At 63.0% G+C, this 57,671-nt stretch carries 48 protein-coding genes (1 of these 48 running past the window's edge); 37 read left to right on the top strand and 11 right to left on the bottom strand.

The window, feature by feature from the left end:
- Positions 1-98 precede the first annotated feature (98 nt).
- Entirely contained in the window at positions 99-1,157 is a 1,059-nt protein-coding gene (locus GGQ74_RS13845; RefSeq protein ID WP_167942185.1) for an adenine nucleotide alpha hydrolase family protein, read from the bottom strand.
- A gap of 222 nt (positions 1,158-1,379) precedes the next feature.
- Here GGQ74_RS13845 and recA point away from each other — a divergent pair, with 222 nt between their 5' ends.
- From recA to GGQ74_RS13815, 6 genes are all read left to right on the top strand, one after another.
- A complete protein-coding gene (recA, locus tag GGQ74_RS13840) occupies positions 1,380-2,546 on the top strand; it encodes a recombinase RecA (RefSeq protein WP_167942184.1) in 1,167 nt (388 codons plus the stop codon).
- Positions 2,547-2,666: 120 nt separating this feature from the next.
- A complete protein-coding gene (gene alaS, locus GGQ74_RS13835; protein ID WP_167942183.1) occupies positions 2,667-5,309 on the top strand; it encodes an alanine--tRNA ligase in 2,643 nt (880 codons plus the stop codon).
- A 491-nt stretch (positions 5,310-5,800) separates the two neighbouring features.
- A complete protein-coding gene (locus GGQ74_RS13830) occupies positions 5,801-6,175 on the top strand; it encodes a RidA family protein (protein WP_167942182.1) in 375 nt (124 codons plus the stop codon).
- A 101-nt stretch (positions 6,176-6,276) separates the two neighbouring features.
- Positions 6,277-7,488 carry a dicarboxylate/amino acid:cation symporter gene (locus tag GGQ74_RS13825; RefSeq protein ID WP_167942181.1) on the top strand — a complete coding sequence of 404 codons (1,212 nt, stop codon included), beginning with the start codon at positions 6,277-6,279 and terminating at the stop codon, positions 7,486-7,488.
- A gap of 10 nt (positions 7,489-7,498) precedes the next feature.
- On the top strand, positions 7,499-8,809 hold the full coding sequence (locus GGQ74_RS13820) for an L-cysteine desulfidase family protein (RefSeq protein ID WP_167942180.1): 1,311 nt from the start codon (positions 7,499-7,501) through the stop codon (positions 8,807-8,809).
- A 158-nt stretch (positions 8,810-8,967) separates the two neighbouring features.
- Positions 8,968-9,648, top strand: coding sequence for a helix-turn-helix transcriptional regulator (locus GGQ74_RS13815; RefSeq protein WP_342448626.1), 681 nt, complete (start codon positions 8,968-8,970; stop codon positions 9,646-9,648).
- Positions 9,649-10,069: 421 nt separating this feature from the next.
- Here the strand turns inward: GGQ74_RS13815 and groL are convergent, their stop codons facing one another.
- Together groL and groES are read right to left on the bottom strand one after the other, a co-directional pair.
- Positions 10,070-11,704 (bottom strand): chaperonin GroEL, encoded by a 1,635-nt coding sequence (gene groL, locus GGQ74_RS13810; RefSeq protein ID WP_167942178.1) that lies wholly within the window; start codon positions 11,702-11,704, stop codon positions 10,070-10,072.
- Between the two features lie 39 nt (positions 11,705-11,743).
- Positions 11,744-12,034 (bottom strand): co-chaperone GroES, encoded by a 291-nt coding sequence (gene groES / locus GGQ74_RS13805; RefSeq protein ID WP_167942177.1) that lies wholly within the window; start codon positions 12,032-12,034, stop codon positions 11,744-11,746.
- 330 nt (positions 12,035-12,364) lie between these two features.
- Here groES and GGQ74_RS13800 point away from each other — a divergent pair, with 330 nt between their 5' ends.
- The 5 genes from GGQ74_RS13800 (at position 12,365) to GGQ74_RS13780 (ending at position 19,852) form a co-directional block, all read left to right on the top strand.
- A complete protein-coding gene (locus tag GGQ74_RS13800) occupies positions 12,365-13,327 on the top strand; it encodes a phosphate/phosphite/phosphonate ABC transporter substrate-binding protein (protein ID WP_167942176.1) in 963 nt (320 codons plus the stop codon).
- Positions 13,328-13,337: 10 nt separating this feature from the next.
- Positions 13,338-15,569: an ATP-binding protein gene (locus GGQ74_RS13795; RefSeq protein WP_245168305.1), complete on the top strand. Its 2,232-nt coding sequence runs from the start codon at positions 13,338-13,340 to the stop codon at positions 15,567-15,569.
- Entirely contained in the window at positions 15,557-15,916 is a 360-nt protein-coding gene (locus GGQ74_RS13790; RefSeq protein ID WP_167942175.1) for a response regulator, read from the top strand. Before GGQ74_RS13795 ends, GGQ74_RS13790 begins: the two co-directional genes overlap by 13 nt.
- Before the next feature lie 10 nt (positions 15,917-15,926).
- Positions 15,927-18,425, top strand: coding sequence for a PEP/pyruvate-binding domain-containing protein (locus GGQ74_RS13785; protein ID WP_167942174.1), 2,499 nt, complete (start codon positions 15,927-15,929; stop codon positions 18,423-18,425).
- A gap of 338 nt (positions 18,426-18,763) precedes the next feature.
- On the top strand, positions 18,764-19,852 hold the full coding sequence (locus GGQ74_RS13780) for a phosphatase domain-containing putative toxin (RefSeq protein WP_167942173.1): 1,089 nt from the start codon (positions 18,764-18,766) through the stop codon (positions 19,850-19,852).
- A 215-nt stretch (positions 19,853-20,067) separates the two neighbouring features.
- Here the strand turns inward: GGQ74_RS13780 and GGQ74_RS13775 are convergent, their stop codons facing one another.
- Both GGQ74_RS13775 and GGQ74_RS13770 read right to left on the bottom strand, forming a co-directional pair.
- Entirely contained in the window at positions 20,068-20,433 is a 366-nt protein-coding gene (locus GGQ74_RS13775; RefSeq protein WP_167942172.1) for an Hsp20/alpha crystallin family protein, read from the bottom strand.
- A 13-nt stretch (positions 20,434-20,446) separates the two neighbouring features.
- A complete protein-coding gene (locus GGQ74_RS13770) occupies positions 20,447-20,857 on the bottom strand; it encodes an Hsp20/alpha crystallin family protein (protein ID WP_167942171.1) in 411 nt (136 codons plus the stop codon).
- A gap of 288 nt (positions 20,858-21,145) precedes the next feature.
- On the opposite strand from GGQ74_RS13770, the gene GGQ74_RS13765 reads away from it, so the two are divergent.
- From GGQ74_RS13765 to GGQ74_RS13750, 4 genes are all read left to right on the top strand, one after another.
- A complete protein-coding gene (locus GGQ74_RS13765; RefSeq protein ID WP_167942170.1) occupies positions 21,146-22,447 on the top strand; it encodes a MerR family transcriptional regulator in 1,302 nt (433 codons plus the stop codon).
- Between the two features lie 167 nt (positions 22,448-22,614).
- On the top strand, positions 22,615-24,039 hold the full coding sequence (locus GGQ74_RS13760; RefSeq protein WP_167942169.1) for an MATE family efflux transporter: 1,425 nt from the start codon (positions 22,615-22,617) through the stop codon (positions 24,037-24,039).
- A 22-nt stretch (positions 24,040-24,061) separates the two neighbouring features.
- Positions 24,062-24,940, top strand: a complete 879-nt coding sequence (locus GGQ74_RS13755) for a DUF2156 domain-containing protein (protein WP_167942168.1) — start codon at positions 24,062-24,064, stop codon at positions 24,938-24,940.
- A 90-nt stretch (positions 24,941-25,030) separates the two neighbouring features.
- Entirely contained in the window at positions 25,031-26,251 is a 1,221-nt protein-coding gene (locus tag GGQ74_RS13750; protein ID WP_167942167.1) for an ABC transporter permease, read from the top strand.
- A gap of 346 nt (positions 26,252-26,597) precedes the next feature.
- On the opposite strand, the gene GGQ74_RS13745 is transcribed toward GGQ74_RS13750, so the two are convergent.
- Together GGQ74_RS13745 and GGQ74_RS13740 are read right to left on the bottom strand one after the other, a co-directional pair.
- Positions 26,598-28,523 (bottom strand): ATP-binding cassette domain-containing protein, encoded by a 1,926-nt coding sequence (locus tag GGQ74_RS13745; protein ID WP_167942166.1) that lies wholly within the window; start codon positions 28,521-28,523, stop codon positions 26,598-26,600.
- 13 nt (positions 28,524-28,536) lie between these two features.
- Positions 28,537-29,031, bottom strand: coding sequence for a YajQ family cyclic di-GMP-binding protein (locus tag GGQ74_RS13740; RefSeq protein WP_167942165.1), 495 nt, complete (start codon positions 29,029-29,031; stop codon positions 28,537-28,539).
- A 500-nt stretch (positions 29,032-29,531) separates the two neighbouring features.
- Here GGQ74_RS13740 and GGQ74_RS13735 point away from each other — a divergent pair, with 500 nt between their 5' ends.
- Positions 29,532-29,873: a cupin domain-containing protein gene (locus GGQ74_RS13735; RefSeq protein ID WP_167942164.1), complete on the top strand. Its 342-nt coding sequence runs from the start codon at positions 29,532-29,534 to the stop codon at positions 29,871-29,873.
- A gap of 29 nt (positions 29,874-29,902) precedes the next feature.
- A complete protein-coding gene (locus tag GGQ74_RS13730; RefSeq protein ID WP_342448628.1) occupies positions 29,903-30,556 on the top strand; it encodes a nitrite/sulfite reductase domain-containing protein in 654 nt (217 codons plus the stop codon).
- Positions 30,557-30,748: 192 nt separating this feature from the next.
- Here the strand turns inward: GGQ74_RS13730 and GGQ74_RS13725 are convergent, their stop codons facing one another.
- A complete protein-coding gene (locus GGQ74_RS13725; protein ID WP_167942162.1) occupies positions 30,749-31,018 on the bottom strand; it encodes a hypothetical protein in 270 nt (89 codons plus the stop codon).
- A 351-nt stretch (positions 31,019-31,369) separates the two neighbouring features.
- Here GGQ74_RS13725 and GGQ74_RS13720 point away from each other — a divergent pair, with 351 nt between their 5' ends.
- The 3 genes from GGQ74_RS13720 (at position 31,370) to GGQ74_RS13710 (ending at position 34,946) form a co-directional block, all read left to right on the top strand.
- Entirely contained in the window at positions 31,370-33,175 is a 1,806-nt protein-coding gene (locus tag GGQ74_RS13720; protein ID WP_342448625.1) for an ABC transporter ATP-binding protein, read from the top strand.
- A gap of 351 nt (positions 33,176-33,526) precedes the next feature.
- Positions 33,527-34,276 (top strand): FkbM family methyltransferase, encoded by a 750-nt coding sequence (locus GGQ74_RS13715; RefSeq protein WP_167942161.1) that lies wholly within the window; start codon positions 33,527-33,529, stop codon positions 34,274-34,276.
- Between the two features lie 46 nt (positions 34,277-34,322).
- Positions 34,323-34,946, top strand: coding sequence for a class I SAM-dependent methyltransferase (locus GGQ74_RS13710; RefSeq protein ID WP_167942160.1), 624 nt, complete (start codon positions 34,323-34,325; stop codon positions 34,944-34,946).
- A gap of 201 nt (positions 34,947-35,147) precedes the next feature.
- On the opposite strand, the gene GGQ74_RS13705 is transcribed toward GGQ74_RS13710, so the two are convergent.
- Complete coding sequence (locus GGQ74_RS13705) at positions 35,148-36,875, bottom strand: aldehyde ferredoxin oxidoreductase family protein (protein ID WP_167942159.1); 1,728 nt, start codon at positions 36,873-36,875, stop codon at positions 35,148-35,150.
- Positions 36,872-38,512: an aldehyde ferredoxin oxidoreductase N-terminal domain-containing protein gene (locus GGQ74_RS13700; protein WP_167942158.1), complete on the bottom strand. Its 1,641-nt coding sequence runs from the start codon at positions 38,510-38,512 to the stop codon at positions 36,872-36,874. Before GGQ74_RS13700 ends, GGQ74_RS13705 begins: the two co-directional genes overlap by 4 nt.
- Positions 38,513-38,808: 296 nt before the next feature.
- On the opposite strand from GGQ74_RS13700, the gene GGQ74_RS13695 reads away from it, so the two are divergent.
- The 17 genes from GGQ74_RS13695 to phoU all read left to right on the top strand — a co-directional run bounded on the left by GGQ74_RS13695 (position 38,809) and on the right by phoU (position 57,332).
- Entirely contained in the window at positions 38,809-40,137 is a 1,329-nt protein-coding gene (locus GGQ74_RS13695; protein WP_167942157.1) for a PAS domain-containing sensor histidine kinase, read from the top strand.
- A gap of 22 nt (positions 40,138-40,159) precedes the next feature.
- A complete protein-coding gene (locus GGQ74_RS13690) occupies positions 40,160-40,807 on the top strand; it encodes a response regulator (protein ID WP_167942156.1) in 648 nt (215 codons plus the stop codon).
- Positions 40,808-40,840: 33 nt separating this feature from the next.
- On the top strand, positions 40,841-41,242 hold the full coding sequence (locus tag GGQ74_RS13685) for a YccF domain-containing protein (protein ID WP_167942155.1): 402 nt from the start codon (positions 40,841-40,843) through the stop codon (positions 41,240-41,242).
- A gap of 158 nt (positions 41,243-41,400) precedes the next feature.
- Positions 41,401-43,755: an N-acetylmuramoyl-L-alanine amidase gene (locus GGQ74_RS13680; RefSeq protein ID WP_167942154.1), complete on the top strand. Its 2,355-nt coding sequence runs from the start codon at positions 41,401-41,403 to the stop codon at positions 43,753-43,755.
- Between the two features lie 111 nt (positions 43,756-43,866).
- Positions 43,867-44,679 carry a response regulator gene (locus GGQ74_RS13675; RefSeq protein ID WP_167942153.1) on the top strand — a complete coding sequence of 271 codons (813 nt, stop codon included), beginning with the start codon at positions 43,867-43,869 and terminating at the stop codon, positions 44,677-44,679.
- Positions 44,680-44,960: 281 nt separating this feature from the next.
- Positions 44,961-46,001, top strand: coding sequence for a threonine aldolase family protein (locus GGQ74_RS13670; RefSeq protein ID WP_167942152.1), 1,041 nt, complete (start codon positions 44,961-44,963; stop codon positions 45,999-46,001).
- A 134-nt stretch (positions 46,002-46,135) separates the two neighbouring features.
- A complete protein-coding gene (locus GGQ74_RS13665) occupies positions 46,136-46,864 on the top strand; it encodes an amino acid ABC transporter ATP-binding protein (RefSeq protein ID WP_167942151.1) in 729 nt (242 codons plus the stop codon).
- An 81-nt stretch (positions 46,865-46,945) separates the two neighbouring features.
- Positions 46,946-47,773: an ABC transporter substrate-binding protein gene (locus GGQ74_RS13660; RefSeq protein ID WP_167942150.1), complete on the top strand. Its 828-nt coding sequence runs from the start codon at positions 46,946-46,948 to the stop codon at positions 47,771-47,773.
- Positions 47,774-47,861: 88 nt separating this feature from the next.
- Complete coding sequence (locus GGQ74_RS13655; RefSeq protein ID WP_167942149.1) at positions 47,862-49,658, top strand: amino acid ABC transporter permease; 1,797 nt, start codon at positions 47,862-47,864, stop codon at positions 49,656-49,658.
- A gap of 17 nt (positions 49,659-49,675) precedes the next feature.
- Positions 49,676-50,161: an asparaginase domain-containing protein gene (locus tag GGQ74_RS13650; RefSeq protein ID WP_167942148.1), complete on the top strand. Its 486-nt coding sequence runs from the start codon at positions 49,676-49,678 to the stop codon at positions 50,159-50,161.
- Positions 50,162-50,438: 277 nt separating this feature from the next.
- Positions 50,439-51,251 carry a phosphate ABC transporter substrate-binding protein gene (locus GGQ74_RS13645; protein ID WP_167942147.1) on the top strand — a complete coding sequence of 271 codons (813 nt, stop codon included), beginning with the start codon at positions 50,439-50,441 and terminating at the stop codon, positions 51,249-51,251.
- A 145-nt stretch (positions 51,252-51,396) separates the two neighbouring features.
- A complete protein-coding gene (gene pstC, locus GGQ74_RS13640) occupies positions 51,397-52,260 on the top strand; it encodes a phosphate ABC transporter permease subunit PstC (protein ID WP_167942230.1) in 864 nt (287 codons plus the stop codon).
- Between the two features lie 138 nt (positions 52,261-52,398).
- Positions 52,399-53,217 carry a phosphate ABC transporter permease PstA gene (pstA, locus tag GGQ74_RS13635; protein ID WP_167942229.1) on the top strand — a complete coding sequence of 273 codons (819 nt, stop codon included), beginning with the start codon at positions 52,399-52,401 and terminating at the stop codon, positions 53,215-53,217.
- A gap of 151 nt (positions 53,218-53,368) precedes the next feature.
- Positions 53,369-54,052, top strand: a complete 684-nt coding sequence (locus GGQ74_RS13630; protein WP_167942146.1) for a response regulator — start codon at positions 53,369-53,371, stop codon at positions 54,050-54,052.
- A gap of 3 nt (positions 54,053-54,055) precedes the next feature.
- A complete protein-coding gene (locus GGQ74_RS13625; protein WP_167942145.1) occupies positions 54,056-55,897 on the top strand; it encodes an ATP-binding protein in 1,842 nt (613 codons plus the stop codon).
- On the top strand, positions 55,894-56,655 hold the full coding sequence (gene pstB, locus GGQ74_RS13620; protein ID WP_167942144.1) for a phosphate ABC transporter ATP-binding protein PstB: 762 nt from the start codon (positions 55,894-55,896) through the stop codon (positions 56,653-56,655). Before GGQ74_RS13625 ends, pstB begins: the two co-directional genes overlap by 4 nt.
- A gap of 8 nt (positions 56,656-56,663) precedes the next feature.
- Complete coding sequence (gene phoU, locus GGQ74_RS13615) at positions 56,664-57,332, top strand: phosphate signaling complex protein PhoU (RefSeq protein WP_167942143.1); 669 nt, start codon at positions 56,664-56,666, stop codon at positions 57,330-57,332.
- Positions 57,333-57,500: 168 nt separating this feature from the next.
- Here the strand turns inward: phoU and GGQ74_RS13610 are convergent, their stop codons facing one another.
- Positions 57,501-57,671, bottom strand: the 3' portion of a protein-coding gene (locus GGQ74_RS13610) for a DUF47 domain-containing protein (protein ID WP_167942142.1). 498 nt of this gene lie beyond the right edge of the window; only the last 171 of its 669 coding nucleotides appear in the window; its start codon lies beyond the right edge, outside the window — the gene reads right to left on this strand; it ends in the stop codon at positions 57,501-57,503.

The following is a 57,671-nucleotide window of genomic DNA, read 5'->3' as shown; positions in this document are numbered from 1 at the left end:
GCATTGCCCTGTGACAATGCGCCGTCATTCCGGTGTGTTGTGGAAAATGTCGGAAGCGGTTGTCGCGGTCCGTGGCAGGGCGACAGACCGCGCGGCGGCTAGTGGTTGTGCGGGTCCATGGCGTTGCGGACCGGCACGGCGTCGTCCCAGCTCGTTTCCTTCCAGCCCAAGGCTGTCTCACGCGAGGGGCGCACGACGACGTCGCGCGTGGTTTCGCCATGGCGCACGGCGACGGCGATGTCCGTTTCGGCCTTGCGGGCCTTGGGCGAGAAGGACGCCACGAAGGCGGCCGCGTCGGCCACTGCGTCGTCGCTCCAGTCTCCGGCGACCTGACGCCCGAGGGCGAGGGGGCCGGGGAAGTCGCGCAGGCTGAACACGAGGTCACCGGGCGTGATGTTGCGTTCGATCATCTCGTTGCTGCGCTGGTCGCGTCCGATGGACAGCCAGTGCGCGCCGGACCAGTACTGCCTGCCCACGTTGGCGAGGTGGAAATCCTGCGCCGTCGCCGTGGGGTGATGCTGGAACACGGGGGCGTAGCGGCAGGCCGAGGCGGACTCGGTGAGCTTGCAGCCGCCGCCGGGGGTCGGAATGTCGGTGATGCCGAACTCCGCGGCGAGGCGCAACTGCTCGTTTCTGCCACGGCCAGAGAAGCCGTACAGGCGCTCCCGGTCCACGAGGCCCGAAAGCTCCATGGGCGTGGGGTCGAGAATGAGCGCGCACAGGGGGCGCAGCAGGATGTCCTCGGAGGTCGTCTCGTTGCGGATGCTGTTCATGGCGTCGCGGCGCTGGGACATGGGCCGCTGGCCCACGACCTCGCCGGTGGCAATGAATGTGGCTCCGTAGCGCGGCATGAGGGCGCGCGCGTGCTCGATCATGATGATCTTGCAGTCCACGCAGGGGTTGAAGAGCTTGCCGAAGCCGTAGCGCGGTCCCTTGCGCATCATATCAATATAGGCGTCGCCGATGTTGACGATGTCGATGTCGAGACCGTAGGTGGCGCGCCAGCCCTTCACCCGTCCGGGGTGTCCGAAGAACGGGCTGACGAAGTGCAGGCACTTCACGCGAAGCCCCTGGGCTTCGAGCACGCGGGCCGCAAGCAATGAATCAAGCCCCGCCGAGTAGAGGACGAGGGCGTCGTAGGTGGTCTTGTTGGTCATAGGTGCATGGCCTATACCCACGCTTTCGCCGCGACGCAAGGCCCGCGTGAGGGGCGATTCCCTTGGATGACGCGGTCTGTCGGGATATTCGGAGCGAATTTGTCGGGTTATGCGAGGGTGTCGTTCCGTTGCGCCGTCGGCGGCGTTGCACGGTTGCCCGCGGGCGGTCGTTCTGCTATGTGTCGGTGGCTTTCGATACAAATATTTCATGGAGCAGTACATATGGTAAAACGTCGCACCACGCAGCCCAGTCCCGAAGAGATGCGCAGGGAGGCCCTGAGCACCGCCCTCTCGACCATCGAGCGCAAGTACGGTCAGGGTTCCGTCATGAAGTTGTCCGACGATGCGCACGTGAACATACCAACCATCCCCACCGGATCCTTCGCCCTCGACATCGCCCTTGGCATCGGCGGCATCCCCAAGGGCCGCGTGACCGAGATCTACGGTCCCGAGTCCTCGGGCAAGACCACCCTCTGTCTGCACATCATTGCCGAGTGCCAGAAGAGGGGCGGGGTGGCCGCGTTCATCGACGCGGAACACGCGCTCGATGTCAACTACGCCAGACGGCTCGGCGTGAAGACCGACGAACTCATCATCTCCCAGCCCGATTACGGCGAGCAGGCTCTCGACATCGCCGACATGCTGGTTCGCTCCGGCGCCGTGGACATCATCGTCATCGACTCCGTCGCCGCGCTCATCCCCCAGGCCGAGCTTGAGGGGAACATGGGCGAGACGCAGGTGGGCGGTCAGGCCCGCCTCATGTCCCACGCGCTGCGAAAGCTTACGGGCACCATCCACAAGTCCCGCGCTTCCGTGGTCTTCATCAACCAGATCCGCATGAAGATCGGCGTGACGGGCTACGGCAGCCCCGAGACCACCACCGGTGGCAACGCCCTCAAGTTCTACTCGTCCGTGCGCATGGACATCCGCCGCGTGCAGACCCTGAAGGACAAGGAAGAGGCCTACGGCATCCGCGCCCGAGTCAAGGTGGTCAAGAACAAGGTGGCTCCGCCCTTCCGCGAGGCCCAGTTCGACGTGCTCTACGGCACCGGCATCTCCCGCGAGGGCGAGCTCATCGACATGGGCACCGATGCAGGCATCGTGGAGAAGAGCGGCTCGTGGTACGCCTTCGGCACCGAGCGCCTCGGGCAGGGCAAGGAAAACGTGCGCGCCATGCTCCAGGAGAACACCGAGCTTCGCCAGACCATCGAGGACGCGCTGCTCGCGCACTACGGCCTCGTCGATGGCGAGGGCGGACCCGTCGCCAAGGGCGGCCCCTCCGCGCCGAAGTCGTCTGAAGGCTTCGACTCCGATGCCGACGAGAGCTTCGATGAGGGCTTCGAGTCCGAAACGACCGACGATCAGGAATTCGAGTCGACCGACGCCTAACTTTCGCGAATGCGGCGGACGAGCGGAAATCCGTTCGTCCGCCTTTTCCGTTCATACGATCCAGCCGGACATCCTATCGCCCGCGCCGGGCGAAATCTTGCGATACAGGAGAATTTCAACGTGTTGACTGCCAACGAGATCAGGAAGAAATTCCTGGAATACTACGAGCGCAACGGACACCGCATTGTGGAGTCCTCCGCGCTTGTGCCCAAGGACGACCCGACCCTGCTCTTCACCAACGCCGGAATGGTCCAGTTCAAGAAGATCTTCCTCGGCCAGGAGAAGCGGGACTACGTCCGCGCCACCACCTCGCAGAAGTGCCTGCGCGTGGGCGGCAAGCACAACGACCTCGAAAACGTGGGCCGCACCGCGCGCCACCACACCTTCTTCGAGATGCTCGGCAACTTCTCCTTCGGCGACTACTTCAAGGAAGACGCCATCCGCTTCGCTTGGGGATTCATCACCGAGGAACTGAAGCTGCCCAAGGACAAGCTCTACATCACCATCTACAAGGATGACGATGAGGCCGCCGAACTGTGGCAGAAGGTCGCCGGCGTGTCCGCCGACCGCATCTACCGCCTCGGCGAGAAGGACAACTTCTGGTCCATGGGCGATACCGGTCCCTGCGGTCCCTGCTCCGAAATCCACATCGATCAGGGCGAGCACATGTGCTGCGGTCCCGACTGTGGCATCGGAAAGTGCGACTGCGACCGCTTCCTCGAAATTTGGAACCTCGTGTTCATGCAGTACGATCAGGCCGCCGACGGCACCCGTACCCCGCTGCCGCGTCCGAGTATCGACACCGGCATGGGCCTCGAACGCATCGCCGCCGTGTGTCAGGGCGTGAACTCCAACTTCGACACTGACCTCTTCCAGTCCCTCATTGGCTACATCGCCGGGCTGACCGGCGTGAAGTACCGCCAGCAGGGCGAGGACGTGGATACCGCACTGCGCGTCATCGCCGACCACAGCCGCGCCATCGCCTTCATGATCGCCGACGGCATCCTGCCCTCCAATGAGGGCCGCGGCTACGTGCTGCGCCGCCTCATCCGCCGCGCCCTGCGCTTCGGCAAGCTCATCCGTATGAGCGAGGCCTTCCTGTACAAGGTTGCCCTCAAGGTCGTGGAGGACATGGGCGGTCAGTACCCCGAGCTGCTCCAGAATCAGGACTTCATGACCCGCGTGGTCCGCGAGGAGGAAGAGCGCTTCGCCCAGACCCTCGACAAGGGCCTCGCCATGCTTGAAGAGGAGCTGGAGAATCTGCGCGCCGCAGGAAAATCCATGGTCGGCGGCGAAGTCGCCTTCAAGCTCTACGACACCTACGGCTTCCCCCTCGACATCATCAACGACGTCGCCGAGAAGCAGGGCTTCACCGTGGACGAGCCGGGATTCGTCGCCCTCATGAAGGAGCAGAAGGCCCGCGCCAAGGCCGCGTGGAAGGGCTCTTCCGAGACCACCCTCGCCGCGCGCTTTCAGAGCCTGCTCGAAGAGGGCCTGTGCTCCGAGTTCGTCGGGTACGACTATCTCGCCGCGGGGTCCCGCATCGTGTCCCTCATGGACGCCTCCGCCGAGCCTGTCGAGAAGCTCGACAAGGGCGACGAGGGCTACATCGTGACCACCCGCACTCCCTTCTACGGCGAGTCCGGCGGTCAGAGCGGTGACAGCGGTCTCATCGTCGCCCCCGAGGGCCGCGCGGTGGTCTCCAATACCATCAAGCCCGCTTCCGGCCTCACCGTGCACCACGTCACCATCGACGAGGGCACCGTCTACGCCGATCAGGAAGTCCTGCTCGAAGTTTCCGAGGAGCAGCGCCTCGCCGCCGCCCGCAACCACACCTGCACCCACCTGCTGCAGGCCGCCCTGCGCAGCGTGCTGGGCGATCACGTCAAGCAGGCCGGTTCGCTGGTCGAGCCGGAGCGCCTGCGCTTCGACTTTACCCACATCGCCGCCATGACTCCCGAGGAGCTGCACAACGTCGAGCTGCTGGTGAACCGCGCCATCATGGCCGACATCCCGCTCTCCATCACCGAGATGGACTATCAGGATGCCGTGGCCAAGGGCGCTATGGCCCTCTTCGGCGAGAAGTACGCCAGCACCGTCCGTGTGGTCGAAGTGCCGGGCGAGTCCATCGAACTGTGCGGTGGCACCCACCTGCGCAGCACCGGACAGGCCGGTCCGTTCATGATTCTTTCCGAGTCCGGCGTGGCCGCCGGTGTGCGCCGCATCGAGGCCGCCACCGGCTGGAACGCGCTGCACTCCTTCATGGACTACCGCCGCACCGTGCTCGACACCTCCGCCATGCTCAAGGGCCGTCCCGAGGAACTCGGCGACCGTGTGCATGGTCTCCAGAAGGAAATCAAGGCACTGCGCAAGGATATGGAAAAGCTCGCCTCGCAGGCGGCTTCCGGCAGCGGCCGCGATCTCATGGACTCCGTGGAGGACATCGCGGGCATCAAGGTCCTCGTGGCCAAGGTTCCCGCTCCTAACATGGGCGCTCTGCGTACCCTCATGGATGACGTGCGCTCCAAGATGCCCTCCGGCATCGCCGCCCTCGTCTGCGAGGGAGACGGCAAGGCCAATCTCGCCGTCTACGTCTCCAAGGATCTGCACGACCGCTTCACCGCGCCGCAGCTCATCAAGCCCGCTGCCGCCGAAATCGGCGGTTCCGGTGGCGGACGTCCCGATATGGCGCAGGCCGGTGGCTCCAACCCCGCAGGCATCGATGCCGCCCTCGCCACGGTGCGCGAGCTGATCAAGGGCTAACGCCCGCGCTGCGCATACGACGCATACCGATCCACAAGGGCCGGGTCTTCCGAAAGGAAGGCCCGGCCTTTTTTCGTTATGGCCGGCCGAGCCACAGCGAAGAGCCGCTGCGCGGGGCAGGGCCTCCGGCGGCCGGGGCTTTGCCCCGGACCCCAGTCAAGGAAATGATTTCCTTGACAATCCTCACTAGGGCTTCGTCACGCAAAGCCGCACGGTGCGCCAAGGGGAGACGGCCTATCGCATATCGGGGTTCCAAGGGGCCAGCGGCCCCTTGGCCGGCGGAGCCTACGTCTCGCATGTGGCCGTGAACGATACGGCAGGGCCATACCCCGCGAAGTGGCAGGGCGGGGCGCTCGACGTGGTCTTTCGCACATCGCGATAAAAAATTATTATCGGTCTAATAAATTTTTATTGACCGCGAACGAGAAGCGCACTATTGCCTCACGAGTACGGTGAAAAACGATAATCCAACTCCAAGGAGAATGATCACCATGGCTAGCATCATCAACACGCCCAACGCTCCGGCCGCCATTGGTCCCTACTCGCAGGCGACCGTGGCGGGCAATCTGATCTTCACGTCCGGCCAGCTTCCCATTGATCCCGCCACCGGCGAGATGCCCGAGGGCATCGCCGCGCAGGCGAAGCAGTCGCTGGAGAATGTGAAGGCGATTCTCGAAGCGGGGGGAGCCTCTCTGTCCAACGTCGTGAAGACCACCGTCTTCCTGAGCGACATGGCGAATTTCGCTGCGATGAACGAGGTCTACGCCGCATACTTCGGCACGCCGTTCCCGGCGCGCAGCTGCTTCCAGGTGGCGAGGCTTCCGAAGGACGCACTTGTGGAGATCGAAGTGATCGCCAGCGTATAGGCTTCCCGCTTGACGGCCGCCATGCGGCCCGCGCCGCCCAACCCAGTGTGTGCAACCGGGCGGCGCGACAACTTTCAACCGAGGTCGAAGGGGTTTCCGAAATGAGTCACAAGAAGAAGAGTGAATGGGGCTTCATCACCCAGCTGCTGCTGGGCATCGCCGCGGGCGTGGTCGTCGGCCTGCTCGCCAATGAAGCCGTCATGGAAGTCATCTGCTCCATCAAGCACGTTCTCGGCCAGTTCATCTTCTACACCGTGCCGCTGGTCATCATCGCCTTCATCGCTCCGTCCATCACGCGCCTGAAGCACAACGCCAACCGCATGCTCGGCGCGGGCATCAGCATCGCCTATCTCTCGGCGGTGGGTGCGGCGACCATGGCCTGCATCGCCGGATACCTCATCATTCCGCACCTGTCGGTTCCCACCTCCATGGAAGGCCTGCGCGAGCTGCCCAAGGTCGTCTTCCAGCTCAACATTCCGCCGATCATGTCGGTCATGACCGCGCTGGTCACCGCCATCATCCTCGGCATCACCGTGCTGTGGACCAAGGCCGAGCTGTTCGAGAAGGCGCTTGTGGAGTTCGAGGCGATCATGCTCAAGGTCATCCAGCGGATCGTCATCCCGGTGCTGCCGCTGTTCATCGCCACCACCTTCGCCGCGCTGGCCTACGAGGGCAGCCTGACCAAGCAGTTGCCCGTCTTCCTGAAGGTCATCGCGCTGGTGCTCGTTGGCCATGGCGTGTGGCTCGCGGTGCTTTACACCATCGGCGGATTGCTTTCCGGTCGCAACCCGCTTGAGGTCGTGCGTCATTACGGTCCGGCCTACCTCACCGCCGTTGGCACCATGTCCAGCGCGGCCACGCTGCCCGTGTCCCTGCGCTGCGCCCGCCAGTCCAAGGTCCTGTCCAAGGACACTGCGGAGTTCATGATCCCCCTCGGCGCGACGATCCACCTGTGCGGCTCCGTGCTCACGGAAACCTTTTTCGCCATGACCATCTCGCTCATGCTCTACGGCCACATGCCGTCCGTCGGCACCATGGCCATGTTCATCGTGCTCTTCGGCGTGTTTGCCATCGGCGCGCCCGGCGTGCCCGGCGGAACGGTCATGGCCTCCCTCGGCATCGTGGTGGGCGTGCTCCAGTTCGACCCGGCTGGCGTCGCGCTGCTGGTGGCCATCTTCGCCCTGCAGGACAGCTTCGGCACCGCCTGTAACGTCACCGGCGACGGAGCCATCGCGCTCATGCTCGAAGGTCTCTTTAACAAGAACGGCGAACTCTCCCGCGCAAACGCGGAAGCCCTCGCCGCCGAAAGGTAGACGAAAAGTCATGAAGCCCGAATGGACCACGTACATCGACATCCTGCACAGGGAAGTCGTGCCCGCCATCGGATGCACCGAGCCTGTGGCGGTGGCGCTGGCCGCCGCCAAGGCTGCCGAAACCCTCGGCGTTGAACCCGACAGCATGGACGTCCTCGTCTCCGGCAATCTGCTGAAGAACGGCATGGGCGTCGGCGTCCCCGGCACGGGCGAGCGCGGCCTCAAGATCGCCGCAGCCGCTGGTGCGCTGGGCGGAAAGTCCGAGGCCATGCTCGAAGTGCTAAAGGACATCACGCCCATGCAGGCCGTCTTTGCGCGGACCATGGTCGTTGACGGGAAGGTGCGCGTGAACGTCGCCGACACGGACGACCTTATCTACTGCGAGGTCACCGTGCACAAGGGCGAGGACAGCGCCCGCGTCATCCTGCGCGACAAGCACACCGGCATCGTGCACGTGGAGCGAAACGGCGAGGTGCTCATGCACATCGACGCCAACGCCAACGCCGCCGATGACGCCGCCGAATGGCCGCTGACCATGGCGGGTATCCACGAGTTCGCGACCGCCGCGCCCTTTGAGTCCATCTCCTTCATCCTCGAAGCGGCACGCATGAACGAGGCCGTGGCCCGTGAGGGACTCGCCGGAGAATACGGACTCGGCGTGGGGCGCAACATTGAGGAGAACATCCGCTGCGAGATCCTCGGCGACACCATCGTCAACGAGGCGATGAAGCTCTCCACCGCTGCTACGGACGCCCGCATGCACGGCGTGAACATGCCCGTCATGAGCAACTCCGGCAGCGGCAATCAGGGCCTCACCTGCACCATGCCGGTGGTGGCCTGCGCGCACAGGCTCGGCTCCGACGAGGAACAGCTCGCCCACGCGCTCATCATGAGCCACCTCGTGAGCATCCACATCAAGCACGGACTCGGTCGCCTTTCCGCCCTGTGTGGGGCCACCGTGGCCGGAACGGCCTCGGCCTGCGGCGTGGTGCTGCTCCTCGGCGGCGGACTTCGTGAAATCGGCATGACCGTGAACAATATGGTCGGCAGCATCGCGGGCATGATCTGCGACGGAGCCAAGAACGGCTGCGCGCTCAAGGTCGCCTCCGCCGTCTCCACCGGCCTGCAATCCGCCTTCCTCGCCATGAAGGGCCACAGCATCACCGGCAGCGAAGGCATTGTGGACGACGACGTGGAACTGACCATCCGCAACCTCGGAACCCTCGGCTCCAACGGCATGCGCGAGACGGACCGCGTCATCCTGCGGACCATGGTCGATAAGGGCTGCCCGCACGCCAAGCGCGGAGGCAACGCCGCCTAGCGGCTCCACATCTGTGCAATTGCGTGGTCAAACCGACCATGTCATGCGGCTCCGCTCCATGCGGAGCCGCATTCGGCGTTCATGATGCTCCGTATTGCGCGCCATGGACAGCCTCTGTATATTGCGAAAATTCGCAACACTTTCACAAAGGGCTCATCGTGACACTCAAGAAGGCATCCAGGCTCTGCACCGTCGAGGACTACATTCCACTTGTTGACTTTCTCGGCACGTTTCTCGGCAAGGACTGCGAAGTCGTCCTGCACGACACTACACGCATCGAAAGCTCCGTCGTGGCCATCGCCAACAACCACATCAGCGGACGTCGCATCGGCTCGCCGCTCACGGACCTTGGCCTCAGCATCATTCGCGAGCGGAAATACGTCGGCAACCACTTCATCATGGAGTACAACTCCCGCTCGCGCGACGGAAAGCGCCTGCACTCCGCCACCTACTTCATCAAGGACGCGGACGGCGAACTGCTTGGCATGATGTGCCTTAATATGGACGTCACCAAGGTCTGCGCCGCACGAGACATCCTTGAATCTATCGTCTCCGCTGGCGGCTTCGACTTCGCCCAGTCCCCGGATGTCCAGCCCGTCCACGGCGAGGAAAGCTTCCACGAAAATATCGAGGACCTCACCGAAAACATGGTGCACAGCGTCATCAGCCGCTACGCCATCCCCCCGGACCGCATGACCGCCGACGAGAAGACTGAAATCGTCGCCGAACTCAACCGCAAGGGCGTCTTTCTCATCAAGGGTAGCGTCGCTGTCGTGGCCCGGCACCTCGAAGCCTCCGAGGCCACCATCTACCGCTACATGCAGAAGTGTCAGGACTGACCAAACCCGGAGCACCCACCATCGACCACCTCAAAGGCCCGCGCACACACCGCGGGCCTTTTTCATTCGTGTCGCTGTGGCCTGCCACAGCGACAAGCCGCTGCGCGGAAGTTCGCCTCCGGCGGCCGGGCTCTGCCCGGACCCGGTCAAGGGGGTGACCCCCTTGACAATCCTCACTAGGGCTTCGTCGCGCAAAGCCGCACGGTGCGCCAAGGGCACCCACGGTTATCGTATATCGGGGTTCCAAGGGGCCAGCGGCCCCTTGGCCGGCGGAGCCTACGGCTTGCATCGCTCAATGAACGACACGGCAAGCCACAGCGCCCCGGCCGCCGGGGCAACGCTTCGCGTAGCGGCTGGGCGCAAAAAAAGGGGCCGGTCCTTTCGGACCGGCCCCCCAATTCGCAATGGAAGCGCGGATGGCTTAGTACATGCCACCCATGCCGCCCATGCCGCCGGGCATGGCGGGGGCAGCGGGCTTCTCTTCGGGCTTCTCGGCGATGGCGCACTCGGTGGTGAGCAGCAGGCCAGCCACGGAGGAGGCGTTCTGCAGGGCGGTGCGGGTGACCTTCTTGGGGTCGATGACACCGGCCTTGATGAGGTCTTCGTACTCGCAGGAGGCGGCGTTGAAGCCGAAGCCGTCCTTGTTGGAGCGAACCTTCTCGACCACGATGGAGCCTTCGAGACCGGCGTTGTTGGCGATCATGCGCAGGGGCTCTTCGATGGCGCGGGTGATGATGGCGACACCAGCGGCCTCGTCGTCATCAGCCGGGGTGACCTTGTCGAGGGCCTTGGCGCAACGCACGAGAGCGACACCGCCGCCAGGCACGATGCCTTCTTCGACGGCCGCACGGGTGGCGTTGAGGGCGTCCTCGACGCGGGCCTTCTTCTCCTTCATCTCGGTCTCGGTGGCGGCACCGACGTTGATCACGGCCACGCCGCCGACGATCTTGGCGAGGCGCTCCTGGAGCTTCTCACGATCGTAGTCGGAAGTGGTCTCGTCGATCTGAGCGCGCAGCTGGGCCACGCGAGCCTTGATGTTCTCGCCGGCGCCAGCGCCGTCGACGATGGTGGTGTTTTCCTTGTCGATGACGACACGCTTGGCGGTGCCGAGGTCATTGACGTTGACGTTCTCGAGCTTGAGGCCGAGATCGTCGGAAACAACCTGACCACCGGTGAGGATGGCGATGTCCTTGAGCATTTCCTTGCGGCGCTCGCCAAAGCCGGGGGCCTTGATGGCGACGACGTTCAGGATGCCGCGCAGCTTGTTGACCACGAGGGTGGCCAGAGCTTCGCCGTCCACGTCCTCAGCGATGATGACGAGGGGCTTGGACATCTTGGCGACCTGCTCGAGAACCGGCAGCATGTCCTTCATGCTGGAGATCTTCTTCTCGTTGATGAGGATCAGCGGATTCTCAAGCTCGCAGATCATCTTCTCGGGATTGGTCACGAAATAGGGGGAGAGGTAGCCGCGGTCGAACTGCATGCCTTCGACGACTTCGAGGGTGGTCTCGAGGCCCTTGGCTTCCTCAACGGTGATGACGCCTTCCTTGCCGACCTTGTTCATGGCCTCGGCAATGATGTTGCCGATGGTGGAGTCGTTGTTGGCGGAAATGGTGCCAACCTGGGCGATCTCCTTCTGGTCACGGGTGGGCTTGGCAAGCTTGGAGAGCTCCTCGGTGAGGGCTTCCACGGCCTTGTCGATACCGCGCTTGATGGCCATGGGATTGCGGCCAGCGGCCACGAGCTTCACGCCTTCGTTGAAGATGGCCTGAGCGAGAATGGTGGCGGTGGTGGTGCCGTCGCCAGCCACATCGGAGGTCTTGGAAGCGACTTCCTTGACCATCTGGGCGCCCATGTTCTCGAACTTGTCCTCAAGCTCGATTTCCTTGGCAACGGTCACGCCGTCCTTGGTGATCACGGGGGAGCCGAAGGACTTCTCGATGACAACGTTACGGCCCTTGGGTCCGAGGGTCACCTTCACAGCGTTGGCAAGGGTGTCGACACCCTTTTTCAGCCTTTCGCGGGCCTTGGTATCAAAACGAATATCTTTGGCCATTGGTAGATCTCCTTGAAATTCTATGCGATCGAAAAAAGATTACATCTCGATGATAGCCAGGATGTCATCCTCGCGCATGACGAGGTGCTCCACACCGTCAATCTTGATCTCGGTGCCGGCGTACTTGTTGAAGAGGACCGCGTCGCCTTCCTTCACGGTCATGGGGATGATCTTGCCGGAGTCGTCGGCCTTGCCGGGGCCCGCAGCCACAATCTTGCCCTTCATGGGCTTTTCCTTAGCGGTGTCGGGGATGATGATGCCGCCAGCGGAAACTTCCTCGCTCTCCAGGCGCTTGACCAGAACACGATCGTTAAGCGGTTTCAGCTTCATTGGGATTTCCTCCATTTGCGAATTATTTTCGATACGCTGTTGGCACTCGTCTTGGGTGAGTGCCAAATCCGTCGTCTAGCAGATATAGCCTGATTCGGCAAAATGCAAAGCCAAATCAGGCAACGCCAGAAAGATTAGTTCGTGGGCGGCGATAGTCAACACCCCATCCCTCATTTTTTTTGAAACATTTTCCAGTGGATGCCGGGAAAGGCCCGTCCCGACTGGATTCCCCGGCGTTCCTGGACGGGGCTTGGCCAGCCTTTCCCTTCGCAGCGCTGCAGGGTATGCTTCGAAGGTCCGAGTCCATAGACTTCGCAAAGGAAATCCGCAATGCATGTCAGCCCGAGCACAGTGAAAGTTCGGTCCTGCGCCGTCGGGGCGCTGGCCCTCGCTCTGGTCTCCGTTTTCGTCCTGTGTGCCTGCTCGGACCCCGAGCCGGTGAAGAAGGTGGACCTCTCGCGGCGCGAGGAAATGACATTTCGCGCCCGCAAGGGGGAGATCACCTACGCCTATCTGCCGCAGTACTCACACAGCGTCTCGTACCAGCGGCATCACCTGCTGGTGGAGTATCTCTCGGAGGCTACGGGCCTGACCTTCCGTCAGGTCTTCCCGGATACCTTCGACGAGCACATGAACATGGTCGGGCAGGGGCTCATCGACATTTCGTTCTCCAACCCCTTCATCTACGTCAAAATTGCGGAACGCTACGGCGCGCGGGCCTTCGCGCGGGTGGTGGAGGCCGGACGCGGGGCCAACTTCCGCGGGCAGATCATCGTGCGGCGCGACAATCCGGATATCCGCACCATCGAGGACGTGAAGGGACAGCACTGGCTGGCCGTGGACCCATCGTCCGCAGGCGGCTACCTCTTTGCCCTCGGGCATTTCGCCGAACACGGCATCCACAGGGAGGACTTCGCGGAAATCGCCTTCGCTCCCGGTCCCGGCGGCAAGCAGGAAAAGGTGGTCCTCGGCGTCTATTCCGGACGCTACGGCGTGGGCTCCATCCGCGAGGGTAGCCTCGAACTGTTGCGCGACGCCGTGGACATCTCGCGCATCCGCGTGCTGGCGACCACGCGTTGGTATCCCGGCTGGGTCTATGCCGCGCGCAAGGGGCTCGATCCCGAGATTACCCGCAAGGTGGCCGAAGCCATGACGGCCCTGTCCCTTGATGCGCCGGAGCATCGGCCCATCCTTGAAAATGCACGGCTGACGGAGATCATCCGGGCCACGGACAAGGATTTCGACCCCGTGCGGGAACTCGCCGAGCGCATCGGCATGGACCTCGGACGCTAGGAGGACACGCATGCAGCCAAGCGAACACATGCGCCGCCTGCTCGTCCGGACGGCATCTGGCATCGCCGAATTCATGCGCGAGCGCCTCGACCCCTACGGGCGTCGTCCCGTTCCGGGGGTGCGCCTGCTTTCGCGTATGCGCTTCAAGGACAAGATCAACTTCGGCATCACCAGCGTGGTGCTCTTTTTCGGCATCCTCACTGCCGTGCTCGTGAGCCGTGTGGCCGTGGTGACGCTTCTGGAGGAGAATCGCGACCGGGGGCGCAGCATGGCCGTGAACATGGCGGCTCGCGCCGTGGACCCCTTGCTGGGTAAGGACTTCCTGCGCCTGAAGAACCTCGTGGACGAGATTGAGCGGTTGTCGGACTACACCATGTACGCCTTCATCCTCGACAAGCAGGGTGACGTGCTGGTCCACACCTTCAAGGGCGGGTTCCCTGTGGAACTGCTCGCCGCGAATGCGCCCAGCGGAAATGCTGTCCACATCCAACTGCTCGATACCGGCGAGAAGCGCATCTACGATTTTGCCGCCCCGGTGCTGGTGGGGGATTGGATATTCGGCACGGTGCGCCTTGGCATCTCGCAGGCGCGGGTGCAGGCGGTCCAGCGCCGGGTGCTGACCACCATCGTGGCCGTGACGGCTGGCGTGGCCGCCGTGGCCGTGCTCCTCGGGTCCGTCTTCGCGCACAACGTGGCCTCGCGCATCAACGCCCTGCGTCAGAGCGCCGAGGACGTGGTGCGCGGCAATCTCGACGTGCAGACCGGCCCGCGCCTGTACCGCAATTGTTGGGAGATACAGAGTTGCGGGCTGACGCAGTGTCCGGCCTTCGGCGATGACCGACGACGGTGCTGGTATCTGGCCGGGACCATGTGCCCGAGCTGCTCGACGGATGCCTACCCGGACAAGCTTCAGTCCTGCCGAGACTGCGACGTGTTCGTGGAGAACATGGGCGACGAGATTCAGAGCCTCGCCGAGACCTTCGACGTGATGGCCCTCGCCCTCAAGACGCATCTTGAGGAACTGCAACTGGCGCAGGCCGACATCGAGCGCCAGCGCCAACTCATGAAGACCATCCTCGACGTCACGCCGGACCTCGTGTCCCTTCAGGGGACCGATCTGGTCTACAAGGCCGTGAACAAGGCCTTCTGCACCTATTTCCACCTCAACGAATGCGACATCGTGGGGCATACGGACTTCGAGCTGTTCGACGAGGACACTGCGGACGGGAACTATCACGAGGACAAGCAGATTCTCCTGAGCGGCAGGCATATGTCCAAGCAGGCCCAGTTGACGGCCGGGGACCAGAAGCGCTGGTTCCACGTCATCAAGGTGCCAGTCTACGACGGCGGAGAGATCATCGGCCTGCTACTCACAGCGCGCGACATCACCATCATCAAGCAGTATCAGGAGCGGCTCATCCACTCGCAGAAGATGCAGGACCTCGGAAAGCTGGCCGGTGGCGTCGCCCATGAGATCAACACGCCGCTCGGCATCATCCTCGGCTATGTACAATTGCTCATCGAGGATGCTCCGGAGGGATCGCAGGTCGGTCAGGACTTGAAAATCATCGAGAAACAGACCAAGGTCTGCAAGAAGATCGTTGCCGACCTGCTGGGATTCTCGCGCCATATCGAAAGCAGCATGGAGCCCATGGACCTTAATGCGTCCATCATGGAGGTTGTGTCGCTTGTACGACATATCTTCCTGCAGGAGCGCGTGCGCATCGACACGGACTTCGACCCCACCGTCACTCCTATCGTGGGCGACCGGGACAAGCTCCGGCAGGTGTGGATGAATCTGCTCAACAACGCCTTCGACGCCATCGGGGCCGACGGGCACATACTCGTCGGCACCAAGATGTGCAGCCACCGCCGCCGGGTGGTGGTCACCGTGGCCGACACGGGCAAGGGCATTTCCCAGAAGGACATCACTCGCATCTTCGACCCGTTCTTCACCACCAAGCCTGCGGGCGAGGGAACGGGACTGGGGCTTGCCGTATCGTTTGGCATCATAAGCGATCACAAGGGACGGATTTCGGCCATCAGCCCCGCCCCGCTCGACTATCTCGGTTCGGACGAGGACAAGACGCTCACCGCACCGCCCGGTCCGGGCACGGTGTTCATCGTGGAGCTACCTCTGACCAAGGAGGGGCTGCCCGACGAGGAGTGCCCGGAAGTGACCGAAGCCATCGCCGCGGGCGGCGGCGAACATTCAGTTGGAGGATCATCGTGGCAGAAATAGTTGTGCTCGACGACGTGATGGATGCCGGCATCCTTATCCGCCGCATCCTCGAACGCAAGGGACACGCCGTGTTCTCCTTCACCGAGGAGGAGGAGGCGCTGGACCATATCCGCAGAAACGCGCCCGCGCTGGCCATTCTCGACATCAAGCTCAAGAAGATGACTGGCGTGGAGGTGCTGGAGGAAATCCGCAAGATTTCCAAGGCGGTCAAGGTGATCATGCTGACGGGCTATCCCACGCTCGAAACCGCTCGCCGCTGTCAGGAGCTGGGCGCGGTGGACTATTGCGTGAAGCCCATCGACAAGGAAGAGCTCGAAGAGAAGGTCGCCCGCGCGCTGGCGGACTAGCGGATACGCCATGAATATCGAACTCAGCGAACTGTTCCGGCATTGGACCTATCAGGTCTTCGCTCCGGGCACGCTGTTGCGCAAGAAGTACGAGGCCTTCAAGAACCTCCTCGACATCGACCGCACCTGCCTGCGGCGCATCGCGGAGCTGGAGGAACTCTACTATGGCCGCGTGCCCGCGGACTGGGCGCGCGTGACCATGCTCACCCGCGCCCTGTCTGCGGACGTCAAGGCCATCACCAGCGAGTTGATGCGCATGCGCCCCGGCCATTACCTTGACCTGCCCGACTACCGGCGCAAGATAGACTTCTACCTGTCCATGCAGACCGAGCCGCCGGACTTCGATTTCGCGCCGCCGTACGCCATTGCACTGTCCGAGGCGCATCTCTGCCCCGACGAGGCGGGCAACAAGGCGGCGCGCCTGTCCGGACTGGCCGAGGTGGAGGACCTGCCCGTGCCGGGCGGTTTCGTCATCACCACCCGCGCCTTCCATTATTTCATCGAGTACAACGAACTGCGCCCGCGCATTGAGACGCTGCTGTCCAAGGTCACCCTCGATTCGCCCGGCTTCGTCATGGACATTTGCGAGGAGATACAGCGCCTCGTCATGGAAGCCGAGGTGCCGCCTGCGGTGGAGAGGGAATACCGCGAGCACGCGCTGGCGCTGGCCGCATCGCGCGGGGGCGGGATCAAGCTCGCCGTGCGGTCCTCCGCCGTCGGGGAGGACACCGAGGCGTCCTTCGCCGGGCAGTACGACAGCATCCTTGGCGTGTCCCTCTCGGACCTTTCGTCGGCCTACCGCAAGGTGCTTGCCAGCAAGTATTCGCCTAAGGCCGTCACCTACCGCATCCGTTACGGCATGCCCGACATGCAGACCCCCATGGCCGTGCTCGTCCTCGAAATGATCGACGCGCGCACCAGCGGCGTGGTCTACACCCGCGACCCCGCCGCTCCCGAGGCCGACACCCTTGCCGTCTATGCCGTGGAGGGCATCGCCCGCTCGCTCGTGGACGGAAGCTCCTCTCCGCACGTGACTACGCTCTCTCGCACCAATCCGCCCGCCGTCCTTTCCCGGACCTGCGGCGGCGCGGCTCCGCAGGTGGTCAGCGGCGCGATTCCCGACGGAGACGAATGCCTCGCTGACGAATACGCCGAGACGCTCGCCCGCTGGGGCCTCGCGCTGGAGGACGCCTTCGGCGGACCGCAGGACATCGAGTGGTGCATGGACCGGCTCGGTTCGCTGTGCATGATCCAGTGCCGACCGTTGGCCATCCTGCCTCCATCGGAGTCGCATGCGCCGGAGGCCGCCGTCGAAGTGTCCGTCGAACCCGTCCTCTCCGGAGTGGGAGCCAGCCCGGGCATCGGCATCGGGACGGTATGCCGTCCCCCGCGCGTGACGGAACTCGACGACATTCCCGAGGGCTGTGTGCTCGTGGCAGATACCCTCGCCCCGGTGTTCGCCAGCGTGCTCGAACGTCTTTCTGCCGTGGTCACTGACACGGGGTCCAAGGCCAGTCATTTCGCCTCCGTGGCCCGCGAGTTCGGCCTGCCCGTCATCGTGGACGCCAAGTTCGCCACCCGTGCCCTCACCGATGGTATGACCGTTACCGTGGATGCCGATGCCGGACGCGTCTACCCCGGAAGCATCGAGGCACTGGCCATTCGCGCGGCCAAACGTGCAGCGGACCGGACCACGCCGTTTCATCGGCGGCTGCGCAAGGTCATGGATTACATTTCGCCCCTCAATCTCACGGACCCGGACGCAGAGAACTTCGCACCCAAGGGGTGCCGCACCATGCACGACATCGTGCGTTTCTGCCACGAGAAGGCCGTGGCCGAGATGTTCTCCCTCGTGAACAAGGGCGGGCGCGGACTTGCGCAGGCCAAGATTCTCGAAGGCGGTCTGCCGCTGGTCATGCACATTCTCGACCTTGGCGGCGGGCTCACCCCGCAGGCGCGCGACGCAACCGTCGTCGATCCCTGCCATTTCGCCAGCGAGGCCATGAGTGCCCTGTGGGAAGGCTTGAACCACCCCGACATCCAGTGGGACGGCAGCCTTCTCGCTTTCGACTGGGAGGAGTTCGACCGCATGAGCGCCGGCATCGTCGGCCTCAAGTCCAAACTCCTGTCGAGCTACGTCATTCTCGCCCGCGACTACATGCACACCCTGCTGCGCTTCGGTTACCACTTCGCCGTGCTCGACACCATGTGCACCGACCATTCCGACTCCAACTACATCAACTTCCGCTTCAAGGGCGGTGGTGCGGAAATGGGCCAGCGCAGGCTGCGGCTGGCCTTCGTGGACAAGGTCCTGCGCGACGCGGGCTTTACCGTGCGTATCACCGGCGACATGCTCGAAGCTAACCTCGCCCGCGCCCCACGCCCGCGTATCGAATTGAACCTTACGTTGCTCGGCATGCTCCTCGGCAAGACCCGCCTGCTCGATATGGCCCTCACCGGTGATGAACAGGTACAGCAACTGGTGGACGAATTCCTCGAATCCGTCTGATCGGTGCTTCGCTAGCGCGAGGTGAGAGGATGGGAGAAGAGAAGCCTACGGCGGCCGGGCGGGGGAGAAGAGGAAGCCTCCGGCGGCCGGGGCTCTGCCCCGGACCCCGGTCAAGGAAATGATTTCCTTGACAATCCTCACTAGGGCTTCGTCGCGCAAAGCCGTACGGTGTACCAAGGGCAGATGGCCTATCGCATGTCGGGGGTCCAGGGGGCCAGCGGCCCCTTGGCCGGCGGAGCCTACGTCTTGCATGCGGCAATGAACGATACGGTCGGCGGAGCCTGCGTCTTGCATCGGTCAACGAACGATACGGCCTGACCACTGGATGACGGGTGAATATGGCGTACGAAGTGAACTGGGTAACGGATCATTTGGCGGTGGGCGGAGCGCCCATGTCGTACGATGCGCTTGGCGCGCTAAAGGCGCAGGGCATCGACGCGATCCTGAACCTGTGCGGCGAGTTCTGCGACCTGCACTGGATCGAGGCCGATGAGGGCTTCGACGTCTACTATTTTCCCATCCCGGACGAGGAGACGCCGGACCTTGGCGAGCTTGAGAAGGCGCTGGAGTGGCTGGACGAGTCCATCTACCTTGGCAAGAAGGTGCTCATCCATTGTCGCCATGGAATAGGGCGCACGGGCACGGTGCTCAACGCCTATCTGCTGCGCAAGGGGCTTGGGCACAAGCTGGCGAACCGTACGCTGAAGGGCTTGCGATCCAAGCCGCAGAATTTCGACCAGTGGCGTTTCGTGCGGCGCTACGGCAAGAAGGAGGGCCAACTGACCATCCGCGAGCCGTCCCTCGAAATGCGGCATCTGGTGGACCTCATTCCATTTTTCAAGGATTATGAACGCATCGTGACCAGCGTGGACGATCTGGTGGGCGAGGGCGGGCAGGACGGGCTGTGCGGGCGCGGGCATTCGCGCTGCTGCACGCGTCTGGTGATGCTGCCGCTCATCGAGGCGGTGTACGTGAATCACGCCATGAACATGACCCTGTCGCAGACGGAGCGACAGGCGGCCATTGAGGCCGGGGCCGAGGCGGGGAAGCGTCTGCGGGGCTTTGGATACATGCGTGATGATCCGGGATCGCTGACGGAGGGGATTCGTGCGGCCTACGAGGGGGCGGGGCTGGCCTGTCCGCTCAACGAATTAGGCGAGTGCCGCATCTTCGAACGCCGACCGCTGCATTGCCGTCTGGCGGACCTTCCGGCCGGAAAGGCGGATGATCCGCTGGTGACGACGGTGGTCCCTGCGGCACTGTCCACGGTGTCGGCCAGCCTGTTCTTCGCCTTCACGTCGGAATTCCCGTCAGGCGCGCCGATGCGTTTCGCGCTGGCGGACGTGATTTCAGGGAAGTTCGTGCAGACCTTCTTTCATCATCTCATGCATGCCGCGGCTCGCGGTCCTGTTCCCGGAAAATCCTGACGTCGGAAAATGCGAAGGCCCCGCATCGCTCGAAGCGGGGCCTTCCACGAGGGTTGGAGGTAGGGCTGGTGAAATTTTATCCGGCAACCCGGCCCTGTGTTGGGGAGGCCGGGGGGGGGAGAGGGCCGGGTTGCCTGTTGGGGGATGGGGGCGAAGCTGCGAGAGCTTCGACCGCCGTGTCACTTCATGCTGTTTCCGGGGCTCGCCAATGGGCGTTAGCCCGCCTTGATCTCGATCTTCCGAGGCATGGTCTTTTCGGCTCTGGGCAGGAAGAGATCGAGCACGCCGTCCTTGAGTACGGCCTTGATCTTGTCGCGGTCCACCTCGTCGGTGAGGGAGAAGCTCCGCGCGTATTCCACGGCACCGAATTCCGTGCGATGCATTTCGCCAGCGGGCGGCGCGTAGGTGCTTTTTCCGTGGACCACGATTTCGCGGTCCTGAAGGTCGATGGACAGTCCATCCGGCTCAACGCCGGGCATGTCCAGTACCATATGCCAGCCGTCCTTGCGTTCGAGGATATCCGTCGCCGGAAGGTGGCGCTCCAGTTCTCTTTCGTTCTTCTTTTCAACTTCGTTCGACATGACTGACTCCCTCCTAGGCGCTGATGGAAATCTTGCGGGGCTTCACGGCTTCGGCCTTGGGCAGGACGATTTCCAGTATGCCGTTCTTCAGGGTTGCCTTCACGTTGTCACGATCGATGTTGGTCGTGATGTTGAATATGCGCTGGAATGCGCCGAGTCCGCGTTCCTGCCGGTAGTACCGGCCCTCGTCGGCCTTGCGCACGCCCTTGATGACCAGATCGTTTTCGGTCACTGTAATGTCGAGTTCGTCCATTGCAATGCCGGGAACGCATGCATGGATATAGAGGGCGTTTGCGTCTTCCGACACATTCACCGGAGGATATGATGTGCGCCGTTGGCTAATGGAGATGGGCTGCATCATTTCCTCGAAGAAGCGGTTCAGGTCTCGCGGAAAATCATAGAGGGTTCCAAAATCAATTACCATTTCTTTCACCTCCGTTTTACGAGTACTACAATAAAACCGACTTCCGACCTGTCAACACCGCATCCCAATTTTTCTTGAAAAATTCTTCGCAGCGCGCCGGGCGGGCACCCGCAGGAGAATTTTCGACATCACGAAACAATATGAGCATCCGTGCTTGACCTGTCTACAGGTTCAGGGTGCAGTCTGTGCGAACGGTACCGCTCGAAGGGGACGCCCTTCACGAGAAACGTGGCGGCGTTCGGCCCGGAAAGTATCCGGAGGCCGGGCGCGTCATGAAACGGAGATGTCATGGGATACACGGTTGGACGACTCGCCGGGAAATTCGGGCTCGCCCGCAGCACGCTGCTCTACTATGAGCGCATTGGCCTGTTGGCGCCGTCCGAGAGAACGGCGGCGGGGTACAGGCTCTATTCGGCCGAAGACGCCGCGCGGCTTTCGCGCATCTGCCGCTTTCGCGACGCGGGTGTTCCCCTGCGGGAAATCGCGGATATCCTCGTCGGTTCGCAGTCCGATCTGTCCGTCATCCTCGAAACGCGGCTTCGGGCGCTCGATCAGGAGCTGGAGCGTATCCGCTTCCAGCAGGAGTTCATCGCCCGGCTGCTGCGCAACAGGGAGATTCTGGAAGACGCCTCGGAGCGTGACGAGGAAACGTGGCAAAAGGCCATTCGTGCTTCGGGGCTTACCGACGAATCCATCCGCCGCTGGCACGAGGAATTCGCGTCGGCAGACCCCGAGGGCCATCGGGCCTTTCTGCGGGCGCTCGGATATCCAGTGGACGAGAACGACCTGATCCAGACACTCGGCAAGGCACCCCATCATTTGAGGAGAATCAACATCATGAGCGAACGCTTCATGGAAATATTCATGGAAACCCTGTCCCCGCTGACCCTTCAGGGGCCGAGCGGCAGGGAGCATACCCTGCGCGCCCTGCGCATGATTCCGGAGCTGCCGCAGCGTCCGCGCATCGCCGACATCGGCTGCGGAACCGGACTTGCCGCACTCATCCTCGCGCAGGAGACCGACGGCGTCATTGAGGCCCTCGACAGCCACAAACCCTTTCTGGAGCGGCTGGAATCCGCTGCTGCGGCCAAGGGGCTGACCGAGCGCATCAAGATCATCCATGGCGACATGGCGGCCCTGCCCTTTGCGCCGGAAAGTCTCGACGTCATCTGGGCCGAAGGCTCCGCCTTCATCATCGGCTTCGATAGGGCGCTCGAAGAGTGGCGTCCGCTGCTTAAGGACGGCGGCTGCCTGTGCATCTCGGAACTGGCGTGGCTGACGGACAATCCGTCGCGCGAGGCGGCCGAGTACTGGCAGGGCGTCTATCCCGAGATGCGCACTATCAACGCGCTGAAGCAGGCCATCGCTGAGCGCGGGTACACGGTGATCGGTTCCTTCACGTTGGCCGAATCCGCGTGGCGGGACTACTACGCGCCGTTCCCCAAGCGTCTGGCGGAGCAGCGCCTCAAGTACGCCGGTGACGAGGAAGCTCTGGCCGTTCTCGACAACTTCCAGGCGGAACTCGACGCCTTCGAGAAGTTCCGGGAGTTCTACGGCTACGAGTTCCTCGTGGCGCGAAAGGCCGACTAGCGCGGCTTCCATGCGCAAAATTGGGGCGGCGGATGCTCATGTATCCGCCGCCCCTTGTCGTTTGCCGCCGTCGGTGCGGGGTTGACCGGTGTCCCGGCGAGCTTTAGTCTGGAATATTGCGGCATCTGTCCGCAGCATCCCGAAACCGGAAGGAAAACGACCACGCGATGACCGACGCCACTCCCTACCGTACCATCTGGAAGCTCTCGTGGCCCCAGATCATCATGATGTTCTTCCATTTCTGGATCGGCTTCATCGACGTCTACGTCGCCGGAAAGCTCGATTCGCGGGTGCAGGCGGCGCTTGGCATCATCACCTCGTGCCTGTTCTTTCTGCTGGTCATCGCGGTGAGCGTGGCCAACGGCTCCGTGGCGGCCATCAGCCAGTCCGAGGGCGGCGGCCTGCACCGTCGCGCGCGGCGCTACGTGGGGCTATGCCTTGAGCTGGCGCTGGCTGGCGGCATCGTCATTATGGGCGCGGGGCTACTCCTGCGCGACCAGATGCTCGCCGCGCTTCGCGTGCCGCAGGAGATTTCCGCCATTACCGGCGACTTCCTGCAGGTCTACGCGCTGCTTCTGCCGCCGTACTATCTGCTGCTCATCACCAATGCCGTGTTTCGGGCGCGCAAGGAGGTCATGTACCCCCTGTACGCAATGATAATGATCACCGTGGTGAACACCGTGGCGGACTTCGGGTTGGGCCTCGGCCTGTGGGGGCTGCCCAATCTCGGGCACAAGGGACTGGCGTGGGCGACCTTCTGGTCCGTCAGCGCTGGCACGGCGCTAAACCTCTACCGCATGTGGCGCAAGGGCATGCTCGATGCCGACGTCTTTCCGCCGCTGCGCTGGATTCGCCGCGCGCTGCCGTACCTGTTCCGCGTGGCGTGGCCCTCGGGCCTGATGCAGATTCTGTGGCAGACGGGATACCTCGTGCTCTTCGCCATCACCGCCAGTCTGCCCGTGGGCAACATCGACGCGCTGGCGGGCATGACGGCGGGCATCCGCGTGGAGTCGCTCCTGTTCCTGCCCGGTTTCGCCTTCAACATGACGGCCAGCGTGCTGGTGGGCAATTCCCTCGGCGCGGGGCGGCCGGACGAGGCCCGGCGCTACGGCCTGCGCATCTGGGCCATCGGGGCCACGGCCATGAGCCTCGTATCCCTCGTGGTCTGGCAGTTCGTGCGGCCGCTGGCGGCGTTCCTCACTCCCGAGGCAGCCGTGCAGGCCCAGATGATCGACTATCTGCTCTACAACATGCTGGCCATCCCCTTCACCCTGACCAGCATGATCCTCGGCGGGGCCTTCAACGGCGCGGGTGCCACGTGGTACAACATGTGGATATTCGCGGTGACCGTGTGGTGCCTGCGGCTGCCCATGGCCTATACGCTGGGGCATCACGTCCTCGGCAACGCCACGGGCGTGTGGATGTCGCAATTGGCGTCGCAGATGGTGCAGGCGGGTCTGCTTTTCTATTTCTTCACCTTCGGCAACTGGCAGCGCTTCGCAATGGTGCGCCGCCGGGAACGCAATGGCCAGCAGGGTGCCAGCGTCGCGGGGACGCCCCTTGGCACCAACGGCGCGAATCTCAGGAAGTAACCGGACAACCAGCGGGAGGACCATGGCCTCGATCTTCACTCCGATCAGTCTCGACGGTCAGGCCGAATACCTGCGGCGCTTCGCCGCGTGCCCCCAGAAGGCCTCGGACTACAGCTTCGTCAACATCTGGGGCTGGGCCGAGGAATACGGCCTCGAATGGCATTTCGGCGAGCATCTCGTTTGGATCAGGCAGACCCGGCCGGAATCGGTCTGCTGGGCACCAGTCGGCCCATGGACCGACGTGGACTGGTCGCGCTGTCCCGTGTTCAGCGCTTCGGGCGGGCGCTACATCCGCGTTCCCGAACTTCTCGCCGAAATATGGACCGGCGCATACGGCGGGCGTGTGGACCTCGCTGAGACCCGCGATCACTGGGACTATCTCTACGACGTGCGCGAGCTGGTGGACCTGAAGGGCAACCGCTTCCACAAGAAGAAGAACCTGCTCAGCCAGTTCGTGAAGAAGTACGACCATGTCTACCACTCCATGACGCCGGACTGCGTGGAGGCCGCGCTGGACATGCAGCTCGAGTGGCTTTCGTGGCGCGACGAGGAATCCCAGCAGACGCTTGCCGCCGAGAACCGCGCCATCACCCGCGTGCTCACCGGGTGGGACTCCCTGTGCGGCGTGTTCGGCGGCGTCATCGAAGTCGAAGGGGCGCAGGCCGCCTACACCGTTGCCGAACGCCTTTCTGACGACACCCTCGTCATCCATTTCGAGAAGGGACACACCCATTTCAAGGGTATCTATCAGGCCATCAACCAGATGTTTCTCGCCTCGGACGCGAACGGTTACGTCTTCGTCAACCGCGAGCAGGACCTCGGCGATCCTGGCCTGCGCAAGGCCAAGGAATCCTATAATCCCGTCGGCTTCCTGCGGAAGTTCGAGGCCCGCGTCCGCTAGCGTCCAACTCCCCGCCGTGGCAGTGGAAGTTCCCCCTTCCGTCCGCCGCGTCGAAGTGGCAGGATGAGGCCCTGCAACAGGGAGCCGTGCATGCACTTCAGTCTTCGGATTGCCGCCAACTCGCTTCGCACCCACAAGGTGCGCACCATTCTCGCCGTGCTCGGTGTCTTTCTCGGCGCGCTGGCCCTCACCGGCGTGCAGCACCTGTCCGAGGCCATGGTCCGCAAGGCCGAGGTGGAGATCGAGAAGCTCGGCCCGAACCTGTTCATGGCGCGCTCGGGCCGCATCCGTTGGCGGCGGGGTTCCGTGCAGGTGCGCGGCGATGCCGCGACATTTAGCATGGCCGACGCCCACGCGCTCCTCGACAATCTGCCGTCCACGCTTTCCGGTGCGCCGTTCACGCAGGTCACCATGGATATTGCCGCCGAGGGCACCAAGATTCCGTCCTCACTCATCGGTACCACGCCGGACTACCGCCACGTGCGCAACACCAGCCCGGAGTTCGGGCGTTTTTTCTCCGATGAGGACGTCGAGCGGCGGACCATGGTATGCGTACTTGGGCGCGCCATTGCCGAACGCCTCTTCCGCAGGCCAGAAGCCGCCGTGGGGCAGGAGGTCGCCTTCTATCGCGCACGGCTGCGCGTCATCGGCGTCATGCAGGCCAAGGGTGCGGACATCGTGGGCACCGATCAGGACGAGCAGGTCTTCGTGCCCATCAGCACCTACATGCGGCGCATGGCCAATACCGACGCCATTTCCGGCGTGTATATCGAACTCGCCCCCGGCACGGACGCCGAGGCCGCCAAGGACACCGCAACGGCCATCCTTCGCTCCCGCCACGGCATCCGTCCCGGTCAGGACGACGACTTCGCGGTGCTCACCGCTCGCGACACCATACAGCTCCAGACGCAGGCCCTCGAACTCGTGGGGACCCTCGGACTCATCAGTTCCACCGTGTCCTTCGCCGTGGGCGGACTCGGCATCCTGTCCATCATGATTCTCCTCGTGCGCGCTAGGCGTATGGAGATCGGCATCCGCCGCGCCGTGGGCGCACGCCGGACAGACATCGTCCTCCAGTTCCTCTTCGAGGCCGGATTGCTTTCGGGCATGGGCGGCATCCTCGGCGTGGCCAGCGCCCTCGGGCTCGTCAGCATCGTCTATGCCGTCGCGGATTTTCCCTTCGTTTACCGTCCCGTGCTCATGGGCGGCATCCTCACCGGCTCCGTGCTCCTCGGCCTCGCGGCGGGCGTCTACCCCGCATGGCAGGCCTCCCGCTTCGAAGTCCTCGATATCCTGCGCGACGGCGAATAGCCGGGGCGCTGTGGCTGGGGCGTATCGGCCGTGGCGGGCGCTGTGGCTGGCCGTATCGTTCCCTGCCACATGCAAGCCGTAGGCTCCGCCGGCCAAGGGGCCGCTGGCCCCTTGGAACCCCGATATGCGATAAACGAGGGGTGCCTTTGGCGAGCCGTACGGCTTTGAGCGACGAAGCCCTAGTTGGGATTCTCAAGGGCCCACGGTCCTTGAGCGGGTCCGGGCAGAGCCCGGCCGCCGGAGGCGAACTTCCGCGCAGCGGCTTGGCGCTGTGGCTGACGCACGCGAAGACGCCGGAAGCACTGGCGTGCTTCCGGCGTCGTAAATCGGTGGCGTCTGGATGGGCTTAGTCTTCGACGAGTTCGGCGAGGCGGGATTCGACGAATTCCCAGCGTTCGAGGAGCGCGTCAAGGTCGGCCTCGGCCTGCTGGAGGTCCGTTGTGGCCTTGGCGAACGCGCCGGGGTCGCGCTGGTAGAATGCCGGGTCGGCGAGCTTGGCGTTGAGGTCGGCCTGAAGCGTTTCGAGGGCCTCGATGCGCGCGGGGGTCTGGTCCAGTTCTTTGCGCAGGTCGTCGCGCTCGCGCTTCTCATTGAAGGTGAGCTTGCGCTTGCCGTCGGAGCGCACGCGGGCTTTGGCCTCGCGCGGGGCGGCGGCATCGGCCGTGACCGGGCGTTCCTCGGTCTGCGGGCGCTGGCGGAGCCAGTCGTCGTAGCCGCCGACGTACTCGCGGACCTCTCCGTCGGGATCGAAGGAGATGGTGGAGGTCACGACGTTGTTCAGGAAGGCGCGGTCATGACTGACGATGAGCACGGTTCCCGAGTACTGGAGGAGCAGTTCTTCGAGCAGGTCGAGGGTTTCCGCGTCGAGGTCGTTGGTCGGCTCGTCGAGCACCAGCACGTTGGACGGCTTGGTGAACAGCCGGGCCAGCAGCAGGCGATTGCGCTCTCCGCCGGAGAGGGTGTGCACCTTGCAGCGTGCGCGCTCGTTCGTGAAGAGGAAATCCTGAAGGTAGCCCATGACGTGTCGGCGGTTGTCGTCGACGGTGATCCATTCGTTGCCGTCGGCCACGGCGTCGCATGCGCGGGCGTCCATGTCGAGGCTGGTGCGCAACTGGTCGAAGTAGGCGATGTCGAGATTGGTGCCGAGGCGCACGGACCCGGCGGACGGCTCGATTTCACCGAGCAGGGCGCGCAGGAGGGTGGTCTTTCCCGCGCCGTTGGGCCCGATGATGCCAACCTTGTCGCCGCGCATGACCGCCGTGGAGAAGCCGCTGAAGATGGTGCGCCCGCCGAGGTCGACGGCGAGGTCGCGGGCCTCAATGACGAGCTTGCCCGACAGGCCGGATTCCTGCATCTGCATCTTCGCCTCGCCGGGGCGGTAGCGCCGCGTGCGGCGCAGTTCGCGCATGGTCATGAGGTCGCGAAGTCTGCCCTGATTGCGGCGGCGGCGGGCGGTGACTCCCTTGCGCAGCCACTTTTCCTCTTCGGCGAGCTTGATGTCGAAGCGATCCCATTCCTTTTCCTCAGCGTGCAGGAGTTCCTCCTTGCGCGTGAGGTAGGTGTCGTAGTCGCAGGCCCAGTCGGCCAGACGGCCGCGGTCCAGCTCCACGATGCGGGTGGCGAGCTTCTTGAGCAGTGCCCGGTCGTGGGTGACGAAGAAGAGCGTCTTGGCGTGGCGCAGCAGGAAGTCTTCGAGCCAGGTGATGGAGTCGATGTCGAGGTGGTTGGTCGGCTCGTCGAGAAGCAGCACGTCCGGATCGCTGGCCAGTGCGCGGGCGAGCAGGACGCGGCGCTTCATGCCGCCGGACAGGGTGAAGAATTCGGCGTCCATGTCGAGCTTGAGGCGCGACACGACGGTCTCCACCGTGCGGTAGGCCTCCCAGCCGCCGCTGGCGTCCACGGCCTGCTGGGCGGCTTCGAGGTCGCGCAGGGCGGCGGGGTCGCGTTCCGCGGCGGCGGCAGCCAGACGGTAGGCCGAGAGCGCCTTGCCCATCTCGCCGATGCCAGCGGCCACCACGTCGAAGACGCGGCCGTGGATGTCCTGCGGGACGTCCTGTTGCAGACGCGCCACGCGCACGCCCTTGCTGATGGAGACTTCGCCGGAATCCGGCCGCATGGCTCCGCTGACGATGCGCATGAGCGAGGTCTTGCCCTCGCCGTTGCGGCCTACGAGGCAGACGCGTTCGCCTGCCTCGATCTGCATGCTTATGCCGTCCAGAACGGCGGGGCCGGAAAAGGCCAGCCGGACGTCCCGGATACTTACGAGAGCCACAGTGTGATCTCCGCTAGCGCTTCATGTTGACGTACTGAAGGGCCACGTCCAGTTCCTGCTCGTTGAGCATCTGGATGACGGCCTGCAGGTCGTCGATCTGCTTGGCGGTCACGCGGACCTGATCGTCCTGGATCGCGGGCTGGATTTTCTTGAGCTTCATGTCCTTGATGAGCTTCACGATCTTCTGGGCGGTCTCCTTGGAGATGCCCTCTTCGATGGCGATGTCCTGCTTGAGCTGGCCCATGGAGGTCGGCTCGAAATCCTTGAACTGGAGGCACTTGGGATCGACCTTGCGGCGGACGAAATGGCTGATGAGCATTTCGCGGATGGCCTTGATCTTCATCTCGTCGCCGGTCACGACGTGGATGTTCTTGTCCTTCTTGTTCAGGGTGATCTCGGTGGTTACGCCGCGGAAGTCGTAGCGCGTGGCCACTTCCTTCACAACGTTGTTCACGGCGTTGTCGATTTCCTGCATGTCGACCTGATTCACGATGTCGAAAGACGGCATTGTGGAATTCTCCTTGTGGATATTATGCGCAACATGCGCGAAAGCGGTTCATAGGAACAAACGGGCCGCCTTGCAAGGGGCGGGCGTGTTGCGGTTGGCCGGGCGTATCGCGTTGGCGTCGCTGTCGCCGTTGCCGTGGGCGGGCCGTATCGTTCGGTTACGGGTGCGAGACGTAGGCTCCGCCGGCCAAGGGGCCGCTGGCCCCTTGGAACCCCGATAGGCGATAACCGTGGGTGCCCTAGGCGCACCGTACGGCTTTGCACGATGAAGCCCTAGTGAGGATTGTCAAGGGGGTCACCCCCTTGACCGGGTCCGGGCAGAGCCCGGCCGCCGGAGGCTCGAAAATTCCCTCGATCGGTCCACCACTGCCACTGTCACGGGCAGGGGATTATCCCAGCGGTATTGACGCAGGTCAATGCCGGTGATTCGGGGGCGTGGCATGGTCGGGACGCATGAACGCACATCATCGACATGCCGGGATGCCCCCGGCGGGAGGAATTATGACGCAGGAACATCTCATCAGGAATATTCCCTTCGCGGAAACTCTGGAAACCGAGGGGCTGGTCGAATATGCTCCGGGGCAGGTCGTCAGCCGCACCCTTGCGCGGCGCGATACGGTGAATATCACGGTCTTCGCCTTCGATGCCGGCGAGAGCATCAGCACCCACAGCGCTCCCGGCGACGCGCTGGTGCAGGTGCTGGCCGGAGAGGCCGTCGTGACCATCGACGGCGTGGACCATGCAATCGGAACCGGGCAGTGCATTGTCATGCCCGCCAACATTCCCCACGGCGTGCGGGCCGAGAAGCGTTTCAAGATGCTGCTCACCGTGGTCAAGCCGTAGGGCAAGCACGAGGATTCGCAATCATGACCGTGACCGAAGCGCCCGAGGGCGCGATTCTCCAGCGCGACAAGGAAACCTACGCCATCGTTCCCCGTACGCCCATGGGCATGCTGTCTCCGGACATTCTGGAGCGCCTGCTCAGCGTGGTGAAGAAGTGGGACATCCCCATCGTCAAGATCACCTCTGGCCAGCGTATCGCCCTTGTGGGCATGAAGGGCGAGGACGTCGACCCCATCTGGGAGGATCTCGGCCGCGACATCGGCCGTGCCACGGAGCTGTGCGTCCATTACGTGCAGGCCTGTCCCGGCACCTCGGTGTGTCGCCTTGGCGTGCAGGATTCGCTCTCGCTTGGCGCGGAGATCGAGAAGGCCTACATCGGTGTGGATTTTCCGGCCAAGGTGAAGTTCGGCGTGTCGGGCTGCCCGTTGAGCTGTGCTGAGGGCAAGGTGCGCGATGTGGGCATTACCGGCAGCAAGAAGGGGTTCAATCTCCATTTCGGCGGCAACGCTGGCAACAGGGCGCGCATTGCCGACACCATCGCCGAGGACCTCTCGCGCGAGGAGGTCGTGGCGCTGACCGCCAAACTTCTCGATTACTACCGCGCCAACGCCAACAAGCGCGAGCGCACCGCGCGTTTCGTGGAGCGTGTGGGCATAGAGACCATCCGCGCCGCCGTGCTGTAGACGGCGGGGCTTCTGGTAGACTGACGGCATGACGCGTACGGCGGTTTCCGAAGGGAGGCCGCCGTTTTTTCGTCATGGGGGCGGCGAGGCGCGGAGGATATCGGGAGAGGGGATGGGGTGAAGGGGATGGGCGGAAATGGGTGACGCAGTTTGAGGGCGTGAAGCCGTGGGGTGTCGCCCTCGCAAAGGGGATTAGTTGCGGGTCCTTTCGAGCATGTCGGCAACGAATCTGGCCAGCCACCAGCATGCCGCAATCCATGCGACGATGACCACGCCGTGCAGCAGGCGGTTGGAGGCGAGCAGTTCCTGACGCGGAAAGGCCGTCGTGCCGATGAAACTGAAGCAGGCCCACAGAAGCAGGTGCAGTAATTGCTTCGTACTGCGTATGATCCGATGCCTGCGCCCGAGAAACAGGCCCATGAACCAGATGAGAAAGAAGGCGATGACGATGAATTTGAACATGGTCCTGTCCGCTGGTTGCGCATATGGTCGCTTGCGTGTCCGGTCCCCATTGCGATATGTAGGCTTGCGCCGAAGGGGCGGGGACACAGTGGCTTCCGATTTGGCCGCAATGGGCACCGCTGGTGCGCATGCATCCTATCGACGGATTCGCGATATGTCCACGATGCGACCGCGGTGACGTGTGTTGCGTGTTGGGCGCGGCGTTGCGGTCCGGATGCGGGAAGAGCGTCTGCATGATGCCCGATCATCCGCCCGTCACGCTGATATCATGCTTCGAGAATCGCATACGCTTTCGGTCCGGCAGCTCAAACCTCGCCCGTCCGCGTGCCGTATCAAAAGGAGATTTCTTTTTTGTCCCAGTACAATCTGAAAACGATCAAGCACTTTGGAAACCGGCATCTTCTCAAGCGCTGCGTTTCCTATTTCATGCCCTACAAGTGGCAGGTTATCATTGGCGTTTTGTCCGCGATGGTCGTCTCCGGCACCAATGCGGCCACGGCGTATCTCGTGAAACCCGCCATGGACAACATTTTCGTCGAGAAGGACGAGACGGCGCTTCTTCTCGTTCCGCTGGCCTTTCTGGGCGTCATCATCGTCAAGAGCGTCTTCCGGTTTCTGCAGGTCTACCTGATGAACTACTCTGGCCTGTGCGTGCTGGAGACGCTGCGCAACGACATGTTCGAGCGCATCATCCGCCTGCCCATGCGTTTTTTCGAGGAAAGTCAGGTCGGCATGCTTATGTCGCGTATCCTTGGTGACGTGAACGGCATCCGCGAAAGCGCCCCCGCGCTTGTCATGTGCATTCGCGAGTTTATCTCCTGCATAGGCCTCGTGTGCGTAGTCATCTATCAGGACTGGCAGCTGGCGATCATCGCGCTTCTGGTGTTTCCCGTGTGTATCTATCCCATCGTTGCCCTTGGCAAGCGCCTGCGCAAGCTTGGCCGCCAGTTGCAGGTGCAGGGGGCGGATATCAACTCCGTGGTGCAGGAGGGCCTGAGCGGTGTCGGCACCATCAAGGCTTTCCATACGGAAGCCATGGAGATCGAGAAATTTCGCAAGGAGAGCAACGGCATCGTACGCCTCTCCAAGAAGCAGATTCTGGCTGGCGAGTTGTCCACGCGCATCATGGAGCTTCTGGGTGGCGTGGCCATCAGCGGCGTGCTGTGGTACGGCGGCAGTCGCGTGCTTCAGGGCATGTCTACGCCCGGCACGTTTTTTTCCTTCGTGACGGCCATGATCATGCTCTACGAGCCGGTCAAGAAGATCAACGAGGCCAACAAGACTGTTCAGGCGTCCCTTGCCAGCGCCGAGCGCGTGTTCGGTCTTCTCGATTCCCACGAGATCGTGCCCGAGGTGGCCGGTGGCCGGGAACTCCAGTTGCCCATCGAGAGCATGGAACTCGATGCCGTGAGCTTCACCTACCCCACGGTGGACGAACCTGCCATTCGCGAGATGTCCCTGATCGTGCGCAGCAACGAGCGCGTGGCCCTTGTCGGCCCCAGCGGCTCGGGCAAGACGACGCTGGTCAACCTGTTGCCGCGCTTCTACGATACGGGCGAGGGACAGATTCGCCTCAACGGTGTGCCCATTGAGGAATACTCGCTGGGTAGCCTGCGGCGTAACATCGGCATGGTTTCGCAGGAGCCCTTCCTGTTCAATATGACCATTCGCGAGAATATCGTATACGGCGTGGAAGGCGTGACCGAGGAGCAGATGCTCGCCGCGTCGCGAGCCGCCTTTGCCCACGAATTCATTGAGGGCTTGCCTGAAGGCTACGACACGGTCTGCGGCGTGCATGGCATCAAGCTCTCGGGCGGCCAGAAGCAGCGCATCACCATCGCCCGCGCCCTCATTAAGAATCCGGCGCTGCTCATCCTCGACGAGGCCACCAGTGCGCTCGACACGCAGTCCGAGCGCATCGTTCAGAAGGCGCTGGACAATCTCATGAAGGATCGCACCAGCATCGTCATCGCCCACCGCCTTTCAACGGTCCTCAACGCGGACCGCATCGTGGTCATGCAGAAGGGACGTGTGGTCGGCGTGGGACGCCACGACGAGCTGCTGGATTCCTGCCCGCTGTACCGCAAGCTGTACGACATGCAGTTTACGGAGAACATTAGCGACGAGGAAGCTCGAAGGATAAGTGCGGAAGAGTAGGTGGGGCTGGGGTTTGTTAAAAATATGAGGTGTGAGTTGTCACATACGCGAAATCTTGTTCACGATGTGTTGGGAGCATTTGCGAGGCGCGAGTATGAGTCTGTTCTGCCTCGGCGTCTTGATCGGTTGCCGTCCTACTGGGCGAGATTTGTAAATAGGATGGCGAGAAAGCAGTGGGGATACAAGCTTGTCCCCAAAGCTTATTCCGATTCGTTATCGTCTTGGCAGCAGGATATGGCTTTTGGGACTCTTGATGCCCTTATCCGAGATGCCGAGTCGTTTGATACGCTTTATAATAGGTTGGAGGATCAGGAATCGCGAGATGTTTTCGATTGGTGCATAAGGAGCAGGATGGCACTTGCGCTGGTTGGTGATGTCGCGTTGTCTGTTTTCCCATCGCCATTGTCTCGAGAACAACATGCGGCCGGAGTGGCCGCGATGCGCGAAGAGTATGGGCAGTTTCAATTTTCGAAATTTGATTTGGGCAGTTTGGGGTGTGGTCAATATGATCTTGGGCCTTTCTGTTCTGTCGTTGAGAATGATGTCGTTCTTGATATAGGCGGCTGTTACGGTGATACGATGTGTAAATTCTGGCGTCAGGCTGGAGTTGGTGGCGAGATTCACGTCTTTGAGCCTGTAGAGGAGAATCGGCGGAGCATCCTCTCTGTGTTGCAGGAGATGGGCGGACCTGGCAATGTTTTTGTTGTTCCGTATGGCGCTTGGGATTGCTCGGCAATAGCTGATATTTTTGTCGATTCCGGGTGCTCGTCGTTGACAGGGGGATGTTTCGAGCGGGAATGCCCCGAGTTTGAAAAAGTAAAATTGAAGACAATTGATGATTATGTTGCTGAAAATGGATTGCGATCCGTTGATTTTATAAAGATGGACATTGAAGGAGCAGAAGAAAAGGCTCTTCTTGGGGCATCGGAAACAATTGCGCGTTATAGGCCGAAGCTTGCAATATCGGTATATCATCGATTTGATGATTTGACACGTATTCCGGCCGTTATATTGGAGGCCTTTCCTGGATACCGCTTTAATATGAGGCATTATCATAGAGGTTTTTTCGAAACTGTTCTTTATGCTGTCGCGGGCAGGTAGTGCCGTTAAGATTGCGAGATGATAGATTGTGCGCGATGGAGGGATGATGATTCTTTCGGATGCGGTGCGCAAGACAATCGAGTCAGGAGATTCTCTCAATCTTCAGCTCGGATGCGGAAAAAGGAACCGTCCAGGATACTTCAATCTTGATATCGTTCCTTTGGACAATGTTGATATCGTCGCTGATCTTAATCAGCCGCTGTGTGCCTTTCCTGATAACTCGGTGCGCCAAATATACAGCCATCAGGTCTTTGAGCATGTTGCCAACCTGATGGGATTGATGGAAGAGCTTTATCGGGTATGCGCCCCCGGTGCGACGCTTGAAATTAGCGTGCCGCATTTCTCGAATCAGTATGGCTACTCCGACCCGACACACGTACGCCTCTTTGGTCTGTATTCAATGTGTTATTTCGTGCAAGAGAGCAGTCAGCCTTTTCGGCGGAAGGTTCCAGATTTTTACACACATGCTCGTTTTCGTTTGGAGCATGTTCATGTTTCGTTTTATCAGATGGGACAAACGAAACGCAACTTTGCGGATAGACTCCTGCGGAATAATTTTGAAAAGCGTGTGGTGAATCGTTCCTGCGCGAGTTTGGAGCGGTATGAGAAGTGGATGTATAGGTTCTGGCCCGCAGAGTCGATAGAATATGTGCTGACTGTAGACAAGTAGCGCGCAGAGTGTGAGATGCGTTCTGGAAAAGGCCGCGGCCAAAATAATTAGGTATAGATAGACTAGCGGCCGCACCAAATGCAGACGTGAAACTCTTCGTTCACTCCCCACACAAAACGCATCACACCCCGGCCAGGCTTTCGCCTGACCGGGGTGGTTCTTTATGCGTCCCCGGAATTCTTCCGGTGTGGTTCGAATTGGCTAGTTGAAGGTCTTGGCGGCCTGGAGGTCGTCCTCGGTGTAGTCCCAGGTGACGTTGTGGGGCGGGAGGGCTTCGCGGAACCAGCGGGGGAGCTGGTCGTCGTGCTTGGTAAAGCCGGCGTCCGCGTTGAAGGAGTGTTCGTCCTTGAGGGTCTGCACGCCGAGGGCCAGCACGTCGTCCGGGGTGATGGAGCCGCCGAAGCGCGCGTTGAGCAGGTCGCACATGACCTGCATGGCGTCGGGCGTGTCGAGGACCGCGAAGGCCACGAACAGGCACATGCCCGAGGCGTCGATGGCCGCCGTGGCGATCTGGAGGTTCTTGGACAACTCCACGTTGCCTTCGGACTTCAGGGCGTCAACGTCGCCGCCGACCTTGAGGATGTTCTGGCACACGGCGTATCCCGCAGTGTGGTCGCCGCCCATGGGGTTGGTGGCGTAGGTCACGCCCACGCCCTTGACGGCGCGAGGGTCGTAGGCGGGCAGGGCCTGATTCTTGACCACGGGCACGCGGTCCACGCCGAGGGCTGCGGCGGTGAAGCCCGTGCCGTTGCCGATGATGCGGCCGAGCGGATCAGCGGTGCCGACCTTCTTCAGCAGCTCGTAGGCCGCCGGGCCGTCGCCCCACGGGATGAGTCCACCCTCCATGGCCATGGCCACGGTGTTGCCCATCTCGATGGTGTCGATGCCCTTTTCGTCGCACAGGCGGTCCATGGCGGCGATGAGGTCGAGGTCGTGGATGAGGGAGTTCGGGCCGAAGCCCCACAGGGTTTCGTACTCGAAGCCCGAGGTCACGTAGTTGCCCTTCTCGTCCACGTAGCGCTGGGAGCAGTGCATGACGCAGCCGGGGTGGCAGCCCTCGTGGACCTTGCCACCGCGCTTTTCGATGAGTTCGGACATCTTCTCGCCGGAGACGTCGGCGGCGTGCTCGAACTGACCGCGCCGGAAGTTCTGGGTGGGCAGTGCGCCCGCCTCGTTGATGATGTTGACGAGGATGGCGGTGCCGAATCCGGCCAGTCCCTGCCCGGTGACGGGGTGGGTCTTGAGGATTTCGGTCCAGCGGCGGTTGGCGGCCTTGAAGGCCTCCTTGTCGGCGTAGTCGATCTCGTCAGCGTTGGTGCTGTCCACGGCGATGCAGCGCACGCGCTTGGAACCCATCACCGCGCCCATGCCACCGCGACCGGCGGAGCGGGCCGGGTTGCCGTAGGGGTCGGTGAACTGGATGGTGGCTGTCTGTAGGCACTGCTCGCCAGCGGTGCCGATGAGCGCCACGGTGCACTTGCCGCCGAAGAAGTCGTTCAGCACGGTCTGGTACTCGTAGTTGTCCTTGCCACCGCGGTCGGGAGCGTCGAAGAACTCCACGCCGTCCTTGTGGATGCGGATGGCGGCGAAGGCTGCGGTCTGCTCGGGCTTGTCTTCGAGGATGACGGCACCGAGGCCGAGCTTGGCGAGCTTCTGGGAGAGCATGCCGCCGGAGTTGGATTCCTTGATGGTGCCGGTGAGCGGGGACTTGCCGCCCACGGAGATGCGCCCGGAGTTGGCGGCCATGGTGCCGGAGAGCAGGCCCGGCGCGAAGACGAGCTTGTTCTCCTTGGACAGGGGATGCGCGTCCGCGGGGACTTCGGTGCGGATGACGCGGGACGTCAGGGCGCGGCCGCCGAGGCCTGCGTAGTCGCCCATCTCTTCGAATGCGAAGGTGCGTTCGCGGGTGTTGATGCGCAGAATCTTCATTGGTTTTTCCTCCATGGAGTGCCGTCGGTGGCGACGGAATGATGGTGAGCGTCGGTGGCGGCACCGGCGTCCGCGCCGGCCCGTTCGTTGAAATTTCTTTCGTCGGAGAGGCAGTCCGCACCCAGGGCCTTCAGGCGCTCCTCGGTCCATTCGGAACCCGTGAGCGCGGTAAGCATGCGGGCCATGCATGGCAGGCCGCGCGGATCGCGCATGACGGCGAAGGCCACGAAGATGCACAGCCCCAGCGAGTCCGCCGCAGCGGTGGCGATGTGCGGGTCGTGGCCGAGGGTGTCGTCGGAGGCGATGCTTGCGACGGTGGTGTCGGTAGAGGCTGGGCCTGCGGCAGGGTGGATGCGTTCGCGCTTTTTGGCGGCTCGTGGATCGCCCTTCGCAATGCGCAGGGTGTCGAGGGACGGGAGCCGCGTGACGCCGAATGCCGCCGCCGCGAATGCTGCGCCGTTGCCGAGCATGCGCCCCAGTTGTTCGTCGGCGTCGACGCGTAGGAGCATGCGCAGGGCGGCGGGGCCGTCTCCCCACATGATTAGCCCGGCCTCCATGGCGATGGCGAGGGTGCGGGCCATTTCGAGGGAGTCGAGGCCCAGCTCGTCGCAGGCGCGATCCATGCGGGCCACGATGTCCAGATCGCCGATGAGCAGATCCGCGCCGAAGCGCCAGATGGTTTCGTGCGGATGGCCGCTGGTGACGAATGCGCCGTTGGCGTCGGTGAATATGCGCGAGCATTGGATCACGCAGCCGGAGTGGCAGCCGCGCCGGGTCGATGCGCCGTGCGCGTCGATGGCCTCGGCCAGCGTTTCGCCGCAGATGCGGGATGCGCCTTCGAAGGGTTCGATGCGATGGCGCGGTTCCTCGTGGTTCGACAGGCCGAGCAGGTCCGCGAGGGCGGCCGTGCCAAAACTGGGGCTGGCCGCGTCGGGCGCGGGCTGGTCGTGCAGGATGCCGGCCCATTCCCGGCGCGCCGCGCGGAAGGCCTCCGGGTCGGCCACTGGCGCATGCTCGTCGCCGTCGTCGTTGAGGACGATGGCCTTGATGCCTTTGCTGCCCATCACCGCGCCCATGCCGCCGCACCCTGCCGCGCGCGAGGGGAGACCGTCCGAATCCGAAAACTGGATCGTTGCGGCCTTCAAGCACTGTTCCCCGGCCGGTCCGATGAGCGCGGAAACTGCGTGCGGACCGTAGAGCGCGCATAGGCGCTCTTGCGCCGCGTAGCTGCGCAGGCCGGACAGCTCGGCTGCGTCGCGGAATTCGACGCTGTGGGCCGAGATGTGCAGGATGCATGGCGCGGCAGGGGATTCCGGCTTGTCTTCGATGATGATGGCCCGCAGGCCCAGGCGCGCCATGTGGCGGGCGAATTGGCCGCCAGCATTACTTTCCTTCATGCCGCCGGTGAGGGGCGATTTCGCGCCCACGGATATGCGTCCAGAGCTTGCCGCGCTGGTGCCCGACAGGATGCCCGCCGCGAGGACCAGTCTGTTTGCCGCAGACAGCGGATGGCTGTCCGGCACGACCTCCGTTGCGATGATACGGGCGGTGAGGGCGCGCCCGCCGAGGCCGCCGAGGGGCGAGGCCGACTCGAAGGCGAATGTGCGGGTGCGGGTGTTGATGCGCAGGATTCTCATGATGTCGTGATGACGTCGCCGGGTCGGCTTGGTCCGGAAATCGGGCGGGCTGAAGCGGCTGAGCGTGCCTCAAGTGGTACGTCCGCGAGCGGTGCGGGACAATCGGGGAACAACGGACATTGCCCTCGGGGATTCCCTGAGGGGGGTCCGGAAAGGGCGCGGGACAAGCCCTTGCGGATGCGCCGCAGGGGGAGGGCTACTTGCCTCGGCGTCGCGGTGAGGGTAGAAGGGACGCGGCGAAGAGGCGGTGCTGTTCGAAGGCGACTCTGCCGCGCTGCAATGTAATGAATTATGACATGAAGACGTTTTTCGAGGGGTTAAAGCCTTTTCCGTTTCGGCGCGCATGGCTTGCCCGCCTGTTCCTTTTCTGCGCCGTGCTTGGTGTTGCCAGCCTCGCGCCGGTTGAGTCCTGTGCGGCCGACGACGGTGCGCAGCCGTGGACGATCCGGCAGCTCTTGTGTGGCAATCCCGCGCTTTTTTTGGGCGGGGCGCTGGTGACTGTCCTGCTCGTCGGCCTGCGCAACCGTGCCCTCAAGCGCGACGTGCGCCGCCGGACCCGCCAGATGCATCTGGAGCTTGCCGAGCGCAAGGTGGCCGAGCGCAACCTGACCAAGAGCAAGGAACACCTGCAATCCATCTTCTATGCCACCCAGAGCCTGTATTATGTCTTCGACGAGTTCGGCGTCTGTCTTGATGTGATCACCTCGCGTGGGGACCTGCTGGACCATTGCCACGTCGTGTCGCCCGTTGGGCGGCGGCTGGACGAGCTGTTTGTGGAGCCGCTTGCGGGCAGAATGGTGCAGAAGCTCAAGACCGCACTGGATTGCGGGGCGTTGCAGGTCCTCGAATACGAGGTGCGCCGGGGTGAGCGTTCCCTGTGGTTCGAGGGCCGCGTGATGCCGCTCTCGGAAGGGCGTTGCGGACCGCGCAAGGTCGTGTGGATTTCGCAGGATATCACCAGTGCCAAGCGGAGCATGGAGGATATCCGCGCCCTGTCGAGCCAACTGGCGCTGACCGAGGAGCGCCAGCGGCGGATCATCGCCGTGGAGTTGCACGATAGCCTCGGGCAGATTCTCGCGACGTCGAAAATCAAGCTGTGCCTCATCCGCAAGCGTCTGCAAGACGAGAAACAGAAGGCGCTGTTCGCCGACCTCGAAGGGCAGATCGACAGCGCCATCAACCTGACCCGGACGCTGGTCTGGGAACTCAGCCCGCCGACGCTGTACACGCTGGGGCTGGTGCCCGCCGTGGAATGGCTGGGCGAGAAATTTTCGGCCGAGTACGGCCTGCGTTTTTCCGTGCGTGACGAGCTGACCCTCGGCATCTCGGATCACGGGCTGAAGGTGCTCCTGTTTCGCGTGGTGCGCGAACTCATGACCAACGTCATCAAGCATGCGCAGGCGCGGGAGGCCTCTGTCCTGTTTTCCAACGACGCTCACCGGCTGAATGTCTTCGTGCGCGACGACGGCGTGGGGCTTGGGGATGTGGCGCGCACTCGTAGTGGATTCCAGCGCGGATTCGGCCTGCTGACCATTCAGGAATCCGTGCGGCACATGGGGGGCGACGTGGCCATCACGCCCGGTTCCGGACGGGGGACCGTGGTCCACGTGTGGGTTCCGGTGTAGCGACAATCAAGCGGGAGACGACATGGGCATCAGGGTAGTCATCGCCGACGACCACAAGGTCTTTCTGGAGGGGTTGTGCTCCCTCATCCACGAGGAAGATGACATGGAGGTCGTGGGGCAGGCCGCGGACGGGCTTGAACTGCTGGACATGGTGGAGCGCCTGCGCCCCGACGTGGTGGTCACGGACATCAGCATGCCCGGCCTCAACGGGCTGGACGCGGCCCAGCGCATCGCCGAGTCGCACCCGCAGGTGCGGGTGGTCGCGCTGTCCATGCACAGGGACAAGCAGTTCGTGCGCGAGATGCTGCGCAACAACGCCAAGGGCTTTCTGCTCAAGGAGTGCTGTTTCGACGAACTGGCCGAGGCCATCCGCTTCGCCATGCGCGGAGAGTTGTATCTGAGCCGTCCGCTCAAGGAATTTGTGGTGCAGGACTATGTGGCCGGGCTGCGCGGGCCGGACGACGCCGCGCCGTGCGCGCTCTCCGGGCGCGAACGCGAGGTGCTCCAGATGATCGCCGAGGGGCATTCCACGCGCGACATCGCCGAAATCCTGCACATCAGCGTGAAGACCGTCGAAACCTATCGGCGGCAGATCATGACCAAGACCAACATCAAGACCGTTGCCGGGCTGACCAAGTACGCCATCCGCGAGGGGCTGACCTCCGTGTAGCGCGGCGGTCCGGACGATTTTTCGGAGACACGCATGATACGTTTTCTGCTCAATGTTCTGTGGTTGGTGCTTGGCGGGCTGTGGATGGCCATCGGCTGGTGGCTCTCCGGCGTCATCATGATCCTGACCATCATCGGCATCCCGTGGGCGCGGTCCTGCTTCGTCATCGGGACCTTTTCGCTGTGGCCCTTCGGGCGCGTGGTCATGGATCGGCAGGACGTCACCGGGCGCGAGGACATCGGAACCGGAGCCCTCGGACTGGTGGGCAATGTCATTTGGTTCGTCCTGTGCGGCATCTGGCTGGCCATCGGCCATCTTCTGGCGGCCTTCGCCAATTTCGTGACCATCATCGGCATTCCCTTCGGCTGGCAGCATCTCAAGCTGGCCGTCATCTCGCTGGCTCCCATTGGCCGGACCGTCGTCGTGCGCGATTGATCGGTCCGGATTCCGGTGCGGCATCCCATGCGGCGGGCAGCATCCCGCCGGACTTGCGAAGAAGGTGCAAACGCGGGTATATGAGCGAAGTTCAAAACGAAACATTTCTGTCCGGCGCTAACGCCGGTTCATCCTTTTCGGCAGTTCGCACGGTGTCCATGCTTCATGTAATGTTCGCCACGCTTTCCTCGCGCCTTGGTGCGCGCGCCCTTGGCCGCTGTGTCGCCCTTGTTCTGGCGGCGGCGCTGGTGCTGTCCCTTACGGGGGTGGCCCACGCGGCCGGTCAGCGCGAGGCCTTCACCGATGCGCTGGCGCGCTTCAAGACCGTGTCCGATTCGCAGCGCCTGTCACAGCGCAAGGACATGTGGCTCGATGCGCATGCCCGGTTTCTGCGCGTGCTGAACATGGACCCGAACAGCCCCTATGCGCCAAAATCCCTGTATTACATGGCCCGCTGCCACGAGGAGCTGGCCCTCAAGTCGTGGCTGAAGTCCGACGCCCGCCGCGCCGTGGATGCCTTCCAGCGCGCGGCGAATCGCTTTCCGGCCGGGCATAGCTGGGTGGACGACTGCCTGTACCGCAAGGCGGCTCTCGCCTACGGCCGTCTTGGCGACCGCGCCGGGGCCGAGGCCGATCTGAAGCTCATTTTGCGCAATCATGCCGGGGGCGATCAGGTCGCTGCGGCGCGCAAGTTGCTGGCGGAGATTCGGGGCGAGGGTGCGACGTCCAAGGCCGCTCCGGCAAGGGACGAGAAGCCCGCAGCACCGGCGGCGAAAGTTGCGCCAGCCGCGCAGAAGGCGCGCCCCGTGCCCGCCAAGGTCCGGGCCGACTACACCGCCGCCGTGGAGCGCCACCGCGCGCTCAAGGCCGATTCCAAGGCCGGGCGGGATGCCTTTTTGCGGCTGGCCCGCACCTTCTCCGAGCTTTCCGCCGTGCGCGACGCCGGAACCTACGCCGGACGCAGCGCGTATTTCGAGGGGCACACCTACGTCGAGCTGGGACGGCGCTCCCAGCGCAAGGATGATTTTCAGGCCGCCGCCGATGCCTATCAGCGGGCCTTTGACCTCTTTGATCCTGCGGACTCGTGGCGGGATGATGCCCTGTACCGCAAGGGCCACGTGGAATTCGCCTACCTGCATGACGAGGATCAGGCCTACGCCGATCTGCTGCGGGTGGTGCGCGAGTTTGCCGATGGCGACCAGCGGGCTGCCGCGCGCAGGATTCTGGACGAGATGGACTCCGCCGGAGCGACGAGCGCCCCGTCGGCCCCGGCTGCGGCCCCGGTCGCGGTTACGCCGTCTGGCACTTCCGGCGGCTCCGGCGGCGTGGCGCGCCTCACGGACGTCCGTCACAGCAGCGGTGACGATTTCACGCGCGTAGTGCTCGACATCGACCATGAGGTGCGCTTCGAGGATCACACGCTGCCGCCGGACCCCCAGCACGCCAAGTCGCACCGCATGTTCATCGACCTGCATGGCACTCGCCTCGCCCCGGACCTCGCGGCGCGGGTGGACGTCAAGGATGGCATCCTGAGCGGGGTTCGCGCCGGTCAGAACGACGCGCAGACGGCACGGGTGGTTCTCGATTTTCAGGAGCTCAACAAGTACCACCTGTTTACACTGGAAAATCCGTTCCGCATCGTCATCGACGTGTTCGGCGAGAACGGGGCCGCGCCGTCCGCGCCCACGGCGGTGGCCGTGGCTCAGCCCGCGCCACGCCGGACGCCGGAGCCGCCGCACAAGCCCACGGCCAAGGATAAGCAGGTGGCCAAGGATGTGCTCTCCCAACTGGGCATGACCATCCAGACCATCATGATCGACGCTGGCCACGGCGGAAAGGACCCCGGTGCGCTCGACTACGAGACGGTAAAGAGCGGGGGCAAGAACAAGCGCCGCATCCGCACCAAGGAGAAGGACGTCACCCTGCGTCTGTCGCGCATCCTTGGCGCGAAGTTCGAGGCCAGGGGATACCGGGTGCTCTACACCCGCACCGGCGACAAGAAGGTGCAGTTGGAGGACCGGGCCATGGCCGCGAACCTCAAGAAGGCGGACCTTTTCGTGTCCCTGCACTGCAACGCCAACCACGATGCGTCCGTGCGTGGATTCGAGACGTACTACCTTGGCAAGGCGCGAAATGACATCGTCCTGCGGCTGGCGGCAAAGGAAAACAACGTCGATCCCGTGCGCATAAGCGATACGCAGAAGATCGTCATGGACCTCGTGCACAGCTTCAAGATCAAGGAATCGCAGGTGCTGGCCAAGCACGTGCAGAAGAACTGCGTGTCGACGCTGCGCAGGAAATACAAGGGCGTTCGGGACCACGGTTCCCGAAGCGCACCGTTCTTCGTGCTTATCGGCGCGCGCATGCCCGCCATCCTCGTGGAGACCGGCTACATTTCCAATCCCACGGAAGCCCAGTGGCTACGCAGCGACGCCTACCTCGATCGCGTGGCCGACGGCATCGTCGGAGGCGTCGAGGCCTACCGAAAGGAATTGGCGCAGGTCGGTCCCTGATAGGGATGACCGGTCTTTTCCTGTCGTGTGAAATCTGGCATAGACTGATGGTGGGACCATACGCAATTCCGGCCGGGCGCACGCGCCCAAACCGCCGATGAAGGGGAAATCATGGTTCAGGATACGGAAGTTTCGCCCGCGATGCGGGTGCTCGTCATCGAGGACAGCAATGTGCAGGCTAAGATCATCTCCCGCCACATCGAGGGGGTGACGAACTTCAGCACGGTCTGGGCCGGGACGCTGGAGGAGGCCAAGAGCATCATCGCCGAGATGCGTGAGGAACTCTTCGTGGCCGTGGTGGACCTCAATCTGCCGGACGCCCCGGACGGCGAGGCTGTCGATCTCACCATGTCCTATGGATTGCCGAGCATCGTGCTTACGGCGACCTTCCACGACGAGGTGCGCGACAGCCTGCTTGAGCGCAACGTGGCCGACTACGTGCTCAAGGAGAGCATCGTGGTGCTCGACAGCGTGGTGGATTCCCTGTCCCGCCTGTTCAAGAACCAGTTTCTCAAGGCGCTTGTGGTGGACGACTCCCGCGCGGCCAGAAATCTCGTTCGCAACCTGCTCGAAATCCAGAATTTTCAGGTGCTGGAGGCTGGGGACGGGCAGGAGGCGCTGGAGGTTGTCGCCGCCACTCCGGACCTGCGCCTCGTGGTGACGGACTGGGAGATGCCGCGCATGGACGGCTTCACGCTGTGCGGTGAGTTGCGTAAGGCGCACAAGAAGGATTCGCTGGCCATCGTGGGCATTTCCGGAGCGGGTGGATCGGCCATGACGGCGAAGTTCCTCAAGCTCGGAGCCAACGACTTCCTGGCTAAGCCCTTCTCCGCCGAGGAATTCTCGTGGCGGGTGAATCAGACCATGGAAATGGTGGAGCTGGTGAAGGAACTCAACGAATGTCAGGAGCTGCGCAGGAAGTAGTCCTGCGTTGCCAAAGCGTTTTCAGGGGCGGCGATTCTCGCGAATCGCCGCCCTTTTTCATGATCGTGCGCATTTCTCCGAGTTTTTCGATAGGTGCGCCTTTCGAAATTGAAAGCGCGCAACATCCCGGCGCAATGGAATCTTTTTGCCGGGCGAGCGGCAGCTCAATCCGTGAACGGCGTAAATCGGGAGGCGGGTGGCTTTACCTCGGGGATGATTCCGAGTACACATGGCCCTTCGATTCGACGCAACACTTTCGATTCCCAAGACAAACAGGACGTATGCTAGGCGGCAAAACCTTCGCAAGCGACAACAACTCCGGCGTCCATCCCCGCGTGATGGAAGCGTTGACGCGCGCCAATGCGGGCCACTGCGTGGCCTATGGCGACGATCCGATCACCGCGTCCGCCCAACGGGCGTTTCGCGACACGTTCGGACCGAACGCGCATGTCTTCTTCGTCTACAACGGGACCGGCGCGAACGTCTCGGCGCTCTCGGCCATGCGGCGTTCGTTCCACGGTATCATCTGCGCGGACTGCGCACATGCGAACGTGGACGAATGCGGTGCGCCCGAATGCGTTTCGGGTTCCAAGCTCCTGCCCGTTCCCTCGGTGGACGGCAGAATCACGCCGGAGGGCATCGCTCCGAAACTGCACCACCTTGGCTTCCAGCACAGCTCGCAGCCGCGCGTGGTGACCCTCACACAGGCCACGGAATTCGGCACAGTCTACAGCCTGGACGACATCCGGGCCATCGCTGATTTCGCCCACGATCATGGTCTTCTGGTCCATATGGATGGCGCTCGTCTCGCCAACGCCGCTGCGGCCCTCGGGTGTTCCCTCGCGGACATCTCCGTGCGGGCCGGGGTGGACGCGCTGTCCTTCGGTGGTACCAAGAACGGCCTCATGTTCGGCGAAGCCGTGGTCCTCTTCGATTCCTCCCTTGTCGGAGACTTCCCCTACGTACGCAAGCAGTGCATGCAGTTGCACAGCAAGATGCGCTTCATCGCGGCCCAGTTCGAGGCCTATCTCACCGATGGGCTGTGGCTCGACAACGCTCGTAGCGCCAACGCCATGGCGCGGCTTCTGGCGGACAGCGTTCGCGACGTGCCCGGCCTTGAGCTGACGTGCCCTGTGGAGACCAACGCCGTGTTCGCGCGCATTCCGCGCGAGGCCGTGGAGCCTTTGCAGAAGCGATCCTTCTTTTATGTCTGGGATGAGGAGACAGTAGAGGTCCGTTGGATGACCTCGTTCGACACGACACCGGAAGACGTATCGGCATTTGCCGCCGATATCCGGGACGTGCTCGGCGAATGCCTGTAGTTGCCACGAATCCGTTGAAGGCGAAAAATGCGCACGTCATGCATGCTTTGCGGCATGTTGCGACGCACATTATACTCTGGTATTGAAACTCGTTTCCCCTTTTGGGGAGGCAAAACAGTTTCTGGAGGCTCTTCTTGATTCGTTTCAGCCGTGTCAACAAATGGTATGGCGACTTCAATGTCCTGCAGGACATCAACCTGCACATCAAGGAGGGGGAGGTCGTCGTTGTGTGCGGTCCCAGCGGCTCGGGCAAGAGCACGCTGATCCGCTGCATCAACAGGCTCGAACCCATCCAGAAGGGCGACATCGTCGTCGACGGCCATAACGTCAACGACCCCAAGACGAACCTGACCATGCTGCGCGCGGAAGTCGGCTTCGTCTTCCAGCAGTTCAACCTCTATCCGCACATGACGGTGCTCGACAACATCACCCTCGCGCCGATCATGGTTCGTGGGATGGAACGGCGCGACGCCGAGGATCTGGCCATGCAGCTTCTGGCCAAGGTCAACATCCCCGACAAGGCCGGGCATTTCCCCTGCCAGCTTTCCGGCGGTCAGCAGCAGCGTGTCGCCATCGCTCGCGGACTGGCCATGAAGCCCCGCATCATGCTCTTCGACGAGCCGACCTCGGCTCTGGACCCGGAAATGATCAACGAGGTGCTCGACGTGATGAAGACCCTGGCCCGTGAAGGAATGACCATGGTCTGCGTCACGCACGAGATGGGATTCGCCCGCGAGGTCGCGGATCGTATCATCTTCATGGACGGCGGTGTGCTCATCGAGGAAAACACGCCCCACGAGTTCTTCTCGAACCCGCAGAACGACCGCACCAAGGATTTCCTCAGCAAGATCCTGACCCACTAGGGCTTTCGCCCGGGGTCAGGTTTTTTGTTTCGGCTGGTTTTGCAATCGGAATCTCACACTATTCATTGCATGGAGGAAGGGATGAAACTGTGGAAGTTCGTAGCCGTGGCCTGCGTGGCCGCCCTGTTTACCGCTCAGGCAGCCTTTGCCGGATCCGTTTGGGATAACATCCAGAAGAACAAGGTCCTTCGCGCTGGCATCATGACCAACTCCATCCCCGGTGCGTTCTACGACGAGAACAACAACTGGGTCGGCTTCGACGTGGACGTCGCCGAGGAAGTCGCCAAGCGCATGGGCTGCCAGCTCGAGCGCGTCGCTGTGACGGACAAGACCCGCATCGCGTTCCTCCAGCAGGGCCGCATCGACATTTCCGTCGCCAACATGACCCACAAGCGTGAGCGCGATAAGTCCATCGACTTCTCCATCACCTACTTCTTCGACGGCCAGAAGGTCCTCGCCAAGAAGGGCACCATGACCACCTGGAACGACTTCGTTGGCAAGAAGATCGCCACCACCCAGGGTACCACGTCCGAGCTGAACATCAAGGCTCTTCTGAAGAAGCTTGGCGATCCCAACTACGAGAAGAACGTCATCTCCTTCCAGGACTACGCCTCCGCGTTCAACGCCCTGAAGATGGGCCGTGTGCAGGGCTTCACCACCGACTCCACCATCCTTCTCGGCTACGCCGCCAAGGAGCCGGGCAAGTACGAGCTGGTGGGCGAGTTCTTCTCCGACGAGCCTTACGGCATCGGCCTGCCCGAGGACGAGTCCAAGCTGCGTGACGCCGTCAACTTCGCCCTGCAGGACATGTGGAGCGATGGCACCTACATGAACATCTACAACAAGTGGTACGGCCCCGACACCCCGTACGCCTTCCCGATGACCGAGAAGATCGAGATGTGGCCGTAGGCTGATCCGTCGTTCACCGCAATGTGACCAACCGCATGAGCCCGGAGCCCTCCGGGCTCATGCATCTTCAAAAGAGACCGGTTGCCCCATGATCAGATACTGGATGGAAAAGCCCTGGGTGCAGTACCTCTCCCTGTTCACGCTCGTTGCGGGGATGGTCTACTACTGGGGATTCGTCTTCGAATTCGGCTACAAGTTCGACTGGAGCGTGCTCTTCGTCACCAACGAGACCTATGGCGAACACATGGGCCTGTTGCTGTTCAAGGGCTTGCAGGTCACCATCGAGATCACGCTCATCAGTTCCGCCATCGCGCTTTCGCTTGGTACGGCCTTCGGCCTCATGCGGGTGTCCACCTTCAAGCCCGCCTACCTGTTTTCCACTGCCTGTGTGGAGTTCTTCCGCAACACGCCGCTTCTGGTCCAGCTCTTCTTCTGGTACTTCGCGCTGCCCCTGGCCCTGCCGGAGGACATCCGCGAGTGGCTGTTCGCGCATAATTTCGAGTTCTGGAGCGCCACCCTTGGCCTCTCCATATACACCGCGTCCTTCATGGCCGAGGTCATCCGCGCCGGGTTGCAGTCCATCCCGCGCGGGCTTCTCGAAGCCGCCTATTCCAGCGGCCTCACCTACGTGCAGGTGCTGTGGAAGATCATCCTGCCCGTGGCCTTCCGCGCCATTATTCCGCCCCTTGGCAGCGAGTTCCTCAACAATATGAAGAACTCCTCGCTGGCCATGGTCGTTGGCGTGTCTGAGCTGGTGTGGACCATGCAGAACGTGGAGTCCCTGACCTTCAAGGGCTTCGAGGCGTCCACCGCCTCCAGCGTGATCTACCTGTCCCTGTCGCTGGTCATCTCCGCGGTGCTCAATGCCGTGAACCTGCGCCTGCGCATCAGCCCGGACGGACGCGTCAGCATGCCGGAGCGCATCCTCGGCCTGTTCCTCGATCCCCTCGCGCTCGGCATCCGCGTGCTCACCCGGCCGGTGCGTCGGCACATGCGCAAGCGCCAGCGCGAACGCCGCCTCGGCGGTGCGAGCTACTCGGCCGGGCGCGCCGCGCTCAATCGGACCGTGGCCCTGTGCTGGCGCGGCGTCGTGTTCGCGCTCAAGGCGCTGTTCGTCGGCGCCATGGGCTACCTCGTGTACCGCATTGGCGTGGGCCTGTATGACTACAACTGGGAAGTCATCGGCAACAGCCTGCCGCTGCTCCTGATCTGGCGTTTCCCCCACGGCAATCCCAACGAACTGTTCTGGGGGCTTGGCGGCCTGTCGTATTCCGTGCTCATGGCGGTCATCGCGATCTCGGTGAGCTTCTTCATCGGCATCGTGGTGGGACTTGGGCGCACGTCGAAGAACGTGCTGTTTCGCATTCCGAGCCTGATCTACATCGAGGTCATCCGCGGCAACCCGCTCATCATGGTCATCTTCTGGATCTACTTCTTCATTCCGATCCTTACCGGCGCGTATCTGGATGTGTTCTGGAGCGCCACGCTGGCCCTGACCATCTTCACCGGCGCGTACCTCGCCGAGATCGTGCGCTCCGGCATCGAGAACCTGCCCGCCGGGCAGTTCGAGGCCGCGCTGTCCACGGGCCTCGGCTACTGGCAGACCATGCGCAAGATCATTCTGCCGCAGGCTCTCAAGCAGATGATTCCGGCCATCGTGGGCCAGTTCATCGCCATCTTTAAGGATACCTCGCTGGCCTACGTCATTGGCGTTCTCGAACTGACCTTCGTGGCCCAGGGGCTGGATAACCGGCTCATGGTCTACTCCTTCGAGATTTACACCACCGTGGCCTTCCTGTACTTCGTGTGCTGCTACACGATGAGCGTGTATGCCAACCGGCTGGAACGCAGGCTGTCGCCAGACGCGGCGCGCCTGCAGATGTAACCCAGGAGGAATCGGGCATGATCCGCATTCTCGTCACCGGCGGAACGCTGGACAAGGAATACAACCAGCTCGACGGTGAGCTTGTCTTCACCAAGACCCACATCGCCGACATTCTTCGGCAGGCCAAGTGCACTGCCGAGGTCGCCATCGAAACCGTGATGCTCAAGGATAGCCTGCACATGGTCGATGCCGATCGCCAGCTTATTCTCGATCGGGTGCGCGCCTGTCCCGAGGACAAGGTCGTCATTACCCACGGCACGGATACCATGGCCGACACGGCCGCCGTCATCGGCCGGGCCGTCACGGACAAGACCGTGGTGCTCCTCGGAGCCATGGTGCCGTACTCCTTCGTCAACTCCGACGCCATGTTCAACCTCGGCTGTGCCTTCTCCGCCGTGCAGCTCTTGCCGCGCGGCAGCTACATCACCATGAACGGCAAGATCTTCAGCTGGGACAACGTGCGCAAGAACCGTCAGAAGGGCGAGTTCGAAACCCTCGGCTAGCCGCGCTCCGGCGCGACATCTCGCATCCAAAAGGCCCGTCGCGACATCGCGGCGGGCCTTTTCGCGTCCGCGCGGCGGGCGCTGGCATCGGCCATATTCGAGTTCCCATCTCTGTGGTATGATGGGCCGATTTCCGCAGCCTTTCTTTTTCCCGTCGACATGTCACACGCTTTCAAGCCTGCCGTCACCTGCCCGTAACCTGCGGTTTCTATCTAGACGATGCGACGATCATTTTCGGATCGTCACGCTCATGAAACAAACCTTCTGGAGGAAAGCGATGCGGATCAGACAGCTTCTCGTAGCGGCATTCATGGTGCTGCTCGTGGCGCAGGGCGCGTGGGCCGAAAGCCTGACGGTCAAGGGCTCCACCACGGTGCTGCCCATCATGCAGAAGAGCGTGGAGGCCTACATGAAGGCCAATCCCGACGTGGACATCTCCGTCTCCGGCGGCGGTTCCGGTAACGGCATCAAAGCCATCATCGACGGCACCACGGACATCGCCATGGCCTCGCGTTTCATGAAGGGCAAGGAAGTGACGCTGGCCATGGAGAAGGGCGTCTACCCCGTGCCCTTTGCCGTGGGTATCGACGCGCTGGTGCCGGTGGTTCACCCCACGAACCCTGTCGCCGATCTCTCCGACACGCAGCTTCGCGACATCTTCGCCGGACGGATCACCAACTGGAAGGAACTGGGCGGACCTGACAAGGAGATCGTGGTCATCTCCCGCGACACGTCCTCTGGCACCTACGAGACGTGGGAAGAGAAGATCATGCACAAGGACCGCGTGTTCGCCGGAGCGCTACTTCAGGCCTCCAACGGCGCGGTGGTGCAGGCCGTGTCCAAGAACCGCTACGCCATCGGCTACATCGGCTACGGCTACCTCGACGCCTCCACCAAGGCACTCAAGGTCAGCGGTATCGAAGGCAATCCCGAGACCGCTGCCAGCGGCAAGTATCCCATCGCCCGCTACCTCTACATCTTCACCAACGGTTGGCCTGAGGGCGAACTGGCCAAGTTCGTCATGTATCTGCTGAACCCCCGTCAGGGTCAGGTGCACGTCAAGGACGCCGGGTACGTTCCCCTCTACTAGGATGATCACGGGACGCCCACGACGCGGCGTCTCGGCATGAATGGAAAGCCCCCGTCCGCCCCTCGTCGGGCGTGCGGGGGCCAAAGCGCCCTCGGCAGAGGGCCGTAGGGAGACGCAGACCGTGAAACGCAGGCAGAAGGACAAGATGATCAGGATGGGATTCGCCACGTGCGCGTTCACCTCCATCATCGTGCTGGCCCTGATCATGATCTTCCTGTTCATGGAAGGGGTGCCCATCTTCGACGTGTACCCCGTGCAAAAGTTCCTGTTCGGGCGCGAGTGGTATCCCACGGCCGATCCGCCGGACTTCGGCATCTTCCCGCTTCTGGTCGGCTCCGTGTGCGTGACGGTGGCCTCCTCGGCCATCGCCATCCCGCTTGGCGTCATGACGGCCATGTATCTGGCGGAGATAGCGGGGCGGCGGGTGCGGGCGGTCATCAAACCCATCGTGGAACTTCTGGCCGCGCTGCCGTCGGTGGTCATCGGCTTCTTCGGCATGGTCGTCTTCGCGCCGTTTCTGCAGGATGCCTTCGACGTGGCGACGGGCCTGAACCTGTTCAACGCCGCCGTGATGCTGGCCTTCATGAGCGTGCCCACCATCTGCTCCATTTCCGAGGACGCCATCTTCGGCGTGCCCAAGGACCTCAAGGAGGCCTCTCTGGCCCTCGGGGCGACGCACTGGGAAACCATGTGGCGCGTGATCCTTCCGGCGAGCCTGTCGGGCATCTCCACGGCGGTGATTCTCGGCATGTCGCGGGCCATCGGCGAGACCATGGTCGTGCTCATGGTGGCGGGCGGAGCGGGGCTGATCCCGGATTCCATCTTCGATCCGGTGCGGCCCATGCCCTCGTCCATCGCGGCGGAGATGGCGGAGGCTCCCTTCCGGGGAGACCACTATTACGCCCTGTTCGCCACGGGCATCGTTTTGTTCGTGTTCACACTCGCGTTCAACGTGCTGGCCGACCAGATTGCCGAACGGCACAAGCAGGTCGGCGCGGCGACGCTCTAGATTCCGGAGGACTCTGTGCGAATGGGTATCGAAACGACATCTGGCGGCGCATCCGCCCAGTGCGGAGCGGGCATCGTGGAGGCCGCGTCGCCCTGTGCCCCCGGGCGTAGGCTCCGCCGCAGGCTGGCGGAACGGACCATGTTCGGGATGTTCCGCACGGCCGCCGGGCTGAACGCTGCCGCGCTGGTCATCATCTGCGGCTTCCTGCTCGTCAACGGCCTGCCCGCGCTATCGTGGGAGTTCCTGACGCAGGCGCCGCGCAACTCCATGACCGAGGGCGGCATCTTCCCCTGCATCGTGGGCACGTTCATCCTGTCCTTCGGGGCGATGGCGGTGGCCTTTCCGCTGGGCGTGGCCTCGGCCGTGTATCTCAACGAATACGCCACGTCGCGGCGACTGGTGCGGGTGATCCGGCTGGGTATCAACAACCTCGCCGGGGTGCCCTCGGTGGTTTTCGGGCTGTTCGGCTTGGCCTTCTTCGTCACCTTTCTGCGCATGGGCGTGAGTATCCTCGCGGGCGTGCTGACCCTTGGCGCGCTGGTGCTGCCGGTCATCATCGGCACGGCCGAGGAGGCCCTGCGCTCCGTGCCTGACACCTACCGCGAGGCATCCTATGGCCTTGGCGCGACCAAATGGCAGACCGTACGCAACGTGGTGCTGCCCACGGCGCTTCCGGGCATGTTGACCGGGTCCATCCTCGGCCTGTCGCGCGCGGCGGGCGAGACGGCGGCCATCATGTTCACCGCGGCGGTGTTTTATACGCCGAAGATGCCGAATTCCGTCTTTAGCGACGTCATGGCTCTGCCATATCACGTGTACGTGCTCGCCACCGCAGGGACGGAGATCGAGAAGACGCGTCCGTTGCAGTACGGAACGGCGCTGGTGCTCATTGGATTGGTCATCGGCATGAATCTCTTCGCGATCTGGCTGCGCGCACGTCTCCAGCGCAAGCGCTGACGCGTTGCTGTGGCGTGCGTTTTGCGGCCGTTGCGGGTGGGATGGAAAGATGTCACATGAATGTAACGGACGGGGGATAAGCGCGTCACCAAACGGTTGTTCAACGGATCGTGACATGACGCGACGCATTCACAGGCAAACGGGAGTCGAGATGCCGAACGAGACCATGCTCATCGTCGAGGATGACGAGGATATCCTCAATCTGCTGTCCTTCAATTTCGAGTCGGCCGGGTACGGCGTCATTACGGCGCGCGACGGCAACGAGGGGCTGGCCAAGGCCAGACGCCACAGGCCGGACCTCGTGCTTCTGGACCTCATGCTTCCGGGGCGCGACGGATTCGATGTCTGCCGGGAACTGCGGCGCGGCGAGGAGACGGCGGGCATGCCCATCGTCATGCTTACCGCGCGCGGCGAGGAAGTGGACCGCATCGTGGGGCTGGAGCTTGGGGCGGACGACTACGTGGTGAAGCCTTTCAGTTTCCGCGAACTGCTCCTGCGCGTGCGGGCCGTGCTGCGCCGGGCCGGGGCCGAAGTCCGGCCGCGAACCTTCTTCGAGCGCGACGGCCTGTCCATCGACATGGACGCGCACGCCGTGAAGGTGGACGGGGAGGACGTGGACCTGACGGCCACGGAATTTCGGCTGCTGACGGAACTCGTCAATTCGAGTCCGCGCGTGCGGACCCGCGATCAGTTGCTGTCGAGCGTGTGGGGTTATGAATTCGAGGGCTATGGGCGCACTGTGGATACCCATGTGCGACGGCTGCGCCAGAAGCTCGGCTCCTGCGCCGAACTGGTGGAAACCGTGCGCGGCGTGGGCTACCGCTTCAGGGAGTAGGACGTGGCGGACTTTTCCTTCAGGACGAAATTGCAACTGGCCTTCGCGCTGGTCATCGTGGTGGCCTTGGCCCTGCCTGCGCTCTATGCCCGGATGGTCTTCCAGGACGACATCATGGAGGACGTGAAGCTCGGCGCGGTGCGCGAGCTTCGGCTTGCCGAGCAGCTTCTGGGCGAGCATGGGAGCTTTGCGGGCGAGGAGGACATGCACCACTGGTTCGAGCGCCTCGGGGCGAAGCTCGATGCCCGCGTCACCTACGTCACCGAGGGCGGGCGCGTGGTGGCGGATTCTCACGTCGCATATCCCAGCGTGGCCGGGCTGGACAACCACGCCTTTCGTCCGGAGATCGCGCAGGCCGAGACCGAGCGCTTCGGCATGAGCGTGCGCTACAGTGCCACCCTCGGCCGCAAGCTCATCTACGCCGCCACGCGGGTGACGAATCTCGATGGCGTGCCGCCGGGATACATCCGGCTGGCCATGCCCTTCGCCGACGTCCGCGAGCGGTTGGACCGTCTGTACGACAATGTCCTCGTGGTGTTCGGGCTGGCCGTGGTGCTGGCCATGATCTTGAGCGTGCTCCTCACCCGCAGCTTCGGGCGGTCCATGGCCGAGATGATCGGCGTGGCCGAGGCCATTGGCGGCGGGCACTACGAGCGCCGCCTGCGGGAATATCCCGGCAGGGAATTTTCGGGACTTGCGAAGGCTATCAACCGCATGGCCGTATCCATCGCCGAGCAGGTGCGCACCATTACCGACCAGAAGCGTGAACTGGAGGCCGTGCTGGACGGCATGCGCGAGGGCGTCATGGTCCTCGACGCAGACGGGCGTATCTCGCAGGTCAATACGGCCCTGAAGCGCATCGTCGGCTCCATGCGCGACATGGAGGGGCAGCGGCCCATGGATTTGGTGCTGTCCCCAGAATTGCAGCGCGCCTGCGACGGGGTGCTCGCTCCGGATGCAGGGGACGGACCGCGCTGGCTTCAGATCGAACCGCAGAAGGGGCGCGTGTACGACGTGACCATTGTCGGCCTCGATGAGCGCGGCGCGAATCTCGGGGCCGTGGTGGTCTTCCACGACATCAGCGAGCTTAAGCGGCTGGAGCGCGTCCGGCGGGACTTCGTGGCCAACGTTTCCCACGAGCTTCGCACCCCGCTGACCACCATCAAGGGCTACGCCGAAACCCTCATCGACAACAAGCTGGCCGGTGGCGGCACTGCCGAGTCCTTCCTCGGAATCATCCTGCGCAATGCCGACCGCATGGTGAAGATGGTGGAGGACCTCTTGAGCCTGTCTCGGCTGGAGGCGCGCGAGGAGAGCTTTACCCCGCGCGACGTGGATGCCCGGGGCGCGCTGGCCGAGGCGCTTCGCATCTGCGTGCCGCTGGCCGAGCGCGTGGGCGTATCCCTCGAACCGCGCCTGCCCGAGGCAGGGCTTCGCGTGTGGGCCGATTTCGATCTGCTGATGCAGGTCTTCAGGAATCTGTTGGAGAACGCTGTCCGGTACAGCCCGTCCGGCGAGGCGGTCATCGTGGACGGTGCGACGGACGCGGAGGGCTTCGTGCACTTCATGGTCAGCGACCGGGGGCCGGGCATTCCCGCCGAAGACCGCGACAGGATATTCGAGCGTTTCTACCGCGTGGAGAAGCACCGCATGCGTTCGGGCAGCGGGTCCACCGGGCTTGGGCTGGCCATTTGCCGCCACATTGTGGAGCGCCACGGTGGACGCATCTGGGTTGAGCCGCGCACGGACGAGAAGGGCGGCTCGATCTTCCATTTTACCCTCGCCACGCCTCCAGAGGTGTTGGACGGGGACAGCTCGCAGGAAACAGGGAACCACAACGCATGACTGAACGCATCAAGATGGCCTCGAAGGGGCTGGATTTTTTCTACGGCGATTTCAAGGCGCTCAAGGACGTGAGCCTTGCCTTTGGCGAGAACAGGGTCACCGCGCTCATCGGGCCTTCGGGCTGCGGCAAGAGCACCTATCTGCGCTGCCTGAACCGCATGAACGACCTCATTGCCGGAACGCGCGTGGACGGGCTGGTGACCCTCGACGACGCCGACATCTATGATTCCGATCTCGACGTGGTGGATCTGCGGCGGCGGGTGGGCATGGTCTTCCAGAAGCCCAACCCGTTCCCGAAGACCATCTTCGAGAACGTGGCCTACGGCCTGCGCGTCAATGGCATGACGGACAAGGCCCGCATCGCTGAGCGGGTGGAGGCGAGCCTTCGCCATGCGGCGCTCTTCGACGAGGTGAAGGACCGCCTGCACGAGTCGGCCCTTGGGCTGTCCGGTGGCCAGCAGCAGCGGCTGTGCATCGCCCGCGCGCTGGCCGTGGAACCGCAGGTGCTGCTCATGGACGAGCCAGCCAGTGCCCTCGACCCCATCGCCACGCAGAAGATCGAGGAACTCATCCATGTGCTCAAGGAAAACCTGACCATCATCATCGTCACCCACAATATGCAGCAGGCCGCGCGGGTGTCGGACGTGACGGCGTTTTTTTACATGGGCCAGCTCATCGAGGCCGACGTCACGCAGACCATGTTCACGAGGCCGCGCGAGAAGCGCACCGAGGACTACATAACCGGCCGGTTCGGCTAGGAGCTTCCATGAATACGGAAACGCATTTTCACAAGCAGCTCGAAGGGCTGCGCATGCAGATTCTCGAAATGGCGGCCTATGCCGAGCGCGCCATGCGACAGGCGGCGGACGCGCTGCTCCGGCGCGATGCCGAACTGGCCGAGCAGGTCATCGAGGGCGACAAGGTCATAAACGACATGGAGATGCGCATCGACGAGGTGTCGTTGCATCTTCTGGCGCTGGATGCGCCCATGGCTCGCGATCTGCGTTTTATCACCGGCGTGCGCCGGGCCATCATCGACCTTGAGCGCATTGGAGACGAGGCGGTGAACATCGCCGAGAAGACGGTGTTCCTGTCCCGTCTGGCGCAGACACCCCGCAATCCGCAACTCGAGGAGTTGGTGGAGGTGGTGCTCGACATGCTCAAGGTGGCCATCGAAGGCTTCCGGGAAGGCAACGTGGACAAGGCCACGGACGTCTGCCGCATGGATTATCGGGCCGACGAGCTGAATTTGCGCATCCTCACCAAGACCATGGACGACATGGTCGCGGAGATTACCGGCGTGCGCCGGGCCGTGAACACCATTCTCGCCGCGCGGCATCTGGAGCGGGTGGGCGATCTGTCCACCAATCTGGCCGAGACGACCATCTTCATCGTTAAGGGACTCAACGTGATGCATAGCTGCCAGAAGCCCTGACACAAGAGGTAGCCGCAGGAGATGATCAGCGGGCGTGACGCGGTGGCGTCGCGCCCGCTTTTTCGTCGCGTTGACGACGAATGGCGGGTGTCGGAGACAAAAACGGCCCGAAACCGCACCGTGGGGTGCGGGTCCGGGCCGCTTTTGGCGTCGTGTCGGTCGTCCGCGTTAGCGGGCGATCATGGAGCGCAGGATGTCGGCGCAGTTCTCGGTGTTGTGCGCCATGCCGTGCAGCTTTTCCACGAAGTGGATGAGCTGGTAAATGTCCTTGAAATCCATGTCGGAGCTGTAGATCTCGGAGACGAGGCGGTTCTTGGCCTTGAAGATGGCATCGCGCTT

The sequence above is a fragment of the Desulfobaculum xiamenense genome (genome assembly GCF_011927665.1).
GTDB lineage: Bacteria > Desulfobacterota > Desulfovibrionia > Desulfovibrionales > Desulfovibrionaceae > Desulfobaculum > Desulfobaculum xiamenense.
Note: the sequence above shows the minus strand (reverse complement) of the source record. Positions and strands in the feature narration are given on the sequence as shown.

Excerpts from the sequence above, each read along its gene's own strand:
- GGQ74_RS13725 (WP_167942162.1), bottom strand. The coding sequence starts at position 31,018 with ATGTTCAAATTCATCGTCATCGCCTTCTTTCTCATCTGGTTCATGGGC.
- GGQ74_RS13780 (WP_167942173.1), top strand. The coding sequence starts at position 18,764 with ATGGCGTACGAAGTGAACTGGGTAACGGATCATTTGGCGGTGGGCGGA.
- GGQ74_RS13655 (WP_167942149.1), top strand. The coding sequence starts at position 47,862 with ATGATCAGATACTGGATGGAAAAGCCCTGGGTGCAGTACCTCTCCCTG.
- GGQ74_RS13685 (WP_167942155.1), top strand. The coding sequence starts at position 40,841 with ATGATACGTTTTCTGCTCAATGTTCTGTGGTTGGTGCTTGGCGGGCTG.
- GGQ74_RS13680 (WP_167942154.1), top strand. The coding sequence starts at position 41,401 with ATGCTTCATGTAATGTTCGCCACGCTTTCCTCGCGCCTTGGTGCGCGC.
- GGQ74_RS13660 (WP_167942150.1), top strand. The coding sequence starts at position 46,946 with ATGAAACTGTGGAAGTTCGTAGCCGTGGCCTGCGTGGCCGCCCTGTTT.
- GGQ74_RS13735 (WP_167942164.1), top strand. The coding sequence starts at position 29,532 with ATGACGCAGGAACATCTCATCAGGAATATTCCCTTCGCGGAAACTCTG.
- GGQ74_RS13645 (WP_167942147.1), top strand. The coding sequence starts at position 50,439 with ATGCGGATCAGACAGCTTCTCGTAGCGGCATTCATGGTGCTGCTCGTG.
- GGQ74_RS13820 (WP_167942180.1), top strand. The coding sequence starts at position 7,499 with ATGAAGCCCGAATGGACCACGTACATCGACATCCTGCACAGGGAAGTC.
- GGQ74_RS13690 (WP_167942156.1), top strand. The coding sequence starts at position 40,160 with ATGGGCATCAGGGTAGTCATCGCCGACGACCACAAGGTCTTTCTGGAG.
- GGQ74_RS13800 (WP_167942176.1), top strand. The coding sequence starts at position 12,365 with ATGCATGTCAGCCCGAGCACAGTGAAAGTTCGGTCCTGCGCCGTCGGG.
- GGQ74_RS13825 (WP_167942181.1), top strand. The coding sequence starts at position 6,277 with ATGAGTCACAAGAAGAAGAGTGAATGGGGCTTCATCACCCAGCTGCTG.
- GGQ74_RS13775 (WP_167942172.1), bottom strand. The coding sequence starts at position 20,433 with ATGTCGAACGAAGTTGAAAAGAAGAACGAAAGAGAACTGGAGCGCCAC.
- GGQ74_RS13795 (WP_245168305.1), top strand. The coding sequence starts at position 13,338 with ATGCAGCCAAGCGAACACATGCGCCGCCTGCTCGTCCGGACGGCATCT.
- groL (WP_167942178.1), bottom strand. The coding sequence starts at position 11,704 with ATGGCCAAAGATATTCGTTTTGATACCAAGGCCCGCGAAAGGCTGAAA.
- GGQ74_RS13755 (WP_167942168.1), top strand. The coding sequence starts at position 24,062 with ATGGCCTCGATCTTCACTCCGATCAGTCTCGACGGTCAGGCCGAATAC.
- GGQ74_RS13770 (WP_167942171.1), bottom strand. The coding sequence starts at position 20,857 with ATGGTAATTGATTTTGGAACCCTCTATGATTTTCCGCGAGACCTGAAC.
- GGQ74_RS13740 (WP_167942165.1), bottom strand. The coding sequence starts at position 29,031 with ATGCCGTCTTTCGACATCGTGAATCAGGTCGACATGCAGGAAATCGAC.
- GGQ74_RS13750 (WP_167942167.1), top strand. The coding sequence starts at position 25,031 with ATGCACTTCAGTCTTCGGATTGCCGCCAACTCGCTTCGCACCCACAAG.
- GGQ74_RS13845 (WP_167942185.1), bottom strand. The coding sequence starts at position 1,157 with ATGACCAACAAGACCACCTACGACGCCCTCGTCCTCTACTCGGCGGGG.
- pstB (WP_167942144.1), top strand. The coding sequence starts at position 55,894 with ATGACTGAACGCATCAAGATGGCCTCGAAGGGGCTGGATTTTTTCTAC.
- recA (WP_167942184.1), top strand. The coding sequence starts at position 1,380 with ATGGTAAAACGTCGCACCACGCAGCCCAGTCCCGAAGAGATGCGCAGG.
- GGQ74_RS13670 (WP_167942152.1), top strand. The coding sequence starts at position 44,961 with ATGCTAGGCGGCAAAACCTTCGCAAGCGACAACAACTCCGGCGTCCAT.
- GGQ74_RS13765 (WP_167942170.1), top strand. The coding sequence starts at position 21,146 with ATGGGATACACGGTTGGACGACTCGCCGGGAAATTCGGGCTCGCCCGC.
- GGQ74_RS13705 (WP_167942159.1), bottom strand. The coding sequence starts at position 36,875 with ATGAAGATTCTGCGCATCAACACCCGCGAACGCACCTTCGCATTCGAA.
- phoU (WP_167942143.1), top strand. The coding sequence starts at position 56,664 with ATGAATACGGAAACGCATTTTCACAAGCAGCTCGAAGGGCTGCGCATG.
- GGQ74_RS13630 (WP_167942146.1), top strand. The coding sequence starts at position 53,369 with ATGCCGAACGAGACCATGCTCATCGTCGAGGATGACGAGGATATCCTC.
- GGQ74_RS13710 (WP_167942160.1), top strand. The coding sequence starts at position 34,323 with ATGATTCTTTCGGATGCGGTGCGCAAGACAATCGAGTCAGGAGATTCT.
- GGQ74_RS13760 (WP_167942169.1), top strand. The coding sequence starts at position 22,615 with ATGACCGACGCCACTCCCTACCGTACCATCTGGAAGCTCTCGTGGCCC.
- groES (WP_167942177.1), bottom strand. The coding sequence starts at position 12,034 with ATGAAGCTGAAACCGCTTAACGATCGTGTTCTGGTCAAGCGCCTGGAG.
- GGQ74_RS13700 (WP_167942158.1), bottom strand. The coding sequence starts at position 38,512 with ATGAGAATCCTGCGCATCAACACCCGCACCCGCACATTCGCCTTCGAG.
- GGQ74_RS13675 (WP_167942153.1), top strand. The coding sequence starts at position 43,867 with ATGGTTCAGGATACGGAAGTTTCGCCCGCGATGCGGGTGCTCGTCATC.
- GGQ74_RS13785 (WP_167942174.1), top strand. The coding sequence starts at position 15,927 with ATGAATATCGAACTCAGCGAACTGTTCCGGCATTGGACCTATCAGGTC.
- GGQ74_RS13650 (WP_167942148.1), top strand. The coding sequence starts at position 49,676 with ATGATCCGCATTCTCGTCACCGGCGGAACGCTGGACAAGGAATACAAC.
- pstA (WP_167942229.1), top strand. The coding sequence starts at position 52,399 with ATGTTCGGGATGTTCCGCACGGCCGCCGGGCTGAACGCTGCCGCGCTG.
- GGQ74_RS13715 (WP_167942161.1), top strand. The coding sequence starts at position 33,527 with ATGGCACTTGCGCTGGTTGGTGATGTCGCGTTGTCTGTTTTCCCATCG.
- GGQ74_RS13830 (WP_167942182.1), top strand. The coding sequence starts at position 5,801 with ATGGCTAGCATCATCAACACGCCCAACGCTCCGGCCGCCATTGGTCCC.
- GGQ74_RS13695 (WP_167942157.1), top strand. The coding sequence starts at position 38,809 with ATGAAGACGTTTTTCGAGGGGTTAAAGCCTTTTCCGTTTCGGCGCGCA.
- pstC (WP_167942230.1), top strand. The coding sequence starts at position 51,397 with ATGATCAGGATGGGATTCGCCACGTGCGCGTTCACCTCCATCATCGTG.